This is a genomic window from Rhodoferax ferrireducens T118 (genome assembly GCF_000013605.1).
In the GTDB taxonomy this organism is placed as follows: Bacteria; Pseudomonadota; Gammaproteobacteria; order Burkholderiales; family Burkholderiaceae_C; genus Rhodoferax; species Rhodoferax ferrireducens.
The window spans coordinates 2,457,180-2,514,850 of the sequence record NC_007908.1 but is presented as its reverse complement, the minus strand read 5'-3'; the positions used below and the strand labels follow the sequence as shown (position 1 = coordinate 2,514,850).

Sequence of the window (57,671 nt, the reverse complement as noted above, 5' to 3'; positions counted from 1 at the left end):
TGTTTGACAAGATCGCCGCCAGCATGGTGGACGCCTTCATCAAGCGGGCCAAACAAGTTTATGGCGAGTGACGCTCGCCTTCAAATCACGGTGGTTTATTCGCCGCGAGCCCGCGATGTGCGAGAGGTTGTGCTGCAGTTAACCGCCGGCAGCACGGCGTTGCAGGCCTTACAGACCAGTGGGCTGCTTCAGCTTTTCCCTGCGCTTGATCCGGCCTGCCTGGCGCTGGGCGTCTGGGGACACAAGGCAAGTCTGACTCAAGTGCTGCAAGACAATGACCGGTTGGAAATTTACCGGCCGCTCACCGTCGACCCCAAAGTGGCGCGCCGGGAGCGCTTTGCCAGACAGGGCGCTCGCAGCGCCGGACTTTTTGTGAAAAAACGCGCAGGGGCCAAGGCGGGTTATTGAGTTGAGTTGGCGATCTACGCTGCCTCTCAAACTGGCTACTGGCAGTCGGAATTCATGATGGCCTGAATACGCTTCACCTCGTTGGCACGGGCGGTGTCATCGAGCACTTCACGCTCGCCTTTTTCATTGATTCGGCTGACACGCACGCCGGAATCGAAGCTGGCTTTGGCTTGTTTGGCGCGCGCGCAGTTTTCGACTTTGGCTTTCACCACCTTCTCTTGCTCTGCTTTGCGCTGGGCGGCCTGCGCTTCTTCTGTTTTCTTCTTCTTGTCAGCCAACTCTTTGTCGATGCCACTGAGTTTGGGCGCACTGGCCGCGTTTTGCGCCCCCGATGCCGCGGCGACAGGCGACACCGCAGGTGAGGGCGCATCCGTGTTCACCGTGGTTTTGGCAGTCATGCCTGGCCGTTTCAAAATATTCTTCTCCAGGACGTCGGCCGGGGGCGCGCGGTCGCTAAACACCTTGCGTCCATCGTTGTCGGTCCATTGCCACTGCGCCGACGCTGCCAGCGAAACCAGGCACGCGAGAAGAAACAGAATTTGCCGGATATTTTTCATGGCCGAAGTTTAGCGCTGTGCCGAGGCATCTGTCTGGCGACTAACCCTGGCAAACGACATTGGATGCAGCAACTGTGTCGCCGGGGAGCGCCAGAGGCGCGGGTACAATCCGCCATTTGGAGCTTAGACCATGCGCCTGATCGGCAAAGCGCTCACCTTCGACGATGTTCTGTTGGTGCCAGCGTACTCTCAAGTCCTCCCCAAGGACACTTCTCTCGCCACTCGTTTCACCCGCAATATTGCGCTCAAGCTGCCCTTGGTCTCTGCCGCCATGGACACGGTGACCGAGTCGCGTCTTGCAATTGCCATCGCCCAAGAGGGCGGCATTGGCATTGTTCATAAAAACATGACACCGCAGCAGCAAGCTGCGAAAGTGGCCAAGGTCAAACGCTACGAATCAGGCGTATTGCGCGACCCGGTGGTGATCACGCCGCAGCACACCGTGCTCCAGGTGATGGACCTGTCGGCGCAACTCGGTGTCTCGGGCTTTCCGGTATGTGATGGTGGCAAGGTGGTTGGCCTCGTCACCGGGCGTGACCTGCGCTTTGAAACCCGTTATGACCTGCCCGTGAGCCACATCATGACGCCGCGCGACAAGCTGGTGACGGTGCCCGATGGCACGACCCTCGAACAGGCCAAGGTGTTGTTGAACCAGTACAAGATTGAACGCCTGCTGGTGGTCAATGATGCGTTTGAGCTCAAGGGCCTGATCACCGTCAAGGACATTACCAAGCAAACCAGCTTCCCCAATGCGGCGCGTGATGCGCAGGGCAAATTACGCGTGGGTGCCGCCGTTGGCGTGGGCGAGGGCACTGAAGAGCGGGTGGAAGCCTTGGCGCGCGCAGGGGTCGATGCCATCGTGGTGGACACCGCGCATGGTCACAGCAAGGGCGTGATTGACCGCGTGCGCTGGGTCAAGAAGAACTTTCCGCACATTGAGGTGATTGGCGGCAACATTGCAACCGGTGCCGCGGCGTTGGCGCTGGTCGAGGCCGGCGCGGACGCGGTCAAAGTCGGTATTGGTCCAGGCTCCATTTGCACCACCCGCATCGTGGCGGGTGTGGGCGTGCCGCAAATCATGGCGATTGACAGTGTGGCCATGGCGCTAAGAGGCACTGGTGTGCCGCTGATTGCCGATGGCGGCATCCGCTTCAGTGGCGATATTGCCAAAGCCATCGCCGCCGGGGCCAGCACGGTCATGATGGGTGGCATGTTCGCGGGCACCGAAGAGGCACCCGGTGAAGTGATTCTGTTTCAGGGCCGCAGCTACAAGACCTACCGTGGCATGGGCTCCATCGGTGCCATGCAACAGGGCAGTGCGGACCGCTATTTTCAGGAATCCACAACGGGCAACCCGAACGCCGACAAGCTGGTGCCCGAAGGCATTGAAGGCCGCGTGCCCTACAAAGGCACCATGGTCTCGATCGTGTACCAAATGGCGGGCGGCTTGCGCGCCAGCATGGGCTACTGCGGTTGCGCCACGATTGAAGAGATGCAAAACAAGGCCGAGTTTGTGGAAATCACCACCGCCGGCATCCGCGAAAGCCATGTCCACGACGTGCAGATTACCAAAGAAGCACCGAACTACAGAGCAGAGTAAGAAATCACGCGGCGTTAACCCTTATGCATCAAAAAATTCTCATTCTTGACTTTGGCTCCCAGGTCACCCAGTTGATTGCGCGGCGCATCCGCGAGGCGCATGTGTTTTGCGAAGTGCATCCCTGTGATGTGACTGATGACTGGGTGCGTGCCTATGCCCGGGATGGCAAGCTCAAAGGCGTGATCCTGTCGGGCAGCCATGCCAGCGTCTATGAAGAGACGACCGACAAGGCGCCGCCTGCGGTGTTTGAACTGGGTGTGCCGGTGCTGGGCATTTGTTATGGCATGCAGACCATGGCGCACCAGTTGGGCGGCATCGTCACCAGCGGGCACCAGCGCGAGTTTGGCCCCGCCGATGTGCGCGCCCATGGCCATACCGCCTTGCTTGAAGGTATTCAGGACTACAAGACGGCCGCGGGCCACGGCATGCTGCAGGTCTGGATGAGTCATGGCGACAAGGTCACCGAGTTGCCGCATGGCTTCAAGCTGATGGCCAGCACCGACAGTTGCCCGATCGCCGGCATGGCCGATGAAACGCGGCGTTTTTATGGTGTGCAGTTTCACCCTGAGGTGACGCACACCAAGCGCGGTGCGGCGATTCTGGAGCGCTTTGTGCTCGATATTTGTGGCGCACGGGCTGACTGGATCATGGGCGATTACATCAGCGAGGCGGTGGAGCAAATCCGCGCCCAGGTCGGCACCGACGAGGTCATTTTGGGCCTCTCCGGTGGGGTCGATTCGTCGGTCGCTGCGGCCCTGATCCACCGGGCCATTGGTGAGCAACTCACCTGCGTGTTTGTGGACCACGGCCTGCTGCGTCTCAACGAGGGCGACCTGGTGATGGAAATGTTTGTCGGCAAGCTGCACGCCAAGGTGATTCGGGTTGATGCTGCTGACCAGTTCCTCGGACAGCTCGCGGGCGTGAGCGACCCGGAGGCCAAACGCAAAATTATTGGCCGCGAGTTTGTCGAAGTGTTCAAGGCCGAGGCTGCCAAGCTCAAAAGCGACCAGTCGCGCCACGTCGCCTGGCTGGCCCAGGGCACGATTTACCCCGACGTGATCGAATCCGGCGGCGCCAAGAACAAAAAAGCGGTGGTCATCAAAAGCCACCATAACGTGGGCGGCTTGCCGGAGCTATTGGGCCTAAAGCTGCTGGAACCCCTGCGCGAATTGTTCAAGGATGAAGTACGCGAGCTCGGCGTGGCGCTTGGTTTGCCCTATCACATGGTGTACCGGCATCCGTTTCCCGGTCCCGGTCTGGGGGTGCGGATTCTGGGCGAAGTCAAAAAGGACTACGCAGATTTGCTGCGCCGTGCCGATGCCATCTTTATCGACGAACTGCACAACTTCATCGACGAGGCATCAGGCAAGAGCTGGTACGACCTCACCAGTCAGGCCTTCGCGGTGTTTTTGCCCGTCAAGAGTGTCGGCGTCATGGGCGACGGCCGCACCTACGACTACGTGGTCGCCTTGCGTGCCGTGCAAACCAGTGACTTCATGACCGCCGATTGGGCCGAGTTGCCTTATGCGCTGCTGAAAAAAGTGTCGAGCCGCATCATCAACGAAGTGCGCGGCATCAACCGGGTCACATACGACGTGTCAAGCAAGCCGCCGGCCACCATTGAGTGGGAGTAGATATATACGTTTTTGCGCTCTAGCCCGGGTATCAATTGCGTTAATAGCTATCTTTATAGTAGCATATGGTGGTCAGTCCAGCTTACAAAATCACCTTGCCACCGACCATGACCGATGACCAAGCCATGCAGTTGGCCCTGACGCAGGCGGGCCTTGCTGCCCTGGCCGGAGAAGTGCCGGTGGGTGCCGTGGTGTTGAAAGACGGGGTACTGATTGCCAGCGGGCGCAACGCATCAATTGAAACCCAGGACCCGAGCGCTCACGCCGAAATAGTGGCCTTGCGCGCCGCCGCCCTGGCCTTGGGCAACTACCGGCTTGACGGTTGCGAACTGTTTGTCACGCTGGAGCCCTGTGCCATGTGCGTCGGTGCCATGCTGCACGCGCGCCTGCAGCGTGTGGTGTACGGGGCGCCCGACCCCAAGACAGGTGCCGCCGGGTCAGTTCTTGATTTGTTCGCCAATCCGCAGTTGAACCACCACACCGAAGTGCAGGGTGGCGTGCTGGCCGATGCGTGCGCTGAATTGTTGCAGCGATTTTTTCAGCAAAAACGGGCCCAGAGTCAAACCGGTTGCAGCCCGCTGCGCGAAGACGCCTTGCGAACCCCGGAGGCACGGTTTTGCGGCTTGCCAGACTACCCTTGGGCCGCCCGGTACGTCAGTGATTTACCCGCACTCGCCGGGCTGCGGCTGCATTATCTCGACCTTGGCCCGCAAGAGGCACCTTTGACCTACCTTTGCCTGCACGGCCGCACGTCATGGAGTTACCAGTACCACAAGAAAATACCGGTTTTTTTGGCGGCTGGTCATCGGGTGGTGGCGCCTGACCTGATTGGGTTTGGAAAAAGCGATAAGCCGAAAAGGGAAAGCATCCACACTTTGAAATGGCACCAGCAGTTGTTGACCGGGCTGGTCGAGCAGCTCGACTTGAATAACGTTGTGCTGGTGGTTCAAAGCAGCAGCCAATGGCTGGGGCAAGCCCTGATGAGAAGCGCACCAGAGCGATTTGCGGAACTGTTGATCATGGACCTGGAGTCGCCAGCCGACAGCGAACAGGCGGCCTATGAAGCACCGTTTCCGGATCGTGGCCACCGCGCGGCGCTACGCGCCTTCGCGTCACTGCTGGGCGCAGCCCCGCAATCCAAAGCAAAAATTTCATGAATAAACACATCTACATCTACTCTCCATCGGGCGCCGTGCGTGACAAGGCCGCTTTCAAACGTGGCGTGGCGCGACTCAAATCGCTGGGCCATGAAGTTGAAATTGACGAAGCAGCGCTGACCAGCCATTTGCGCTTTGCCGGAGACGACGAGACCCGATTGGCGGCCATTCATCGCGCTTGCGCCAGTGGCGCCGATGTGGCACTGATCTCACGCGGCGGCTATGGCCTGACGCGCATCCTGCCGGGTATTCACTACAAGGCAGTGGCCAAAGCGATTGATCAAGGCATGCGCTTCGTTGGCATTAGCGATTTCACGGCGTTTCAAAGTGCGGTGCTGGCGAAAACCGGGCGCGTCACCTGGGCGGGCCCTGCGCTGTGCGAAGGTTTTGGGGTGGGTGGCAAGCCGGACGGTCATGATGCTGAACTTCCACTGACAACCACCGGGCTGACCGATGCCGCTCAGGCCGTGCCCGACGACATCATGGAAGCCTGTTTCGACGATTTGATCTGTGGACAAGGGGAGGGGGCCGGCTGGCGGCAATTGCGTGAGCCGCACCTGACCGCCAACAACTCTAAGGCCGCCTCTTCAAATGCTAATGATTTAGTAGCTACCAATGCAATATCGACGGGGGCTGCAGCCTCATTTGGCATAAATCAGTCAGTACTTTGGGGCGGCAACCTGTCGGTGCTGGTCTCACTGCTGGGCACGCCGTATTTTCCAGAGGTCAAGGGCGGCATCCTGTTTCTGGAAGATGTGGCCGAGCACCCCTACCGGATCGAACGCATGCTGACGCAGTTGTTGCACGCGGGTGTGTTGGCGCGGCAAAAAGCGATTTTGTTGGGCCAGTTCACCGAGTTCAAACTGGTGCCGCACGACCGGGGCTACAAATTGCAGACGGTCGTCAACTGGTTGCGCCAGCAGATCAAAGTCCCGGTGCTTACCAACTTGCCCTATGGCCATGTCGCCACCAAAGTGCTGCTGCCAGTGGGCGCCAAAACCGATCTGTTGGTGCAGGGACGTGACGCCTTGCTGTTTTGGGGCCACGCCTGAAAAGGCGGGGATATGCCCTAAACTCGATCCAAGATCAAGAAACGGAATCAGCTGGGTATGGGTGAGCACACGACTGTCGTATTTGCCGATCTGTTTGGCAGCACAAGTGTCTTTGAAGCCTTGGGGAATGCCAAAGCCACTCTGGCTGTCACGCAGATAACGACCTGGATTGCCATCGTGGTTGAATCGCACGGAGGGCGGGTTGTCAAAATGCTGGGCGACGGGGTGCTGGCCTTGTTTCCGGACAGCGCGTCCGCCGTCAATGCCGTGGTCGAGATACAACGCCGGCATCAAAAACGCATGACCCTGGTACCGCCCGCCCAACGGATGCCGATCCGCATTGGTGTTGCCAGTGGCGATGTCGAGCTCCTGGCTGGCGATTGTTATGGTGACGCCGTCAACATAGCGGCGCGTCTGAGTGACCTCTCGGGTGCGCACCAGATCTGGGCCAATAGCGCAGCGCTGGACGGCGCCACGGAAGCAGAAGGCGTGCGCTTTCGAATTCTGGGGCCGATCAACATCCGCGGGCGCGCCGAGCCGTGTACCGTCTACCAGGTCGATTGGCAGGAAGACGTCGCCTCGGCTTTTCTGACCATGCAGGCTGAGGTGGACCCGCAGTTTGATGTGACTCAAAACGATGTGCTGGGCGGCCAGATTGAGTTGAGCTGGCTTGACAACCGCAAGACTTTCCAATCGTTTGAGCTGCCGATTCACATTGGACGCATGCATCAGGCAGAGGTGGTCGTTAATGACCCGCGCGTTTCCCGCACCCACGCCCGGATTGACTGGCGCAATGGCAGCGTCATGCTGGTGGACCTTAGCTCCTACGGCAGTTGGGTGCGGTTTTCAGGTGGCGGCTCCGACCTGTTGCTCAGGCGCGAGGAATGTGTCTTGCATGGGCGCGGCGAAATTGCCCTCGGGACATCGTTTGCCGACCTGAGCCCACCGACCGTGCATTTTTCGGTGTCCTGAGCCCGCGGCCCCAACTTAAATCTCACTGGAGAACACCATCGACAAGCAAATCTGGCTGAAAAACTACCCCGCCGCAATGCCAGCCGACATCAATCCCGACCTGTTCACGTCAATCCCCGATCTGCTCGAAAAAACCGCAACCAGGTTTGCTGACCGTCCAGCTATTCACAACCTCGGTCACACCATAAGTTACGCCGAGTTGGAGCGCCTGACGCGTGAATTTGCCGCCTTTTTGCAGGGATTGCCAGGCATGGCCCAGGGTGACCGCGTCGCCATCATGGCGCCAAACCTGCTGCAATACCCGGTGGCACTGTTCGGCATCCTGCGCGCTGGCATGGTCGTGGTGAATGTCAATCCGCTGTACACGCCGCGTGAAGTGGCGCATCAGTTGCAGGATGCCGGCGCCAAAGCCATTGTCATTGTTGAGAATTTTGCCGCTGTGCTGCAGCGCGTGCTCAGCAACACGCCGCTCAAGCACGTGATCACCACGCAAGTCGGCGACCTGCTGCCGTGGCCGAGACGTTCGTTGATCAACTTCGTCATCAAGAAGGTCAAAAAGATGGTGCCTGCCTGGCGCATTGATGGCGCGATTGGCTTTCGGGCGGCGCTGGCACGCGGCGCAAGGTCGTCGTTCAAGCCGGTTCAAGTGAAGCGCGAGGACATCGCATTCCTGCAATACACCGGCGGCACCACCGGTGTCTCAAAGGGTGCCATGCTGACCCACCGCAACATCCTGGCCAACGTGGAGCAAACAGGCGTCTGGATATCGGCGAGCTTTCAGGAAGGCCGCGAGATTGCCATTGCGCCATTGCCGCTGTATCACATCTTTTGCCTGACCTCGACCCTGTCGTTCATGAAGTGGGGGAGCCTGATCGTGCTGATTACCAATCCGCGCGACTTGCCGGCACTGATCAAGGAGCTCGGGCGCTGGAAGTTCAGCGTCATGACCGGCGTTAATACCTTGTTCAACGGCCTCTTGAATGCCCCGGGCTTCGACCAACTCGACTTTTCGACGTTGAAGGTGGTGGTGGGCGGTGGTGCCGCCGTGCAAAAGACCGTGGCCGAGCGTTGGCAGCAAGTCACTGGGCGTTACATCACGGAAGCCTATGGTCTCACAGAAACCTCGCCGGGGGTCTGCGCCAATCCGCTGGCTACACCCTGGAATGGAAAAATAGGTTTGCCCATCCCGTCCACTGAGGTGTCGATCCGGGACGAACACTTCAACGAGTTGCCGGTCTGGCACGGCGAGGGCGATCTGGAGCAACACACAGGCGAGATTTGCATCCGCGGCCCGCAAGTGATGAAGGGTTACTGGAACAACCCGGCAGAAACGGCCAAGGTGATGCAGGACGGTTGGTTAAAGACCGGCGATGTCGGGCACCTGGACGGTGAGGGCTACTTCGCCATCACCGACCGCAAAAAAGACATGATTTTGGTCTCTGGTTTCAACGTCTACCCGAACGAAATCGAGAGCGTGATCGCGATGCATCCTGGGGTGCTTGAATGCGGAGCGGTGGGCATACCCGATGAAAAAACGGGCGAAGCGGTGAAAGTGGTGGTTGTCAGAAAAGACCCCAGCCTCACGAAAGACGATATCCTTGCGCACTGCAAGACCCAACTGACCGGCTACAAGATGCCGCGCCACATCGCGTTTTGCGATGAATTACCCAAGACGCCGATCGGGAAAATCCTGCGCCGCGATCTGCGCGACATGCCCAAGAGCTAGCTGCCTTAACGGCGCTCAAGGGAAAGGCAGGGTAGGCGAAGTCTTCGCCAGCCCTGGCGTGCTCCTTGTTTTGGTTTAGTGCAAGCCGCTTATTTTGTCGCGTTCCAGGCCGCTGTCGAGTCTGTCCAACAGTGCCTGGCGGGCCTTGAGTTTGGTGTTCTTGTGCGCCGTCATGTTGATTTTCTTCAAACGCTGGGCGACTTCCTGGGCCGTGACCAGCAACTGATCAACGGCAACCACCTGGTCAAAAAAGCCCGCGACCAGCGCTCCCTGAGGATTGAACATTTCAGCGCTGATGACAGAGCGCTGAAAGGCCGCCGGGCTCAAGCGGTCACGCGCCAGTTCGATACCGACATGGTGCATGGTCATGCCGATCTGCACCTCGTTGAGCCCGATATTGAATGGCCCCTCGACGCCAATTCGGTAGTCGGCTGCCAGCAACAAAAAAGCGCCCTTGGCAACGGCGTGACCCGGACAGGCGACGATGAGCGGAAACGGGTGGGCCAGCATGCGACGCGTCAGCTTTGACCCGGCGGTCACCAGGTCAATCGCATTTTGCGGGCTGGACATCATGACCTTCAGATCGAATCCACCGGACAGAATGCCCGGCTTGCCGGTCACGATCACCACCGCGCGATCATGCTCGGCCTGGTCCAGCGCCTGATTGAAGTCGACAATCAGATCGGGCGACATGGCATTCACCTTGCCATTGTCCAGCGCCAGCGTGGCAACCCCATCCGCAAGATCGTACGTAACCAGTTTGCTCATGATCAATAAGGGAGTTTGCATAATTAGTGGACTGCATATGTGCTCTAACTTGTTGATTTATATAGAGCCACTGGCAGCATTTACTCAGAATTAGATCACATTAATGACAACTAATTTATAGATTTCTCGTCTGATATTCATAAATAGTAGACAAATCGCCATTCAGATCAGCACTTCATGATTTCATAAAGACGTCCATAGGTGGCCAGTCGGAGGGGGATGCTTGGCCCGTGACAGACTGCCATCCCCAATGCCGCAATCGTTGTGCCCTGACAAACCCAAGACGGGCATCCGCGTCAGCGTTCCAGTCAACCGGAATCCACTGCGGTCTCATGGCAAAAAAACATCCCATCCAAATCTGCCTTTCAGCAGAAGCGACATTAACTCAACCCGCTGCTCCCAACTGAGGCGTCTATCCCTCGTCCCTGGTGTCTCGTAAGGCAAAGTTGCAATCCAGGCACCTGCTTTCACGATATCAAATTTGCTATCGTGAAACTGACATCCATGCCAGCGTATTTTGCTAAATATGAAGTTTCTATACAGATTCACGATGTCATAGCCGATGCCCCGTCTGTACATTTCAAGTCCAAGCTTGATCAGTGTGTAGTAAGTTTCACGGGCCCAGAAAAACGCTAACCTTTAGTTATCCTGCTCTATCGCTGTTCTTGTAAATATCGTGACCGCAGCCAGCGAATCCAAGCAGGCCTTGCCAGCGAGGGAGTCTACTAGCCGCCCGTTCGAGGGTTCTCGCCAACTTGATTTAGAACCAGCGGACGAAATGGAGGCAAAAATGGCCCGCTGGATGCCAAGTTCCAACTGTCCCAAGAGAGCATTGGCCCGTCTTCCAATAGGTTTGTCCATATCGAGCGCTGTCCACAGGACCCGATGGAATTCTCGGGCAGAGCCGGGCATATGCTGATTGACCTGCTCGATCAGTGAAGCTTACGGCATGTGCCGACCAGTCCGATATGCACCCCACTTATGGCTATGGAACGTGGGTCTTCCCGGTCGGCGGACGAATGTTTCCCTGTCGAATGTCCTTTGCATCGCATACGCCGAGGTAAGACCTGCTCTTAATTGAAGAGCGCGAAACCAGTTGACCGTTCGACAGATTCGAATGGCGTCTTGGACACTCGCTGGGACACGAACGCCCTGCTGAATACCGCGGACGAAGTCCGTTGCGAGAGGGAAAATGCCTTCAAAATCAACAGGTTTAAACACAATCAACAGGTTTAAACACAACTGAGACGGACGTTAGAAGAATAAAAACATCTCATTTTTACTCCGTAGATAAACAAGCTTCCGCTGCTTAGCCGGTAAACGTTCTTCCACACTGCTGACGTTCAACTGAATTGATGGCACAGATGATTCAGCAACAGGTAAAGCGCTGTGACTGCAAACTGCATCCAATAGAGGTTGAATCCACCGTGATGGGCAGGGATGTCACTGGGGTTCTTGACATTCACGTCGGTGTTTTGCAGGGCGCTGCGACCTTGAAATCAGACCCAAAAAATGACGATGCCAGTATCCCGCTGTGCCCCACCTGCCGGGCCAACGGATCCAGTAAAACACCGGGGTTCATGATGCCCTGCGGGTCGGCCACTTGTTTGGCCGCCGCCAGCATCTGGCGAAACAGGGCGGGCACTTCGCGCTCATAGCCGCTACGGTGGTCACGCCCGACGGCATGGTGGTGGGTAATGGTGCCGCCGTGCGCAATGACTGCGGCATTGGCCGCCTGCTTGATGTCGCGCCAGGCCGCCAAGGCGCTGGCCACACTGCCATCGGCGGCGCCGCGCGCGGCCAGCGTGAAATACGGTGCCGGTCCGTCCGGGTACACATGGGTCAGACGGCACGACAGCAGCGCCTCTTGCCCCGTGGCGCGCTCGATCGCCGCTCCCACGTCGGCCTTGACACTGGCGTAAAACGCCTCAAACCGATCCCAGGTGATGGCGGTCTCGAAGGTATCCATGATCAGCCCCAGCCCAACGGCCGGGTCGCGCCAATAGGGCATGCGCAGAAAAGCGTCTCGCCAGGCCCCGGCGGCACCGCTGCGGTGCTCGTCCCCGCCTTGAGCGGCCAGCGAGCGGGCCACGGCATCCGCGTCAAACGTGCCGCCATGGTCACGCACTAGATCCAAAGCACGCTCCATCCATGCCTGCAGCGGGTGGTCGGACGACTCAAAGCCCAGCACCAAAATGGCGAAACGGCCATCGCCCACGCCAGAAAACACGGTCTCCATCGGGTCCAGCAAACGGCAGTTCGTCGGGTTCAACCCCGACTGCGCCAATGCCCGCACACAACGTGCGCCCGCAAAGTAGTCCGTAAAGCTGACCGAGGCCGATACACGAAAGCACGGCGGCTCTTGCAGACGCACCCAGGCCTCGGTCAGCACGCCCAGCGTGCCCTCAGACCCCAGCACCCACCGATCTGGTGCAGGCCCGGCACCCGAGCCCGGCAGACGCCGTGTTTGCAGAATGCCGTTAGGGGTGACCAACCGCGTGGACTCAACAAAATCATCGATATGGGTGTGCTGCGTGGCGTAATGGCCCCCGGCCCGCGTGACGATCCAGCCACCCAGCGTGGAGAACTCAAAGCTCTGAGGAAAGTGGCGCAGCGCGAGCCCGTGCGGTTTGAGCTGGGTTTGCAGTTGTGGCCCCAGCGCGCCAGCCTGAATGCGGGCCGCGCGACTGATGGGGTCTACCTCCAGCACCCGGTTCAGGCGCTCCAGGTCCAGCGACACTACCCCGGCATAGCTGTCGCCCACCGCCGCCTCCACACCGCCGCCTCCACACCACCGCACACGCTGCTGCCGCCCCCGTAGGGAATGACTGCCACGTTGTGAGCCTGCGCCCAGTCCAGAATGTCCACCACCGCCTGCTCGTCATCGGGAAATGCCACCCAGTCGGGTGGCGTGGGTGGAGCGCGCAGCCACATGCGCGCCAGGTCTGCATAGCTCTTGCCAACGCAGTGGTTGAGCCGGTCCAGTGGTGTGGCTGAAAACACCGAGACCAGTGCCTTGGGCGCAGCAACGCGCGGCGAGGGCAGCCTAAACTCGTGCACCTGCGGCACCGCCCGCTCGACATAAGGCACCTCCAATTGCTCGACCATGGTCTTTACCGTGGCCTGCTCGCGCGTATCCAGCGAGGCATCGGCCTGGCCCCAGCCCCAAAAGCGGCGGGGTGCACGGCGGGAAAGTGTGGTGGAGTCGGTCATGGCGGCCTCTTGATTTTGGGTAGGCAAGCATTGTGCGACACGGTTCTGTGGTGGCGGGCGACCATTGGACTTCCAGGACCCTGCCGTTCATGGTGGTCGGCTTCCGCTGCAGACCTGTCTCAAATTTTCCCGTCGCCAATGTCAACAATGTGGTTAGGTTGCCGCCAATTGAGCGACCGCTTCAGGGAACCTCGACTGTGAGGGTTTTTCGCCACCCGAAAGCTGCCATCCGGGAGCACCCGCTCCTGGTCGCCACAAGTCAGAGGCGACATCAAACTGCTTGCCTGAAACTTGACGTTCGCAAATTCACCAAGTCGTGGTGACGGACAGCGGCCTGCCGTAGACGCGAACTACGTGCCCATTCCTGACGATGGCTTTCGTGAACTGCCCGCCCGATACCCGAGATTGAACGTCCCATTCGATGTCCTTGGAACGACGGGCCCAGTTGACGCCTCAGCCTTCCATAAAGCTGCCGCCCGTTTGGCGGAGGTCAATCCACATTGCTGACGCCGGCAGCGGAGACTCGGTTGACCGCAGGGCAGCGTACAGGCTCACGCCCACGCCTACGCTCATGCTGATGTGCAGGATCTGGTCGGCGTAGGGTAGACACAAATGATTTGGAAATGGAATGAGTACCTGCCAAGTGATAATCCCCTGCTAAGTTGACTTGGCAGGGGATTGGAGATCGACTCACTTCTGGTCAGGCCAGTGTCAAATCAGAACTTGTGGTTCACATCCAATCCGACAATATTTTTCTCCCAGTCGCCAGTCGTCGAGCCAGTAACCACTTGTGACGCTGTATTGAGGCTGAAGCCGCCGTAGAGGAATGTGGTTTGGAAAGCACGTACTTGGCAGCCACGCCAAAACCTTCGCGCTTTTGCGTGGGATTAGCCCCAGTAGCGTTATCGTCATCAAACTTGGCATAGCTTGCCGACAACCAAGTACCAGTTACCAGCTACCGCGATCTCACTGACGCCCAAGTCTCCGCGGACACCGACAACCAACGATAGTTCTTCAGAAGCTCTTGGGTGTATTGATCCATAACAACATTGTCGGTATGTCGCCTACGGCGCGCCAGGCGTGGGCCGACTGACTGCTGAACGAAATGCTGTCGCCCTCTCCTAGACTGATCTGTTCTCCTCCATCAATGGTGATGGTCAAAACTCCCTGCAGGATGTGGATGAACTCTTCGCCCTCGTGGGAATACGCCCCGTCGCTACCAGCGCCCGGCTGCAGAGTCCATTTCTGACAATCGAGGGACTCGAGGTTTTCGGCCAACTGATTCACCGTAATGCCTGACGTGAAATACGGTGCTACGCGAGCCTCGTTGTTCCTGACGACGCAAGATGCGGCTTTTTCGCCATGCCCCTCTGGTGCAGTCAGCTTCGTCACCGACGTGTTGTAGCTTGCGGCAAGTCGCTGCAGGCTGGTTACGGTTGCACCCTGACCCGTACGCTCAAATGTAGAAATAAAGGATATTGGCAGTCCGGATAACTTGCTGGCCTGATCCAGTGAGAGGTTCTGCTTTTGCCTGGCAATCCGAAACCTTACGCCCAACTGCCTTGTCTTTTCCTGCTGCTCGCTTAAGGGCGATGTCAGGTGACTCGGCTGAGGCGCGGAAGCCGCGAGCGTCTGCTTGATGGCAGACATGTTCAATCCATCCACTTTCCGAAGTCTGTGGATGGCTCGGATAGCTGAAATATCGCTATCCCGATAGATGCGATGACCTGAAGCCGAACGTTCTGGACTGATCAGACCATGCTGCTCCCACAGGCGCAATGTCGACACGTTAATTCCGGTGACTTGCGACACATCACCAATTCCAATATTCTGCATGTGCTATTCCTTCTGTGCTTCAGCGAGACTGAAACGCATGAACTTTCCTCGATTGGCTGATTTCATCAGCACCACGGAAGGTCCACACAACATCCGTTAGCACGTGTATTACTGCCTGCCGTGATACCTGTTACTTGATTTGGTAGCTCATGACAAGCAGGAAAACACCTACTCCTCTATTAATTTGCGTTTGTATTATCTACAGAAAACATATAGATATTATGCAATGCCCCGCGTTCATGGGCTACCACTGGAGTGATGCTGTGTTCCCAAGAAAGAACCTAATCGAGCTCGACCGCCCCCAAAATCTGAGCCGACTGTCTCAAAGTCACTGGATGAAGGAGGCCGAGCCGCTGGAGCCCTCCACCCGCCCGCTCAACGGGAAAAAATTCGCCGACGTGGCTATCATTGGCGGCGGCTATGTCGGGTTGTGGACGGCCCTGACCATCAAGGCGGAACACCCCGAGGCACGTGTGGTCGTGCTGGAGCGGGACATTTGCGGGGGCGGCGCTTCAGGGCGCAATGGCGGATTCGCCATGTCGTGGTGGCCGAAGATTTCTACCTTGATGGGTATCGCCGACAAGGACGAGGCCATCCGCCTGGCCGTTGCATCCGAGCAGGCGATTTCTGAATTGGGGCAGTTCTGCCAGGACAACGGCATCGACGCTCATTTCGTTCAGGGGGGATGGCTGTGGACGGCCACCTCCGAATTCCAGCGAGATGCCTGGCGCGATACGCTCCATGCGTGCGCGAAGATTGGGAAAAGACCGTTCCAGAACCTCTCTGATGAAGATGTTTCCCGTCGCACGGGATCCAGGGTGCACCTGGCCGGTGTCTACGAGCAGAGCAATGCGACCGTTCAGCCTGCGTTTCTGGCGCGCGGGCTGCGCAAGGTTGCCCTCCAACGCGGTGTGGAAATCTACGAGAACACGGCGGTCGTCTCGTTGTCGACCAACGCACCGTCGATCCTCATGACCGCTCACGGCGAGGTTCAGGCTCAGGCCGTTGTGCTGGCAAACAATGCCTGGGCCGCCGCCATACCGGAGCTAGGGCAACTCATCACACCCGTCAACAGCACTATCATCGCCACTGAGCCCGTGCCGGAACGGCTTCGAGAGATCGGCTGGACGGGCGGCGAATCCATCACCGACTCTCAGCTCATGGTGGGCTATTACAGGACCACGCGCGACGGACGAATCGTCTACGGCAAGGGCACAGGCGTCATCCAGTATCAGAGCGTGATTGGCGAATGCTTCAGCCAGTCTCCAGAGGCGACAGCGCTCACGCTGGCTGATTTCCGGCGCTCCTTTCCCATGCTGCGGGACGTGAAGATCGACGACCAATGGGCTGGCCCGATCGACCGGACCTATGACAGTCTGCCGGTGTTCGGAACCCTGAGGGATGCCGGCCACATCAGCTACGGCGTCGGCTGGAGCGGCAACGGTGTGGCTCCCAGCCGCATCGGCGGAAAAATACTGTCCGCCTTGGCGCTTGGTTTGCGCAACGAATGGTCTGGATGCGCCTTGGTCAACCGATCCAGTCGGAAATTCCCGCCCGAACCCTTCAGGTTTGTCGGCGGTTCGCTAGTCAGGAACGCCGTACTGCGCAAAGAACAAACCGAAGCACTTGGCAAGATGCCGCACTGGTGGGATGTGAAGTTCGCCGGCCTCGCGCCGGCGGGCCTCGAAGACAAATCCTAATCAATAACTTTCGTGGAAACTCCTATCGTCATCAATCGCAACACCGATTTCCTGTAAATACCACGGATCGGAGGCCATACCTAGGGCAATGCTGATTAAGGTCCACGAACCTGAGGGTTGAAACGTTACGTAATGCTGAAACAGCAGACCCTTGCCATGGCCGCCGACCAGTCCTTTGAGAACTATCGCAAGCCCACGCGGCGCGACGAATTCTTGAAGACCATGGAGGCAATCGTTCCTTGGGTTGCGCTGTGCGAAGTGATCGAGCCCTTCTACCCTAAGGCCGGCAACGGACGCCCACCCATTGGATTGGAGCGCATGCTGCGCATCCACTTCATCCAGCACTGGTTCAACCTGGCCGATCTATCCTGCGAGGAGGCTTTGTACGATAGCGTCAGTCTGCGCCGCTTCGTGGGCATTGATCTGGGGCGTGAGCCAGTGCCCGATGCCACAACGATGCTGAAGTTTCGCAAACTCCTGCATGACAACCAGCTCGGTGAGGCCTTGTTCGCGCAGGTGGGCGCTGTGTTGCAAAGCAAAGGCTTCAAGGTCAACACCGGCACTATTGTGGATGCCACCATCATTGGAGCTCCGAGCTCCACCAAGAACGCAGGCAAGGCGCGTGACCCGGATATGCACCAAACCCGCAAGGGCCAGCAGTGGTACTTCGGCATGAAGCTGCACATCGGTGTGGACAGCCAAACCGGACTGGCCCACAGCGCCGTGGTCACATCGGCCAACGTGCTCGACAAACACCCGCTGCCAGACCTGTTGCATGGCAACGAGCAGCGCGTCTATGGCGACTCGGCCTACGCCAGCCAGAAGGACTTGATCCACAGTGCAGCGCCCAACGTGCGCGACTTCACCAATCAGCGCACCCGTCGCAACGGTGTAGTGAACGAAACGCTCAAATCCAGGAACCGCAACAAGTCGCGGATTCGGGCACGGGTAGAGCATGTCTTTGGCGTGGTCAAGCGCCTGTGGGGATTTGGCAAGGTGCGCTACCGGGGCCTGCAGAAGAATGCAACTCGGGCATTCACCGCACTTGCGCTGACCAACATTTATCTCAGCCGTCAACGGCTGAGGGCACAGGTGCGTCCATGAGGGCGCAAAGCGGGCCAAATGGCCCATGCAAAGGCCCCAAGGGGCACCCAATGGACGTGATTTTTCGTCGATCTTTTCGACTTCGCGCCGTCAACAGCACAAGATGCCGTTTTGACGGTACTTGTTCAGCATAGCCTTAAGGGGCAATCAATAGTCGTTTGTCGATGTCAGGTTACCCACCCTGCTCGGCTGTCCATAGTGGTGCGCCAAGCAAGGTCTGTCGCATGTTACCCGGACTTTGGACTCAGACCGTGTCATCGGAGACGACCAAAAACCGTCGTTGAAAGTCAGACCAATATGGCTCGAATGAGTTGGTCTTAGTTAAGCACAGGTTGCTTCTTGATCCAGTCTCTAGCAGCTTCGACAGAAGACGCGGTAGCAACCTCAAAGTGATCCAGATCTCTCGTTACCAGCGTGTCTTTGATTAGCGCCAAGATCGTTTCATCACGCGATACAAAGATCACTCGACAACGTGAGTGTGTTGCCTTCGAACCATATTGAATAGCAGCCAAGTAAGGCAGCATGCCGCGCGAGAAATCATTCCCTGTGACCTGCAGCAAGTCGTTGATGACAAATCGGATGTCTTTAAATCGTGGGTCAGCCAATACCTGTTCTGATGATAGGAGAAATTCTTCTTCTGACAAAGCTCCCGACATTCGTTTCAAGAGCCCGCCGTTTTCCCAAGTCATTTCTATATTCATGTGGCACATCCTTGCATATTTTGATTGCAGAAGTGGCCGATTGTGCTCCCGAACCGACATAAAATTGATTTCTTACAGTTTCTGGTTTTATTTGCAACTAGTGTTTACCCTTGTTTTTCATCTTTTGCTCGAGAATGCTCTGAAACAACTCGCAACCAGTTGGCATAGCAAGTCGGTAGTTTGCAAGCAGCAGGATTTCACGGGCGACCTTTCAATTCAGCCCTTGCAGCGCCTTTCCCTAGATATTGGTCGTGCAGACCCTTGTTCGGTTCGGTTGCAAGACTGATTAACGAGATACGGCCAAACAATTAGCACTCGCCCCGTTTAACCGCCACGGGTTGCTCAGGCCGCTTCAGTGACCGGTCTGAAGCAGGCAAATCGTAGAGTTGTACTACCGGATTCAGCCTGTTGAAGTCAGTGGCCGGGGAAATCGGCATTTCTTAGTCTGGTGACTCCAAGAGACACATTGCTGCCGCTCACCAGTGGCAGCTATCTGGCGGTTCAATTTTCAGGTATTTGAGACCAGCCCGCAGTCTTTCATATGTCCCGCATCCTGCCCCAAAGAGTCGTCGAGGAGAATGATGACCTGACGTCCGCGCACATTGTGTTGAAAACCGAAGCGGTCGCGCAGCTTTAGGAGTCAATTTGCTTAGCGGTCCGGCTCCAACGCAGCGGGTGCAGCCCAGTGGTCTCTGTCGGCTGCAAAGGGATTGTTTCGTTTGCACTGTACAAAGCCTACGCCCGATTTTCGGTGTAGTTTGGTCTTGTGAAAATATTTTCATAAGGCCAAGGAGGTGACGATGATTGCTAGTGACACCCGAAAATATACCACTCAGCAGTCTGGCCACATTGGCAGATCGGTTGCCCGATCATTCCCATTTTTCAAACTTGGAGCGTCACATCCGGACGAAATTGCTCTGCAAACATTCGATACATTTGGCCCGAATTTTTGAAACAGTCGGATGGCATTATTCCGCTGTGAATGGTCGCCTTTTGACTGCTCGGGTCCATATCCAGACGCGTTTCGTTGCGTGCTTTTCCATATGCGTACAGCACGTCTGTTTTTTATGCTGGCATATGGCAAGGCAACGGGCAATGAAGAAGTGATTCGTCTGGCAGGCTTCGAAGGCATCTTCTGCGGTGCATCGGCCATGTACGGCGGACTGGCGCAGATTCTGAACGAACTTTATGGTCACCCCGTCATGCCACTGGGCGTGCACAAAGCCGTGTGATCTTTGGATGCCAGTGGCGTTCATGCGGTGTGAACGTGGGTCAGGCGAGGGGTTTACGATGATCCCTTGCTGAGTTCCAGCAACCTGACAGACGATTTGTTTTTATCCTAGGAGTTTCTCGATGATCAAAGACGTAGTAGTTTTAAGCGCAGCCCGTTCCGCCATAGGCGCATTCGGCGGATCCCTGGCCACCATGGAGCCGTCTGAACTGGCTGGCATCGTGATGAAAGAAGCCATTGCCCGCTCTGGCGTCGACCCCAAACAAATCGGCAATGCAGTGGTTGGCAACTGCATTCCGACCGATTCGCGGTACGCCTACGTCTCTCGCGTCGCCTCCATCCAGGCCGGTCTACCGATGGACTCGATCGCCATGCAAGTCAGCCGTCTGTGTTCGTCCGGCCTGCAAGGCATTGTGACGGCAGCACAAAACATCATGCTGGGTGATTTTGATTACGGCATTGGTGGCGGTGTCGAGGTCATGTCGCGGGGCAGCTACATGATGCCGGCATTGCGCGCCGGTGCGCGCATGGGCGACACCAAGGCGATCGATATGATGGTCGCTGTTCTGACCGATCCGTTTGGTGTGGGCCACATGGGCCTTACCGCTGAAAACCTCGCTACCAAGTGGAACATCAGCCGTGAGGACCAGGATGCCTTTGCCTGCGAATCACAGCGCCGTGCGGCAGTGGCGATTGCAGAAGGTCGTTTCAAATCCCAGATCGTTCCCATTGTTCAGCAAACGCGCAAAGGTGAAGTCGTGTTTGACACCGACGAACACGGCAAGGCCAACACCACCCTGGAATCGCTGGCCAAAATGAAACCGGCCTTCAAAAAAGACGGCACCGTCACCGCTGGAAATGCCTCGGGCATCAACGATGGTGCAGCCTTCTTCGTGCTGGCCGCTGCCGACGTGGCCGCCAAAGCGGGTCAAAAGCCAATTGCCCGTATCGTCTCTTATGCCATTGCCGGGGTACCGAACGAACTCATGGGAGAAGGCCCAATCCCAGCCACCAAATTGGCTCTCAAAAAAGCAGGGTTGACACTCGATCAGATGGATGTCATCGAAGCCAATGAAGCTTTTGCGGCGCAGGCGATTGCAGTCAACAAGGGGCTCGGGCTCGACCCTGTCAAGACCAACCCGAACGGCGGCGCCATCGCGCTGGGTCACCCCGTGGGCTGCTCCGGCGCCTTCATTGCGACCAAAGCGGTGTACGAGCTGCAACGCACCAGCGGCAAGTATGCACTGGCCACCATGTGCATCGGCGGTGGCCAGGGTATTGCGGTGATTTTCGAACGCATCTGATTGCGCCCGTTGCGCAAACGCGCCGGTGCGAAGCCGGCCGTCGCGTGTTGATCCTTTGTCTTATTGGAGTTTTTCAAAATGGAAATAGATACTGTTGGCATCATCGGCGCTGGCACCATGGGTAACGGCATTGCACAGGCTTGTGCGGTGTCTGGCATCAGGGTCATCATGGTCGATATCTCCGAGGCTGCCGTTGCCAAGGGTGTTGCCACCGTGGCAGGCAGCTTGGAGCGCCTTCTCAAGAAGGAAAAGATCACGGCTGTCGAGCGCGATGCGACACTGGCGCGCATCAAGGGCAGCACAAGCTATGACGAACTGAAGTCAGCCCAACTGGTGATCGAGGCGGCCACCGAAAATTACGATCTCAAGCTCAGGATTCTTAAGCAGGTGGACGCCATGCTGGCGCCCGACGTGATTGTCGCCACTAACACCTCGTCCATTTCGATCACCAAGCTGGCCGCGGCCACCAGCCGCGCCGATCGTTTTATTGGCATGCACTTCTTCAACCCGGTTCCGATGATGGCGCTGGTGGAAATCATTCGCGGCTTGCAGACCAGCGATGCGACGCACGACGCAGTGCACGCGATGGCAAAAGCCCTGGGCAAAACACCGATCACCGTAAAGAATGCGCCGGGCTTTGTCGTCAATCGCATTCTGGTGCCGATGATTAATGAAGCTTTTTTCGTAATGGCAGAAGGCCTGGCGACTCCAGAAGATATTGACGCCGGCATGAAGCTTGGCTGCAACCAGCCGATCGGTCCACTGGCGCTGGCCGACATGGTGGGTCTGGATGTCTGTCTGGCCGTGATGGAGGTGTACCTGAGCGAATTTGGCGACAGCAAATACCGCGCCTGTCCGTTGCTTAAGGAAATGGTGGCGGCCGGTCGTCTGGGTCGAAAGACTGGCCAGGGCGTTTATCGGTACTGATTCGTTGCCGCGTGTCGGTGCTCGATCAACGCCCTAGAATCGAAACGACACCTGCATTTAAACCACATGCCATCTGAACCTCCCAGCAAGACATCACCAGCCGACCGCCAACAGGAGTTTCTTCAGGCCGGGCTGGATCGAATTGACCAGGGCTTGACGGTTATTGATGGCAACCTGCAACTGGTGGCGTGGAACAGGGCCTTTTTGCGGTTGCTGGATTTTCCCGAAGACATGGCGTATGTCGGCGCGACCTTTGAGTCGTTCATACGCTACAACGCCGAACGCGGCGAATACGGGCCGGGCGATGTGCAGGAACTGATTGCCGAGCGCGTGCGGTTGGCAAGTCGTTTTGTCTCGCACTACACCGAGCGTGTCCGGCCGGACGGCCGGATTCTGGCGGTACGTGGCGACCCCTTGCCCGACAACGGCTTTGTGACGCTTTACACCGACATGACCGCCAGCCGACGTCTTGAGCAACAGATCCAGCAGGACAACGCAGAGTTGGAGGATCGCGTCATCCAGCGCACCGCCCAATTGACGGCAGCCCAGCAGCGCCTGACCGAGGCGGATGCGGCCGCGCAGCGCATCACCACCGCCTTGCGCTGCAGTGAAGAGAATTTGCGCTTGATCACAGATACGGTGCCCGCGCTGATTGGCTACTTTGACCAACAGGAAATCTACAGCTACACCAACAAAGGCTATTCCGACTGGTTTGGGTTCACCAAGGAGGAAATGGTGGGCCGTTCGATTCATGACGTGGTTGGAGACGAGGTTTACGCCAGTGTCTCGACGTATTTGCACCTGGCACTGAGAGGGCAGCAGGTGAGCTATGAGTACGCCATGCGCCGCCCGGGTGGGCAGGTGTTCTATGCGCGCAGCGAATTGGTCCCGGAAATGGACGCCGAGGGTCGCGTGATCGGCTGTTTTGTTCTCTCAGTCAACATCACCGATCTCAAGAATGCGCAGTCGGCTCTAGTTCATGCACAAAAGATGGAGGCGGTGGGACAGTTGACAGGCGGGCTTGCGCACGACTTTAATAATTTGCTGACGGTCGTGATCGGCAATCTGCTGACCCTGCATGAGCGCTACCCCAACGATCCGGATATTTGCGAATTTGTGGTGCCGGCGCTGAAGGCGTCGCGCCGGGGTGCGGCGTTGATCAAGCGCCTGCTGGCGTTCGCATCAAAGCAGCCGCTGGCGCCGAGGTCCGTCAATATTGAAGACCTGGTGGCCGACACCATGATCCTGCTCAAGCGCACGCTGCCGGCGCATATCAGCGTGACCAGCATTCCCATGGATGAGCCCTTGTTCGCGATGACCGATGCGCAGCAGCTTGAAAACGCACTGCTCAACCTCGCGCTCAATTCGCGTGACGCCATGCCCGATGGTGGGCAACTGGTGATTCAGGCGCAGCGCATGCAGTTGGACCTGGCGCACGTGGCTGATTTCGACGTTGCACCGGGCTGCTACGTAGCTTTGAGTGTTTCCGACACCGGCGCCGGCATGGATGCCGCCACGCAGGCCCGCGCCTCGGATCCGTTCTTCACCACCAAACGCTTTGGTTTGGGAAGTGGTTTGGGCTTGTCCATGGTCTATGGATTTGCCAAACAATCTGGTGGCGGTATTCGCATTCAAAGCGCATTAGGCGAAGGCTGCACTGTCACGCTGGTGCTGCCGTATGTCTGTGACAAGCTCGAGCTTGACGCGCCGATGGGCGCGCAGTATGGCTCGGGTCAACGCGGCGCGGAGCACCCCCTGGTCTTGCTGGTGGAGGACGACCCCGACGTGCGCCGTGTCATCCGGCTACAACTCGTCGATCTGGGCTACCCGGTAATCGAAGCGGACCATGCGGCTGATGCCCTGGATCTATTGTCGACCGTTCCATCCGTGGGCATACTGATCTCCGACATGGTGATGCCCGGCAGCATGGATGGACGCACGCTATGCTGTGAGGCGAGCCTGAGTGCACCGAATGTGAAGACCTTGTTGATCAGCGGCTACGCCATGTCGCCCGAGAATGCGATCGGTCCACCGCTGTTGAAGAAGCCATTCACCGCCGTCGAACTGCAACGGGCCCTTGATGGTTTGATGTCATGAACGCCACCCTGTCCCCTGCGCCCATCGGGCAGCGCTGCATCTATATCCTGGACGATGATCCCGACCTGTGCCGTCTGGTGAGTGGCACCTTGCGGGAGTTTGGTTTCGAGACCTATGAATGCGCAAGCGCGGCCGCCCTGCGCAACCTCTTGCTGTGGCGTGTCCCTGATCTGTGCATCGTGGATCTGGGCTTGCCCGATGCGGATGGCCTGGACGTGGTACGTGAACTGCAAGCGCGATTCGCCTGCGGGGTGATGGTGCTGACCGGGCGGGGCTATTTGAGCGACCGGGTCATGGGCCTTGAGTTGGGCGCCGATGACTATATCGTCAAACCGTTTGAGCCGCGCGAATTGGTGGCGCGCGTGCGCAGCATCTTGCGTCGTCATGACAAGTCCAACAGTGCGCAAGCACCCGAACGTTCCCAGATTGCGGAATTTTCCGGCTGGCGTTTCCTGGTCGACTCCAACACACTGACCGCGCCGAGTGGGCAGCAGTGGACGCTGAGCTCCGGTGAATCGCACATGCTGCTGCTGTTCTTGAAGCGTCCAAACCGGATCCTGGACCGCGAGCAGTTGTGTGGTGACCGCGATCTCTCGGCCCTGGATCGGAGCGTCGATGTTCGGGTTTCGCGGCTGCGTCGCAAGCTTGAATCGGACCCTGAACACCCCAAAACCATACGCACTGTCTACGGCGCGGGCTACTTGCTGGCGGTTGAGGTCAAGTGGTTGTAGGCGATCCAACGTCCCCCGACTGCCATTCTTGCCAACGGCCAAGCATGGCTACAACACTGGCGCCCGACTATTGAACTTGTTCAGGTCCTGAACGACGACAGCGCTCAGCCTTGTCTGGACTGAGGGCTGAGCGAGCACCGTTTAATGGCTTTTTTGTGCCAAAAATTGGCGCAAATACACTGCAAACATTCGATACATTTGCACCGAATTCCTGAAACAGTCCGATGGCATTATTCAGGTGTGACTGGTTGAACACTGTCGGCTTGCGTCGAGCCACTTGGCGCCGCGATAGATCAACTGTCAATGTTCAAACACTACCAAGAATAGCGCTGTCAACACATCCTGTTCGGGAGCAAGAGGCGCTATCTGTGCAAGACATTGATGGGGCACCCAAAACCTTGGTCCTGTTCAGTTAGACCGGATCTTGATGAAATTTACGGCCCGAGAAATAGTATGACAAACCAGGAAATCTTGGCCCAGTTTGGCCCCCGTGAAGCGATGGAATACGACGTCGTTGTTGTTGGAGGCGGCGTTGCCGGCCTGTCCACCGCCATCCGCCTCAAGCAGCTGGCTACTGAAAAAGGCCAGGAGCTGTCGGTGGTGGTGCTGGAAAAAGGCGCCGAGCCCGGCGCCCACATCCTCTCGGGCGCCATCATGGATCCCATCGCCATGAATGAACTGTTCCCCGACTGGAAGGCCATGGGCGCGCCCCTGAACCAGCCGGTGACCGATGACGCCATGATGTTCCTCAGTGAAACGTCAGGCTATCGCACCCCCAATTTTCTGCTGCCCAAATGCAGCCATAACCACGGCAACTACATCATCAGTCTGGGCGAGCTGACGCGCTGGCTGGCGACCCAGGCCGAAAACATGGGTGTGGAAATATTCCCCGGCTTTGCCGCCGCTGAAGTGCTTTACACCGAACAAGGTGCTGTCAGGGGGGTCGCCACCGGCAACATGGGCGTGAACAAGGAGGGCGAGCCGGGCGAGAATTTCCAGATCGGCATGGAGCTGTTGGCGAAATACACCATTTTTGCCGAAGGCTCGCGCGGTCATCTGGGGCGCCAGCTGATTGCCAAGTACAAGCTTGACGAGGGCTGTGATCCGCAAAGTTATGGTTTGGGCATCAAGGAGGTTTGGGAGGTGGACCCCTCGCGCCACCAGCCTGGGTTTGCCATGCACACCGCAGGCTGGCCGCTGGACAACAGCACCTACGGCGGCTCCTTCATGTACCACATGGGGGACAACAAGATCGCCTTGGGCTTCATCACCGGGCTGAACTACCAAAACCCATTCTTAAGCCCGTTCGAGGAGTTCCAGCGCTGGAAAACCCATCCCAATGTGCGCTGGTATTTTGAGAACGACAAGGGCGAAGTCACCGCCAAGCGGCTGGCCTATGGTGCGCGCACCATCACCGCCGGCGGTTTGCTGGCACTGCCCAAGACCGTGTTCCCGGGCGGCGCCCTGGTGGGTTGCGAAGCGGGCTTCCTGAACGTGAGCCGCATCAAGGGCAGCCACACGGCCATCAAGACCGGCATGCTGGCAGCCGAGGCGGCGTTTGAGGCCGTCACGGCCGGACGCCAGCATGACGAACTGAGCGCCTATCCCGAGGCGTTTGAGAACAGTTGGGTCTATACCGAGCTCAACAAATCGCGCAACTTCAAGGCCTGGTTCAAGTATGGCTTGCGCATCAGCACCCTGATGAATGGTTTCGAGCAGTTCGGACTGGGGGGCAACATGCCCTGGACCATTCACCGTGACAAGCCCGACCATGCCTACCTCAAGCCCGCCGCCGAGTGCCAGCCCATTGTTTACCCCAAGCCCGACGGCAAGCTCACCTTTGACCGCTTGAGCAGTGTCTTCATCGGCAACGTCAACCATGAAGAAAATCAGCCCGCGCACTTGACACTCAAAGACGCGTCGGTGCCGGTTGCCATCAACCTGGCCAAGTTTGCCGGCCCCGAGGCGCGCTACTGCCCGGCCGGGGTTTATGAGTTTGTCAAGAACGATGACGGCACCGACCGACTGCAGATCAACGCCTCCAACTGCGTGCACTGCAAGACCTGCGACATCAAGGATCCGACGCAGAACATCGTCTGGGTCACGCCCGAAGGGGGCGGTGGACCCAATTACGCGGGGATGTGACTCCCTTTAACCATGGTCGAGCACGTCACTGTACCTGCAAGAAATAAATTGACACAACCTCCAGAAAGCACCTTATGAACTACCAAGCCCCCCTCCAAGATATGTTGTTTGCGATGCAGGAACTCGCTGGCTTGTCCAGCGTCAGTGCCCTGCCGGGTTTTGAGGACTACGACCTCGATACCGCCCAGGCCGTCATGCAAGAGTCTGCCAAGTTCTGCGCAGGCGTGGTTGCACCCTTGAACGTCGGCGGCGACAAAGATCCGAGTTCCTTCAAAGACGGCGCTGTCACGACCGCGCCTGGATTCAAGGAAGCCTACGCTCAGTTTACGCAGGGTGGATGGCAAGGCGTGATTCACCCGACCGAGTTTGGGGGCCAGGGTTTTCCCAAACTGATAGCCACGCCCTGCATCGAGATGCTGCACGCGGCCAGCCTGTCGTTTGCCCTGTGTCCGATGCTCACCGACGGTGCCATTGAGGCACTGCTGGTGGCCGGCAGCGATGAACTCAAACGCAAGTTTGTCGGCAAGCTCATCAGCGGCCAGTGGACCGGCACCATGAACCTGACCGAGCCGCAGGCCGGCTCCGACCTGGCAGCGGTGCGCTCCACCGCTCAGCCGCAGGCGGACGGCAGTTACAAGGTGTTCGGCACCAAGATCTTTATCACCTACGGTGAACACGATATGGCTGAAAACATCATCCATCTGGTGCTGGCCCGGGTGCCCGGGGCGCCCGAGGGTGTGAAGGGCATATCGCTGTTTCTGGTGCCCAAGCTGATGGTTGGCGACGATGGTGCCCTGGGCGCGCGCAATGATGTTGCATGTGTGTCGATTGAGCACAAACTCGGGATCAAGGCGAGCCCGACGGCGGTATTGCAGTTTGGCGACCAAGGTGGTGCGGTGGGCTATGTTGTGGGTCAGGAAAACCGTGGCCTAGAGTACATGTTCATCATGATGAATGCGGCCCGCTTTGCGGTGGGCATGCAGGGTATTGCGGTTGCCGATCGTGCCTATCAAAAGGCCGTTCGCTTCGCCCATGATCGTGCCCAAAGCCGCGATCTGGCCGGCTCTGACGGCCCGGTCTCGATCATCAATCACCCCGATGTCAAGCGCATGCTGCTGACCATGCGTGCCCACGTCGAGGGCACGCGAGCCCTGGCCTACGTGGCGGCTGCCGCCAGCGATGCCGCTCACCACGCCGCTGACGAGCTCACCCGCAAAAACAACCAAGCCGTTTATGAATACCTAGTGCCCGTGGTCAAAGGTTTCGCCACTGAAATGTCGGTCGAGATGACGAGCCTGGGCGTACAAGTTCATGGCGGCATGGGCTACATCGAAGAGACGGGTGCCGCCCAACACTTCCGCGACGCCCGCATTCTGACCATCTACGAAGGCACCACCGCCATCCAGGCCAACGACATCGTGGGCCGAAAAACCCTGCGCGACAAGGGTGCCGTGGCCAAGGCCCTGTGCGCCCAGATCGCCCTCACCGAACAGGACCTGTCCGCGCGCGGCAACGACGACTGCATGGCGATGCTGAACGCGCTCAAGCAAGGCCGGCTGGCCATGGAAGATGCCGTTGAGTTCATCGTTGCGAATGGCAAGAGCCAGCCCAAGACTGTGTACGCCGGTGCCGTGAACTACCTCAAATTGGTAGGCGTTGTCTTGTGCGGCTGGCAAATGGCCCGGGCCATGCTGGTGGCCCAGGATAAATTGGAAAGCGACCCCGCGTTCTTCGTCGCCAAGCTGATCACGGCACGCTTTTATGCTGAATCTGTGCTGACCCAGGCCACCGGCTTGGCGCAAAGCATCTGCTTGGGCGGGAACACAACCAACCGAATGGCGATTGAGCTGTTTTGAAATCCAGGCCAATGCGAGAAATCAGTGCGACAGATCAGTAGGCGTATCACCAGAAACGCACGTGCGCAGTCGCTGCACCGAGCCAGGTGACTGACAGCGACATTCCAATTTCAACGTATCTTCAGATCGAGAGGCACGGCCATGACAACACGTCATAAGGAACAATACCGACAAAAGCTCGGCTCCGCCGACCAGGCCGCAGCCTTGGTCAAGTCGGGGGACTCGCTCTTCATGGGTGAGTTCGCCCAGAACGTGGAAGCCGTGGACGTCGCCCTTGCTTTGAGGAAAAACGATCTCAGGGATGTAATCCTGATCACCACGACCCGCGCCAAACCCCTGAGGTGCATCGAGGCCGATCCAGGCAGGGAATCGTTCATCTGGAACGACTGGCATTTTTCCGGTCTGGGCCGCAAGTATGGCGAGCAGGGCCTGGCCAGCTACATCCCGTTCAGCTACCACCAGGGCCCGCAGAACGTTATGCTGTACGAGCAGCCCGATGTCGCCGTCGTGCAGGTAACGCCGATGGATGCACAGGGTTTCTTCAACTTCTCGACCAGTTGCTCGATGACACCGGCCTACTGCCGCAGGGCCAAGATGGTCGTCGTCGAGGTCAACACGAAGGCGCCCCGATGCCTGGGCGGTCTCGACGAAGCGATCCACATCTCGCAGGTGGACATGGTCGTCGAAGGCCCCAACAGCCTGTTGCTGCAGCTGCCCGAAAGCCAGGCGAGCGACGCCGACCGTATGATCGCCGGCCACGTCATGGAACTGCTTGAAGACGGCTCAACGATCCAGCTCGGCATCGGCGCGCTTCCCAATATCGTTGGCTCGATGATCGCGCACAGCGGCTTGAAGGACCTTGGAGTGCACACCGAGATGCTGGCCGACTCTTATGTCGATATGTACGAGGCCGGTCGCATCACTGGCATGCGCAAATCCATCGACCGCGGCAAAATGGTCTATACCTTCGCCATGGGATCGCAGAAGCTCTATGACTTCCTCGACAACAACCCGGTTGCAGCGATCTTCCCGGCGTCCTATACCAACGATCCCGGCGTCATTGGCCAGAATCCCAAGGTGGTCGCGATCAACAACGCCATCGAGATCGACCTCTTCACTCAGGTCGCCAGCGAGGCCGCCGGGACGCGCCAGATATCCGGGACCGGAGGCCAGCTCGACTTCATCCTGGGGGCCTACAAATCCGAGGGTGGAAAGGGTCTGATCTGCATCAACTCGACTTTCAAGAAGAAGGACGGCACGATTGGCTCGCGAATCGTGCCGTCGCTCTCAGCCGGAACGATCGTCACTTGCCCGCGTTCGATCGTGCACTATGTTGTGACCGAATTCGGATACGCGCAGATGAAGGCCAAATCGACCTGGCAGCGGGCCGAGGCCTTGATCAACATTTCGCATCCCGATTTCAGGGAACAATTGATCAAGGAAGCCGAGTCCATGGGCATCTGGCGTCGTTCCAACAAGATCGTGTAAGTTTCTGGGTCTTACGGACGGGGACAGCGAATTCGCGCTGTCCCCGTACCGGTTTTGCTAGTCAATTTAATTTGGCTTTGCAGGTCACCACACGCTAATAATTCAACATCGATAAAAGTAACGCGGGCAGCACCAAGAAACGCACTACCGAGGCTGAAGGGCTTGCTGAAATAGCCCATACCGGCAGGTTCAAGCAGACCATTGCATATCAGGTCATTGCGGCAGTTGGGTTGCTGGCGCCAATGTCAGTACATGGACGCCCCCGGTATGCCAAGCTTTCAATTCGTTCTGACTCAAAGGAAAAGATTGCACCAGTACATTCGGACTCTTGGTGTGACTTTTAATCACGGTCCCTGATGGGATTCGCTGGTTGGATCCTCAATAGCTTTGTCGCACTTCGGTTTGCCCTGACGATCCCGGGATTTTCCAACCACGGTCTTACCTGTCGTGCCATCACTTCATGATTGCTTGAGCAACCGTTAGTTCAGTCCCCCTGTCTGTTCTCACTGTCTTACTTTTCCTGCCGACCTGACTACACGCCCACAGCCTCACGGGTGTAGTCAGGTCGGAACTCTCGATCATGTGTCAGCAACGACCACACTATGCGGGCATTCTTATTGGCGAGCGCCACGGCTGCCACATTGTTATTTCGTCGACTCACGATTTCATTGATCCATCTGCATGTTGAATCAGTCTTATCTTTGCCGTTGTAAATGACTGAGCGCGCCCCATGAATCAGAAGACTGCGCAGGTATGAGTTCCCCCGCTTGCTGATGCCCAACAGGTTTTGCTTTCCTCCACTGGAATGCTGCCGCGGAACAAGTCCCATCCACGCCGCTACCTGACGTCCACTGTCAAAGTTTTTGGTATCCCCAAGCGACGCCACCAATGCGCTGGCGGTGATTGGGCCAATGCCGGGGACCTGGGCCAGGTTGCTGCTGGCAGAACTCTGGCGATGCCACTTCACGATCTGTGATTCCAGTTCATCGACTCGAGTGTCCAGTATCTTGAAATGATCGAGCAAGCGCTGGATGAGCAACCGAAAGGATCCTGGCAATTCGTTGCTGGCATCTTCAATGAGTTCTGGCACTCCTGACTGGATGTACCAAATTCCCTGAGGGATGATCAGTCCAAATTCTGAGAGCAGGCCGCGAATCTGGTTGGCCTGAGCCGTGCGAGCTTTCACAAAGCCTTGGCGTACCGTATGCAGTGCCAAAACGCTCTGTTGCTCAACGTCTCTGATTGGCACAAAGCGCATATTGGGTCGGAATGGGAACGGCGCTGGCAGCGCTGTTCTTGCGGATGGAATGGGCGAGGTCGGTGATACCAATAGGCATGGAAATTCTCCTGGTTCAGCATGGACCATTCGAGCGATTACTTGGCCCATGCCCCGGGCGAATTCGCATGGGGTTGGCAACGAGAAAGAAGCGAAACGGGAGAAGTGTCTGGTATGAGCCACTCGAAGCTCAGGCGGACGAGGCCTTGGGCCACATTATAGGTGTTGCCAAACCTTAAATTAACGGCATGCAGATCAGATCAAAGGCCACGCGAGCGCTCCCTCATGGCCGCATTTTCCAGAATCGCCGTGCCATTGCTGCCGTGCAGAAATTCACCGACAAAAGCCCGGCCGATATCGTCCTGATCAATCGTCCCAAAGGAACCTGGAATGAGCCGTCCAAGCCAGGCCAGCACTCCGGGCGTGTGTACATTGCCGGCGATGATGCCGGGGCGGAAAATTGCCAGCCGCTTGAATCCTATTTTCCGCACTGTGTCTTCTTTTTGCCCCATGATTCGGGCATAGCGAATCCTGCTCTTCGCACTACTGCCGGCAGCGGAAAGAAGTCCGAATCGTTCGACGCCCCCCACAAGGCAACCGCGTGCAAATGCGCCGACCAGACCGATTTCCAACTTTTTGATGTCTTCTTCGCTCCATTTCTGACTCCCTTTGCCGATGCCAATGCACGACGCGCCATACAAGGGATCCCCCTGCGCGAGGCAGGAAGCTGCAAGCTTTTTGATTTCACTTTCAAAATTGGCAGCGCCGGTATCCAGAATCACTTGGCGCAGACGCTTGTGTTCGTTGAGAACGACCGCCCTGCGGTTCACCATCACCACTTCGTTACAGGCGCTGGAAGCCAGCAAGGCCCGCACTAGGGCCGATCCAACTTGCCCCGTGCCGCCGACGAGTAATACGCGAAAACCCATAAACTGATCTTTCTTTAATTTTGGCTTTCAGCGATGTTATATGCCCGGAACCAAGCGTTGGCTGAACCGGGAATGGCCACGAAGAAGTCGGCGAAGATTGGACGGTTATGATTTTCCTGGCGCTAGAAGAATTCGCTGCTCCAAACCAGACACTCGCCAACTTCTGCTCCTGGTCGGCAAGAGCCTGCGTGCACCTTAAAGCGCTCGCCCGAAAGTTGACGCTCGGGGATTCATCAAATCAGGTTGCCGCACAACTGCCGGTCGTGGCCGCGAACAAAGTGCCCATAGCGGGTGCTTACGCTTGATTGAAGCAGACGTTCAATTTCCACCTGACGGATCAAGAAGCTGACATTGGATTTGCAGTCCATCGCAAGATTCACCCGACGTTGGGCTGTGTCAGCCCGATGCAGTTTGAGAAAAGCTGGCACGCGGCACAGGTACTGAAAGCAGCGTATTTGAGTTAAGAAGAGGCATGTCCAACAGGGGCAGGGCAAGCATCTAAATCACTCTACCAGTCCGACCGCGACTCAGCCACGTCCTCAAGCGCCAATGCAACCTGCGGCTTGATGACGAGCCAATAATCTTGGGTATTTGATTGCGACAAGTCAGCAAAGCCCATTTGATTGAGAATTTCAAGGCGGATTCTGTTCAAATGTCCGTGAAATTATGTGGGAAGGTGTTCACGATGCAAATCAGGGCGCAGTTTCAGCTTCAGGGCTTGTCTATTGACGCGCCAGCTCGGCGGGTAACTACAAGCGGATTGTGCACCTGGCGTATGCTGTATTCTTTGGTGCTTGCGTTGGTTTGCGCACATCTGCTCACTCTAACCACGCTGGTGATGGCGGCCAGCACGCCGCTGACCTATTTCCCGGCCGGGCTTATTTATGAATACCGCTGGAAGCTGCTGGAACTGGCCCTTGCGCACACGCAGGACGGATCAGCAGCCACGCAGCTAAATCCCTACACAGAAGACATTACGCAAAATCGCGGGGTGCAGCTACTGCAGGCGGGGGCAATCGACGTGATTGCCCTTGGTACCAATGTGGAGCGCGAGTCGCAGATGGCTCCCGTCAAGATCGACATCTTGCGCGGCATTGTGGGGTTTCGCATTTTTGTGATCCGCGCCATAGACCAGCAACGTATTGCCAACCTGGATGAGCAAGCTATGCGACAGCAGCTCACCTTCGGGCTGAACAGCCAGTGGGCCGATGTGCCCGTGATGCGAGCCAACGGCTTCACGGTCGAGACATCGACCAGCTATGAAAACCTGTTCGGTATGCTGGCGGCAAAACGTTTTGATGCATTTCCACGCGGTCTCAATGAGGCTTCGCGCGAACTGGAAGAACGCAAGGTCAACTACCCCCAACTGGCAGTGGAGAAAACCAAAGCGCTGTTCTTCCCCTTTCCGGTTTATTTTTGGGTCAAAAAAGACAACAAAGCACTGGCACGGCGTATTGAACATGGTCTGACGCTGGCATTGGTCGATGGTTCCTTTCGCAAGTTGTTCGAGACCTACCACGCCAAGGAAATCGCCGCCCTGGCCAAGGAAAAACGCCTGGTGATTCGCCTAAGCAACCCGAACCTACCTCCGGGCAACCCGGAGCCCGATACCCATTGGTGGTGGCGATAGGCGGCGCACCCTCTCACACGATTGACCCAATGACGCCCACCCAAACGCTGACCAGAAGGTTGCTCTTTGCGATATTCCCATGGTATTTGCTGGTGGCGCTGTGCATGGCCGTTGCACAGCTCGCCATTCAGCTCATCAGCGTCAACCGCGACATTCAAAGTGATTTGGCAACGTTAGGGCAGACGATTGCCCCCAGTGCAGCGGTTGCGGTATGGGAGCTCGATGGCCAGGGACTGCGCTCGCTAGCGCGGGGGATTCGACAAAATGCCATCGTCACGGGCGTTCAAATTACCGCGATCACAGGGGACCTCTCTGCTATCGATGGAGAGCTGCCAGAGGGCGATGGTGAGGCTACCCATTCGCCGGCAAGCGCATTCAATCAGACCTCCGTACCGCTTAACTACACCTCTGCGCGCGGGGATACCCAGTTGATTGGGAGCCTCAAGATGTACTCCAGCCGCGACGTGGTCTGGACGCGCTCCAAATACAGTGTCATGGTGACCCTGGTCAACTCACTGGTGGTCACCACCGCGCTGTGGCTTATTTTTTCGTGGGCGATCCGCTTTCGCCTGTCTGACGCCGTCACGCAAGTTGCCAGGGCTGTCAGGAACTGGCGATTCCAGCGCCGCAACCTGCTGGTTGAACCCATCAGCTACCCCTACCAGGACGAACTGGGCGAACTCGTCAAAGCCTTCAACGAAAGCCGCATGCAGCTTTCCGACTCGATGCAGGATCTGGCCGAACTCAACCAAAACCTGGAAGCCATCGTCACTGTCCGCACGCAAGAACTCCAGCAGGCAAAAGACGCTGCAGAAGAGGCCACCAGCGCCAAATCAGAATTCCTGGCCAATATGAGCCATGAAATCCGCACCCCCATGAACGCAGTGCTGGGCATGCTTTACCTGCTACTCAAAACCGATTTGTCGCCGACCCAGCACAACTACCTGGCCAAGGCGCAGGGGGCGGCGCATTCCTTGTTGGGCACCATCAACGACATCTTGGATATTTCCAAAATTGAAGCCGGCAAGATTGACATTGAAAGCGTCGAGTTTGGACTGGACGCGGTGCTGGGCCAGCTCACCGATGCCATCGGCTACCAGGCTGAACAAAAAGGCATCGAATTTCTCATCCGTTACGACGGATCGATTCCACCGTTCCTGATCGGCGACCCCTTGCGACTGGGGCAAGTGCTGCTCAATGTGTGTGGCAACGCGGTCAAATTCACAGAGCAGGGCCAGGTCGAGCTGGGTTTCCTCAGCACATCGCAGACCGAGGTCGGACTAACGCTGCAAGTCTATGTGCGCGACAGCGGCATTGGCATTGCCCGAGAAGTCCAAAACACGCTGTTCAAAAAATTCACCCAGGCTGACCAGTCCACCACCCGCCGCTTTGGTGGTACCGGGCTGGGCTTGGTCATCAGCAAAAGCCTGGTCGAACTGATGGGGGGACGCATCTGGATTGAAGACTCCCAACCTGGCAAAGGCACCACCATTTGTTTTACCGTGCAACTTCAACTATCCGAACACAGCCGGGCGCGTCAACTTGAATTGATAGAGCAGACGGGGCCGCTGCTCAAAGGCCTGCGCATGCTGGTGGTGGATGACAACGAAGCTTCGTGCGAAATCATGGCTCAAACGTTGCGCTACTTTCATGTGGATGCCAGCACGGCCAATAGCGGGCCTGCCGCGCTGACTATTTTGAAGAATGCAGCGGCCCACCCCTTTGATCTGGTGCTGATGGACTGGCGCATGCCCGGCATGAACGGCGACGAAGTCACCCGGCGCATCCGCGCAGAACCAGGCATTGCACACCAACCCAAAGTCGTGATGGTGAGCGCCTATGGTCACGAAGACGTCATCAAGCTGGCTGAACAGGCACGGGTGGACGGTTTCCTGACCAAGCCGGTATCGCCTTCCACCTTGCTGGACACCGTCTTGTCCGTTCTTGGGCGCGGGCGCATTCTGGCTGGGGGCAACAAACAACCAGCGTCTGCAGATACGCGAGGCAACAGCTCACTTTCCGGTGCGTGCCTGTTGCTGGTGGAAGACAACGACATCAATCGGGAATTCGCCACTGAACTGCTGCGCGGCGAAGGTATCGAGATCATCGAAGCCGTCAACGGCCAGGAGGCGCTCGATAAGGTGCAGCAGCACGACCTGGATGCCGTGCTGATGGACCTGCAAATGCCGGTGATGGATGGGCTGCAAGCAACGCGCCGCATTCGCGCCTTGGCCAATACGCCTGAAGGCGCACGTTTTGCCAGCCTTCCCATCATTGCCATGACGGCGCTGGCAATGCCTCAGGATGCGCAAAAGAGCCGCGAGGCTGGTATGAACGACCACATCAGCAAGCCAGTGGACCCGGAGCACCTGATGGCGACGTTGGCAAAATGGATTCATTTGCCAGCAGACAGAACCAGCGCGCCCAAGCCCGCCATCTCCCATCCAGACCTGCCGCAGGACCTGCTGGGACTGTCCAGTCTGGACGCCGTTGAAGGCGTGCGGCGCATTGGTGGAAAGGCAGATGCCTACCGCCGGCAGTTGCGTCGTTTCAGGGAGCACTATGCCGATGCGGTTGACAAGTTGAGGCACTTGATCGCAACGCAAGACGCTCACCAGGCTGGGGATTATTGCCATCTACTCAAAGGTGTCACCGGCAACATCGGGGCGCAGGCCCTGTACCTGCAAGTAGCCCTGATTGATGCGCAGATCAAAAAAGACCATACACCCGCCAACGCAGAACTGGAGGCCATGCAAGTCTTGCTGCAGCAGGTGCTTCAGGACATTGACAGACTGGGTGCCAGCACCAAGCCCCCCGAAGCATCGGCCACGTTGCTGGATGGAAACCAACTGCGTGGGCACCTGGAAGGGCTCAAGCAGGCCCTGAGCTACGATTTGGGCAGCGCCGAAAAGATACTGGGCCAATTGTTCAGAGGTGTCAGCGGCACACCGCTGCAGGCGGACATTGCGGTGATTGCCGGCAAAGTGGAACTGTTTGAGCTTGACGCTGCGCAGTTGCTGCTCAAACAATTGCAAAACCGCATGAAGATCACCACCTGAGTCTTTTCAATATGAACCCAAGCACCCGCACCTGCATTCTCATTGTTGACGATGTCAACGAGAACCTGCACGCACTAATGAACATCCTGCGCGATGACTATGCCATCCTGGCGGCCAACACGGGTGAGAAAGCCCTTGAACTGGCGCGGCGCGTGCCCCAGCCCGATCTGATTTTGCTGGACATCAAAATGCCCGGCATGGACGGGTATTCCGTTCTGGCACACCTGAAAGCCGATCCGAAAACCGCCGACATTCCGGTGATCTTTGTTACCGCTTTGGCCGATGCTGCCGACGAGGCGCGTGGCCTGACCCTGGGCGTGGCCGACTACATCACCAAACCGGTCAACCCGGACTTGCTGCATTTGCGGGTGCGCATCCAGCTTGAATTGCAGCGCCATCGCAGACAACCGGTCACTTTTGACATAGCCCACCAGCAAGAGCGCCAGGCGTCGCTCCTGGTGGTGGACGATGTGCCGGAAAACATCCACGAATTGCTGGATGCCCTCAAGGAGGAATACCGCATCATGGTGGCCAACTCAGGGCCCAAGGCCCTTGAATTGGTGCAGGGTCCGACACCACCCGACCTGGTGCTGCTGGACATTGTGATGCCCGGCATGGATGGCTACGAAGTGTGCCAACGCATCAAAGCCAGCGCCGCAGGCAATGGCATTCCGGTGATCTTTGTTACCGTGGTGGATGCAACTGATCAAAAGGTCAAAGGGTTTGACCTGGGCGCGGCCGACTTTATTAGCAAGCCATTCGACATTGATGAAGTACGCGCCCGTGTGCGCACCCATCTAGAACTGGCCCGGCTGCGCTTCTCGCTGGAGCAACTGGTGGCACAGCGCACCGCCCTGCTAAACAAAAGCGAAGAAAAGTACCGCATCCTGGCCGACTACTCACCCAACTGGGAATACTGGATGGCACCCGATGGCAGCTACCTGTATGTGTCGCCCGCTTGTGTGCACGAGTCCGGTTACGCTCCGCAAGACTTTTTCGACAATGCTGAATTGATGGACACCATCATCCATCCGGATGACCTGTCTGCCTGGAATAAATACGGTCCGGCCGCTGCGGGTACCGTGTCAGAACCGCTGATTTTTCGCATCAAGGCAAAAGACGGCGGCGAACGCTGGATCGAACACGTCTCCAACAGGGTGCTGGACACATCGGGGCGTTCACTTGGCCAACGCGGCTCGCATCGCGACATTTCCAAACGCCACGAGACCGAGCAACGACTGGATTTCTACATCAACCGCGATCCGCTCACAGGCTTGCCGAACCGGGTTCTGTTTCGTGAGTTTTTGGGCCGCACTTTGCAGCGTGCTGAGCGTGACCAGTCACAGTTCGCGCTGTTGATTGTCAATTTGGACAACTTCAATAGCGTTAACCAGAGCCTCGGTCACAGCCAGGGTGACCAACTGCTGATTGAGGCCAGCAAACGCCTGCGCACGCTGCTGCCAGACCTGGATGCCGTTGCCCGCATCAGCGGGGATGAGTTCAACATCATCTTGAACCAGGGCGAAAATGCGCCGCCGATTGATCTGGTTGCGCAGCGCATGATTGATGCCTTGGGAATCCCGTTCAATCTCAATGACAGCAGCGTCTATGTGGGTGCAAGCATCGGCATTTCCATGTACCCGTCCGATGGACGCGACGTCGAGACGCTGCAAAGCAATGCGGCGGCGGCGCTGCACCAGGCCAAGTCGCGCGGTCGAGGCATGTTGCGGTTCTTCTCCATGGAGATGATGGGCCGCTCCAAAGCGCGGCTGACGCTAGAAGCCGCACTACGCCAATCGGTCGAACGTGACGAACTTCGGCTTTACTACCAGCCGCAAGTGGACCTGATCAGCGGCGAAATAGTGGGCGTGGAAGCGTTGGTGCGCTGGCAGCATGCCGAGCGCGGCCTGATTCCACCCAACGAATTCATACCTTTGGCAGAAGAAAGTGGCTACGTGGTCACGCTGGGCGACTGGGTTTTGCGCACTGCCTGTCGGCAGATCAAGCAATGGGCAGGGTTGGGCTTGCCACTGCGCCAGGTGGCGGTGAACGTGTCTGCCGTTCAGTTAAGCCGCGGCAAACTGGTTGAGTCGGTGAAGGATGCCCTGCAAGAAACCGGCATTGCACCGGGCATGCTGGAGCTCGAAATCACGGAGAGCAGCGTCATGCTGGACCGTGAAAGGTCATTGGAGACACTGGCCAGTCTGAAAGCCCTGGGCGTACAACTATCGATTGACGACTTCGGCACAGGTTATTCGTCTCTGGCATACCTCCAGCAGTTGGAAGTCGACAAGCTCAAAATTGACATTGCCTTTGTGCGCGACATGACCACCAACAGCAACAATGCCGCCATCGTCAAGGCGGTCATCGCTTTGGGGCACAGCCTGGGTCTGGAGATCATTGGCGAAGGCGTAGAGACTGCTGACCAGGCACGCCATTTGCGCACTCTGCGCTGCGACATCATGCAGGGGTATATGGTCAGCAGGCCGATACCGGGCGCGGAGATGACACAGTTCATGCGCACCTTCAAACCCGTCGTCATCCCGGCGGGTGACCAACGTGCGGCTGGTTGACTGTCCGGCTCAAGAGACAGCCATAGCGAAAACTCGAGATTGTCTGGTGAACGGCCGCTGTGGAGAATTTTGTTTGATCAAGGACTGCATCTGAGAATGAAAGATCTCTTCCGCTCCTGGTCGAGTCCGGATACCCCTTTTGGTTGAAATCGCGGCCATACAGCTGACAGTTGGCCTACCGGCGCCAATGTCAGGTATCGGGCGGGCAATTTGAATTTCTGTAGACCCGCTTGGTTGACCGGAATAATGGCAGTGATGCCCAGCATATGCACTTGCCGGGCTCAAATTCGAAGCAGTAGTCGAGCTAACCTTTTTCTGACGCATTTGGGCAAGCCATTTATTCGTATAGCCGGGCGGCTGCACTCGACAAAGCGCTCTCAGATCGGAAATACCCCAACACCGTCGCCAAACTGTGATGCCCCGTCATCGCCATCGTTTCCGCCAGTGGCACGTTCTGGCGGCCGGCCTCCGTCACAAAGCCTGATCGCAACGAATGCGCAGAAAAATCCCCTTCAATTCCCGCCAACGCACAGCGGTCCTTGACGATGGTGCGCACGGCAGCGGGGGAGAGGGCGTCACCGAGATGCCCGCCCTTGCGAATTCTCCTAAAAATCGCGCCTGATGTGATTGGACCGGCCTGGAGCCAATCGTTAAGTGCCGTCCCCGCAGCGCCCAGTACCGGCTTGCCATTTTCCGGCTGGTCTGTTCCAGCCTGATTGGTCTTGGAGTGGGCGAGGGTGAAGATGAAGGCGGTCGGCCCCACCCGTTTCAAAAACTGCATGTCCGCGCCCGCCACTTCGGAACGTCTGCGCCCGCCACTGGACCAGGCAAAGAGGAGCAGGGCACGGTCGCGCTTGCCGCGCAGCGAGTCGTCGCAGGTGGCCAGGATCGCCTGCAGCGGATCTTTCGTCAGCGCATCCTTTTTCTGGGGCAGGGCGCCGCGCTTGGCGTAGGCCTTGCGGGTGCGTGACAGCAGCTCGCGCACCTTGGGGTCGTGGCAGGGATTCTTGAACTCGCGCATCTGGTGGGCCTTGGACAACACCGCGATCCGGTGCACCAGCGTGTTGTGCGCCAAAGCGCCGGGCTTGCCTTTGTAGCCGGCCTGGACCAAGGCCTGGTCAATCTCGGCCGGCAGTTCCGACACGAGTCCTTTGTCGGTAGTGCGCTGAGCATGGTCGACGATGAACTGCAGCACGCAAGCGGTCGGCACCGGTAAGTCAATCTGACGGCCGTATCGAATCCCATACCAGGCCGCCCAGTAGCGCAAAGCGCTACGGTAGCTGGCCAGGGTGTTTTGTGACTCGCCTTCGCGCAGCAGGTCCTCGACGGCATGCTGAGTGAGCTCGCTGAGTTCTGCGGGCTGCAGGGCAGGGACTTTTTGCAGGACGGGCAGGCGCATGTTCGGGTCAAGGTGGATAATCAACTAATTTCATACATAGTATGTATGATGTATTACGCGTTTTCATTATAGGTCACGATAACAATCTCTTATCGTTGGTAAATATAACCAGTGGAGCAGGGCGATGCAATCGAAAAGTACGAGGGGTGTGCAGCAGGAGGATGTGTGGACCGCAGCCGATGCGCTGATCGCGGAGGGCCTGCGGCCGACCATTGAGCGAGTGCGGCAAAAGATCGGTCGCGGCTCGCCCAACACCGTCAGCCCGATGCTGGAGTCCTGGTTTGCAACCTTGGGCCCACGCCTGGGCGTGAGCGACGGCAAGAAGGACTCGACTGGGGCTGAGTTACCGGCGCCCGTGCACCAGGCAGTGGTCAAACTATGGGACAGCGCTCTTCGTTCAGCACAGGAAGTCGCCGAGCAAGGTCTCATACTGGCACAGCAAGCATTAGCACGCGAACGTGCTTCCCTGGAGTTTCGGGATGCAGACTTAGCGAGCCGAGAGCAACTACTCAAGGAACGACAAGGTGCCATAGACGAAGCATTGCAAGTTGCTCGTGGCCAGATCGTCGATCTGACGTCACGCTTGGAACAGGTACATGTCATGTCGATTCGCCGCGATGGCGAAGTGGACGCGCTGCAGCTCAAATTGTCGGACTCGGACAGACAGCGTATGTTGGACCAACGCCGCAACGAGGAAGAAGCCAACCGCCATGCCGACGAGCGACGGCGGCTACAAGAGCACGCTACCAGCACAGAGCGCCGACTGATGACAGAGCTTGACAGGGAGAGGCAAGAAGCCAAACGGCTGAAGTCGAAGTTGAACGAAGCGGAGCAATGTGCGGACGCCGTCGCCAAGAAGATTCAAGAGGACACGCAAATCCTAGCTCAGAGATTGCGGGATGCGGAAATTGAGCTGCGGTCTGAACACCAAGCCTTGCTGATAACACATGAACGTGCCAATGAACTTCGAAGACTAATGGATGATCAGCGGATCTCTAACGGTGAGGCGTTGGACAAGATGAGTCTATTACTGACCGAGGCAACCCAAAGGGAACAGGCAATCGTGAAGCCCAAGAAAAGGGTGAAATCCAAAGTCGGTTAAGCCAAGAAGGCCGCAAAACGGTTGATGTGACACATTTACTTCAATTAGTGTGACACTTTTACTTCGCCGGATGGTGAGTGGCAAAGCTGACAGTCTAACCGTAGCAATGTAACTTAACATAATATACATCGTATCAAGTACGATTCAGACCAAGCTACCATTTTTCTTTCGGCTGGCGAGCCCGCACAAAGGCGGAAATAATCTCGGCGGACTCCGCACGGTTGGCGCGCTGGGCAAAGTCAATCGCGGACAGCCCCAGGTCATTCCTGAGCATGGGGTCTGCGCCGGCTTCTAGCAGCAGCTTGACGGCCATCGGCGTGCCATAGCTGGCTGCCATCATCAGCGGCGTGCTGCCGTTGGGTGAAACTGCATCAATATAGGCATAGTTTTCCAACAGCAGGTTCATCACCGCCAGATGCCCATGGGTGGCCGCGTAATGCAGCGGCGTCCAGCCTGGCTTGTTGACGTCCGCACCCTTGCTGATGAGCTGCTGGCAGATCTCCGTCAAGCCGTTGATGGCCGCCAGCATGAGCGGACTTTCGTCCTGGCGGTTGCGCGTCTCGACCTTGGTTTTAGGCCAGTTGATCAGGACCGTCGCCACCTCGAGTGATGGTTCCCGTATGGCCAGCAGCAAACCATGTTCACCCGCAGGATTGAGCGTATTGGCATCAAAGCCCCGGTTTAACAGACCAATGACCGTGTGGGTATCGTTGTGTTTGATGGCCGTGAAAAAATCGTCATATGAACCTGCATGACAGAAAGAATAACTATATAAAACAATAAGATAAAAAATATATTTAAAGTTAAACATCAACTTACTCCTTGCCCGGGATTCACAACAAAACCCCTTTGAACAGCGTCTCGAAATTGCGACTGGTGATCTCCGCGATGTGTTCCACCGGGCGGTGTCGGGTCTCAGCCAACTGCGCCGCCACAAACGGCACCAGCGACGGATTGTTGGTTTTGCCACGGTAAGGCACTGGCGCCAGATAGGGACTGTCGGTTTCGATCAGCAGACGGTCCGACGGCACAAAGGCGGCGACATCGCGCAGGTCCTGGGCGTTTTTGAAAGTCAGGATGCCGGAAAAAGAAATGTAGAAACCCAAGTCCAGCGCCGCCCGCGCCACGTCAAGCGTTTCGGTAAAACAATGAAAGACACCCCCGGCGCTGCCCAAAGTGCCGTTTTCACCTTCTTCTCGAAGTATGCCCAGGGTGTCGTCGGATGCGCTTCGGGTATGAATCACCAGTGGTTTGGCCAACTGCCGGGCGGCGTGGATGTGGGTGCGAAAGCGCTCGCGTTGCCACGCCATGTCGGCCACGCTGCGCCCGCCCAGACGGTAATAGTCAAGCCCGGTTTCACCGACCCCGACCACGCGCGGCAACTGGCCGCGGCTGAGCAGATCCTGCAGGCTGGGTTCCTGGACGTCTTCACTGTCGGGATGGACACCAACCGTGGCCCAAAAATTGTCATATTGGGTGGCCAGCGCATGCACAGTGCCAAACTCCTCCAGCGTGGTGCTGATGCACAAAGCGCGATCCACCCGGGCCTCGCTCATGGCTTGCCGGATGGCCGGCAGTTGGGAGAGGAGTTCAGGAAAATTGAGATGGCAGTGGGAATCGGTAAACATAGGTATCAATCAAAGGCAACGGGCGGTTTGTCAGACCGGCAGTGCCGAAAAGCCGTTCCCAACGCTGTGTTGTGGCGCAAAGCGGCAGTTCAAATCGTTTGGGTGGGCCGATCAGAGGCCAGATGGCCACCCAGAATTTCTTCAATTTTGAGCTTGAGTAAGCGCGATTTTTCGTCCTTGGGAAACAAAATGCCAACCCCCTGCGTACGGTTGTTGGCCGCCCTGGGCGGCGTCACCCAAGCCACTTTGCCCGCAATCGGGTAACGCTGCGGATCCTCCGGCAGCGACAGCAACACATAAACATCGTCGCCCAACTCATACTCGCGCGCTGTCGGAATAAAGATGCCACCCTCGGTAAACAAAGGGATATAGGCCGCGTAGAGCGCCGACTTTTCCTTGATGGCCAACTGAATGACACTCGGTCGTGGGGTGACTGGCGTTGAGTTACTCATGGGCTTTCGCTAGTTCTTTGCATTGATGGCATTTTGCGCCTGACTCACCAATGCTTCCAGCATCAAACCGCTGTTAAACGGGTGCTCCACCGTGCGCACGGCAGCTGCCAGCGCCTTGCCCCAAGCCGTCAAGGTGGCCAGGGAACTGCCGGCGGGCAAGTCAAGGGCATCAAAAAACCGGGGCGTGGCACCAGTTTTGACGGCCAGCAGGTCATGACAGAGCTTCTGCAAGGCATCGACGGCTTGCGTTGGGGTCCAGTCCTTGAGTCCGCCCACGTCACCGCGCGCCATCGCGTTGGGCAGCTTGACCCAGCTGGCGGGCGTCGGCCCGGAGGGGCCAGCTTGTGCCAACAACAGGGCGTCGTCCGGTCGGCCACCGCAGGCGCGCAGCATCACAGCCGCTTGGCGCCCGTCCAGGCCTTGCTGCTGCAACCACGCCAGCGAGGTATCAAGCGCAGGCCAAACCATGGTGTGCGCCAGGCAGCGACTGCGAATCGTGGGCAGCAACTGGTGGGCGGCATCGCTGGCCAACACAAACTTCACGTCGCCCGGTGGCTCTTCCAGGGTCTTGAGCAGCGCATTGGCAGTCACGTGGTTCATGCGTTCGGCCGGAAACACCAGCACCGCCTTGCCCCGACCGCGGGCGCTGGTGCGCTGCGAAAACTCCACCGCGTCGCGCATGGCGTCGACCCGGATTTCCTTGCTCGGCTTGCGTGTTTTGGCATCAATCTCGCCTTGCGCTTTTTCGCTCAAGGGCCAGCCCAGTTCCAGTGCCACGGTCTCAGGCATCAACACGCACAAGTCAGCATGGGTGCGCACCTCGATCGCGTGGCAACTGCCGCAAACGCCACAAGCGCCCTGCTCTGTCGGCTGTTCACACAACCAGGCGCACACCAGAGCCAGTGCCAGGCGGTACTGGCCGAGTCCGGAGGGGCCCAGCAATAACCAGGCGTGGCCGTTTTGCGCCAGCAGCGTTTGAGTTTGCGCGGCAATCCATGGCGCCACTGTGGTGGTGCTCATGTCAGCCAGCCTCTGGCTTGAACCGCGTGCAACACGTCTTGCCAGACCGCCTCGCGCGTCTGGTTGGCCTCAATGCGGGCAAAGCGGCTGGGGCAAGCCGTCATGCGATTCAGGTAGCCATCAGACACACGCCGGAAAAATTCGACCGGTTGGGCCTCAAATTTGTCCGGGCTGCGTGCACCTGCCAAACGCTGCGCCGCAATGGCAGCGGCCAAATCAAACCACACCGTCAAATCCGGGTTTCTGATGAAATCAGGCTCTAGCCCTTGTATTGACTGCACAGTGCGCTCTAAAAATGAGAGTATTTTTAAATCAAAACCGCGCCCGGCACCTTGGTAAGCAAAGGTCGCATCGGTAAAGCGGTCGCATAACACGACATCACCGCGGGCCAGCGCCGGCTCAATCAGTTGTTGCAGATGATCGCGCCGGGCGGCAAACACCAGCAGGGCCTCGGTCATGGCATCCATGGCGTCGTTCAACACCAGCACACGGAGCTTTTCGGCCAAGGGCGTGCCGCCGGGCTCACGTGTCAGCGTCACCGCCCGGCCCTGGGCCCGGAACGCCTGCGCCAGGGCGTCAATGTGCGTGGACTTGCCCGCGCCATCAATGCCTTCGAAACTGATGAAAATTCCCTCTGTTGTCATGTCTTATTGCTGCCCGCGCTGGTATTTGTTAACCGCACGATTGTGCGCTTCAAGGTCAGCGCTGAACTCGCTGCTGCCGTCGCCGCGTGCCACAAAATACAGAGCTTTGGACGGCGCCGGTTGCACCGCAGCCAGCAGGGCCGACTTGCCCGGCATGGCAATCGGGGTCGGTGGCAAACCGGTGCGGGTATAGGTATTCCACGGTGTATCGGTCTGCAAGTCACTGCGGCGCAAGTTGCCGTCAAACCTGTTGCCCAAACCGTAAATCACCGTGGGGTCGGTCTGCAACATCATGCCGATGCGCAAACGGTTGCTAAACACGGCCGCAATCATCGGGCGATCACTGGGGCGGCCGGTTTCTTTCTCGATGATGCTGGCCAGAGTCAGCGCCTGCTCGGGGGTTGTCAACGGTGTATCCGGTGCCCGCTGCGCCCAGGCGGCATCGAGTCGTTTGTCCATGGCCCGCAGCGCGCGCTTGAGTAGCGCCAAATCGCTGCTGCCTTTGGCATAAGTGTAGGTGTCGGGGAAGAATCGGCCTTCCGGGTGGAGGCCCGGCCGACCCAGCGACTTCATGATCAAATCAGGCTCCAGCCCCCGTGTAGTGGGCTTAAGCTGCTCTGCTTTTAAGAGTGCTGCGCGGACTTGGACAAAGGTCCAGCCTTCCACCAGAGTCACGGCCCGCAAGGCTTCGTCACCGCGCACCAGCTTGCGCAACAATCTGCGCGGCGTCACACCGCGTTCAATTTCATAGCTGCCGGCCTTGATCTGGCGGGCCTCGCCAGAGAAGCGAAACCAGCCATACAGCAGCAGCGGATTAACCTGGACGCCGGCATCGACCACTGCCTGTGCCACATCACGGGGTAAGGTGCCAGGCTCTATGGCCAGGTCCACCGTATTGGCGCTCGTGGCCAAACCTTGGTTCAGCCACCACAGTGCACCGCCGCCACCGAGGGCCGCGACGATAACTAAAAACATAAATAGACGACGCACAGCCTTACAGCCCTCCAGCGAATTGAGTGCGGATGATAATTCACCCATGAATATTCAACTCAATGGCGCCGCAAAGCTGACCCACCTGGGCGTGATCCGGGTCGAGGGCGAGGACGCCGCCAAATTTTTGCATGGTCAGCTGACGCAGGATTTTTCACTGCTCGGCCTGTCTGAAGCGCGACTGGCCGCTTTTTGCTCCGCCAAGGGGCGGATGCAAGCCAGCTTCATCGGCTTCAAGCGCAGCCCGACCGACATCCTGCTGGTGTGCAGCCGTGACATTCTGGCCGCCACACTGAAGCGGATGTCGATGTTTGTGCTGCGGGCCAAAGCCAAATTGAGCGATGCGACAGCCGACTTTGCTGTCTATGGGCTGGCCGGCACTGCCTTGCAAAACACTATTGAAACCATAGCGGGCTACGAAGGTAGCGCCTGGGCCAAGACCGATTTTGGTCCCATATCTTTGGTCAATCTGTATCCCGCCGACGGTACTGCGCGCGCCTTATGGGTTGCACCAGTGGGCGCGCCGGCCCCAACGGCCGCCGTGATGACGGCAGAACAATGGGCCTGGAGTGAAGTGCGCGGCGGCATTGCCACCATTACCCAGACGGTGGTGGAAGCCTTTGTGCCGCAAATGCTCAATTACGAGTCGGTCGGCGGTGTCAGCTTCAAAAAAGGCTGCTATCCGGGGCAGGAAGTGGTGGCGCGCAGCCAGTTCAGGGGCACCCTCAAGCGCCGCGCTTATCTGGCGCATTCAGAGTCAGCGCTCAACGCGGGCGACGAGCTGTTTGCGCCGGATGACGCCAGCCAGCCCTGCGGCATGGTGGTGCAAGCGGCGGCCGCGCCCACCGGTGGCTGTGATGCCATTGTGTCGATGCAGATCACCGCCTTTGCGGCCGGTGGCGTGCATGCCATTCGACCCGAGGGCCCGTTGCTGCTGCTGTCGCCACCGCCCTACCCTTTGCTGGCGGATATTTGATGATCGCTGGTGGCCTTGGCTTGGGGAATGACGCTGCTTCGGGTTAGCCCATCGAGCATTCGATGTACTCAGGGGTTCAAGGTTTTTGGGGCGTACGAATTTTGCTTAACTTACTGGCCAGCGAGGCGGCCGACAACTGACCCAGATGGGTATCGACCAGCCGTCCGTTGGTGTCGTAGAAAAGAGTGGTTGGCAACGACCCTGAGCCGACTTCGCGACCCAGACGGGCGCCAGGATCGAGCAGGACATTGGCGAGGTCCAATTTCTCACTATTGAGGTAGCGCTGGGCCGTCGACCCCTCCTCGCCCTGGTTGACAAAGACAAAGCTCACCCCGGTTTCCTGTTTCTGCGCGGCGGCGAGCACCGGCATTTCCCGCCGGCAGGGGGGACACCAGGTGGCCCACAAATTGACGACCATGGGTTTGCCCGCCGCCAACGCAGCGAGGTCTGCCGAATCGCCCGCGAGTGTTGTCAACGCTACCTGAGGCAGGGCCGCATTGTTCATCGTCTGAATGGCGCCAAACATCCCGCCCCAGGCCAACACCCCCGCCGCTACCCCCCAGATCAGCGGTTTGCGCAGTGCCGGACGGCGCCAGCCGCGCCAGATTGCCACCCCTAATGCCGCCAGCAAGCCGGCCCAGAGGGTGAAGCCGCCGTCGCGGATGTCGAGCATCGACCACGGCGCCTTCCGGTACAGATCAAACCAGGCCGCAACGAATGCGATGCGTGCGACCAGCAGTGCGGCCCACAACATGTCGCCCAGGACATTGCCAATGCCAATTTGCTGGTCGCGCCCCACCAAGCGGCCCACTCCCGCGGCAACAAGCAGAGCGACTGCCAGCAGCAACAGGGCTATCGGCACAGGGAGGGAACCCAGATTCAGTGTCAGCATATTCAATTTCCTTGCTTTGTTGGTGTCAGGCGAGCGAGAAATTCGTCGGCACTGGAGTCACCGATGATGCGCCAGGCACGGCGCACATAGAGCCGTTTGGTTCATTTCTGCTAACCTTCCCGGTCAGGTACACGCCATGCAAGAACCCTGTATCCAATCCTTCTTTGATCCCGAGACCTTCACCGTCACACACGTGGTGTCCGACCCCGTCACCCGGCGTGCGGCCATCATTGACAGCGTGCTGGACTACGGCCCGAAGTCGGGCCACACCTCTCGCCAACACCCTATGAACGCCTAGATATGGACCTTACGACACTCGCGGTTGCGCTGGGCGCAGTCATCGGACTGGTGATGGCGCTCACTGGCGCGGGCGGTGGCGTCATGGCCATACCTCTCCTGGTGTTGGGTCTGCATCTGCCGGTGCAACAAGCGGCGCCCGTAGGTTTGGTGGCGGTTGGCCTGGCCGCTGTCTTAGGGGCTGCGCTGGGCTTGCGCCAGGGCATCGTGCGCTACCGGGCGGCAGCACTGATTGGCATTGCTGGCATGCTGATGGCGCCGTTGGGCGTGTTTCTGGCACAACGGCTTCCGAACCGTCCTCTCTTAGGCGCTTTTGCCCTGGTGCTGATTTACACCGCCTGGCGCATGCTCAGACGTTCCAAACTGTCAATTCCACTGGCGGCTGCGGCACTCTGCCGTGTAAGTCGCACGGATCAACGTCTGACCTGGACGCTCCCCTGCGCCCGTGCGTTGACGGGCACCGGCCTGATCGCCGGACTACTGAGCGGATTGCTCGGCGTAGGCGGCGGCTTTGTCATCGTTCCGGCGCTGACGCGCTACACCGATTTGGACATACGCAGCATTCAGCTGACTTCACTGGCTGTGATTGCACTGGTCTCTTTGAGCGGGGTTTGCGCAGCGGCGATGCACGGTCCCTTGCGCTGGGATGTGGCGCTACCGTTTGCCTGCGGCGCCGTTCTGGCTTTGTTGGCAGGGCAGCAGATTTCGAAGATGCTCAACGCCAAAAGTTTGCAGCAAGCCTTTGCATGGTTCAGCTTGTTGGTTGCATTGCTCGTGCTGGCAAGAGCAATGGGCTGGGTGGCGAACTGAAAACAAGCCGTAGGAGAATCAACACAGTGAGCAGCAGACCGCATGCGGTTTGCAGAAAACCAAAATAGAAAAGCCTGCTATGTTCTAAATAGCAGGCTTTCATTTATTTACTTGGGGTGGCTGATGGGGCTCGAACCCACGACAACAGGAATCACAATCCTGGACTCTACCAACTGAGCTACAGCCACCACAGTTTTTATTATATAACCACTGTCGTCTATTTCTGATCCCTCAGCGCAATTCTGTTGTGGTTAGCGCCGGGCGTGAAGTCAAGATCTGAGCCTTGAATCGTTCTTTGAGAAGATCGGAGTAAGCTTGCGTTTCGGCGCCGCTCCACCATTGGGCATATTGCGCACGGTCCTGTTTGGCGGCTGCTTCAGCCGGCGCCTGCCGCGGCACTATCTTATTGACTCGAACCACGCTATAGCCCTTGGCACCCAGATCAACACCAACAAAGGCCGGTAAGGCGGCTGTATCGGCACGCAACGCCGCCGTCAAGACCTGCGGTGGAACGTTTTGGGCCTGATCACGCGATACCACTATCGGCGCCGGCATGACGGCAGCGGCTGGCGAAGCCTTCCAGGCCAGCAATTTTTCCTGGCCTTCTTTCTTGGCCAGTTCGGCAGCTTTGTCGGCAACAACACGTTCATGCACAACACGACTTACATCGGCAAACGGCAGGGTCCGGGCCGGGGTGTATTGCGTAACGCGGCCTGCTGTCAATTGGTTGGGTGCTGTTTCCATCGCTTCGGTATTGCGCTTTTTTTCAATCGAATCAGTGTTGAAAATTGCAGCCAAGAATTTTGCATTGCTTAACGCGCCGGTTGTACCCGCAGCCGGCTGACGCAAGACATTGGTGGCCGTCTTGATTTCCAGCTTGAGCTTGTCTGCGACCGGCTTGAGGCTGTCAGACTGCTCATAAACACCGTTGGTAAAGGCCTCGGCAGTCTCCGCAAACCTGGCTTGGGCTTGCTGCGTCTTCAGATCGGCCTCGATACCCGCGCGCAACTCTTCAAAGCTGCGCTGAACCGGTTTTTTGATATCGGTAAGCTTGATGATGTGATAACCGAAATCAGACTCCACCACCTCACTGATATCACCCTTTTTCATGGCGAAAACTGCGTCTTCAAATGGTTTGACCATGGCGCCACGGGTAAAAAAGTCAAGATCGCCCCCATTGGCGGCGGAGCCGGTATCTTGTGAGTTCTTTTTTGCCACATCGGCAAAACTGTCGGGCGATTGGCGAACTGTTTTCAGCAATTCATCAGCACGCGCTTTGGCTTTCTGGCGGTCGGCTGCAGGTGCATCCTTGGCGGCAGTGATCAGGATGTGACTGGCACGCCGCTCTTCCTTGCCACTAAGTCGCTCTGCATTTTGTTCGTAATAAGACTTCATATCAGCCTCGCTGATCACGATACTTTTCTTGACCGAATCCATATCCAATACCACATACTCGATACTGGCATGTTCGGGAGACTGGAACAGAGCCTGATTGGCCTTGTAAAACGCATTCAGTTCGGCATCCGTCGGGCTGACCTTTGAAGCGAAATCAGCAGCGGTGAAACTGGCAATCTGAACCTCACGTTTTTCAAAAAAAGCATTCAATGCCACGTCGGCGACGCTAGCTGCCGCAAAACCTGTCTCTCCCACACCCGCTTCCACCTGCCGAACAGACAGGTCTTGCCGAACACGGGCTTCAAACCCCTCGGGTGTCAGGCCCTGGCTGCCAACCAGTTGACGATAGCGGTCCATGTCCAGCTTGCCATCAGGCTGGCGCAGGGCAGCGATGGACGGATTCTCGTGCAAGTTGCGCGCGAGGCGGGCGTCGCTGGTTGTCAGTTTGAATTTGTCTGCAGCTTGGGCCAGCACGCGATCACGCACCAGTCGCTCCAGCGTGGCATAACGGGCTTGCGGTGAATCCAGCAGTTTCGCATCCAGATTGGGCATGGAGGCACGCAGGCGATCTGCTTCTGACTTGTGCACCGCATCCCATTCGCCCTGCGTGATGTCATGGCTGCCAACGCGGGCCACAACGCTACCCGCATCGCGAGACCGGTTGTAGCCATCAATGCCAAAAAGCACAAACGAAGGGATGATCAGCAAGAACATCACCGCCATCATGATCTTCGTATGTTTGCGAACAAAATCAAACATGCGCGAATTCTCCAATAATATAAACAAAAAAGGCGAACATGCTGCTCGCCTTTATCTGGGTGGGTGGTGGGTGCTGACGGGCTCGAACCGCCGACATTCTGCGTGTAAGGCAGACGCTCTACCAACTGAGCTAAGCACCCGACTTAAACCGGCGATCAGTTCAGGGCATCTTTCAACGCTTTACCTGGACGGAATTTTGGCACTTTCGCCGCTTTGATTTTGATTGCGTCGCCAGTACGTGGGTTACGCCCCACACGCGCAGCACGTTTGCCAACGGCAAAGGTACCAAAACCCACCAGCGACACAGAGCCGCCTTTTTTCAGAGTGATTTTGACTGCGCCAATGGCCGACTCCAGCGCGCGGGTAGCCGCTGCCTTGGAAATGTCAGCATTCAGTGCAATGTGCTCAATTAGTTCGGTTTTATTCACAAAGAACCCTTGGTATGGAAGCAGAGTTAATCGAATTGTCTCTTTAAAAAAATTTGCACTTGTCATGCCACAGGTACCAAGAGCCAAAGACTCCGATCTGACAACACAAACGATAGCTTTGCAGCAGTGCGAGTGAGAATTCTAGTCGGTTTTTTAGTGCTCGCCGGCTTCATTACAGGTTCATTACGCGTAGATATTTCCGATTGGCCGATAAAAGACACATCGTCCAAATTCCACGTGGACTAGAGCGCATCCACGATGGCCAACCCGACATCCTTCGTGCTTGCCGTCCCACCCAAATCCTGCGTACGTGGCGCCCCGCTCGCAGGATCAAGCACTTTTTCTATTGCTTTCATCACTGCATTATGCGCATCCCTGTGTCCTAGAAAGTCCAGCATCAAGGCGCCGCTCCAAATCTGACCAATGGGGTTGGCGATGCCTTTGCCGGCAATGTCGGGCGCCGAGCCGTGGACCGGTTCAAACAGCGACGGGAATTTCCTTTCGGGGTTCAAATTGGCACTGGGGGCAATGCCAATCGTGCCAGTGCACGCCGGCCCCAGATCACTCAGGATGTCGCCAAACAGATTGCTGGCCACCACCACATCAAAAAAATCGGGCCGCTGCACAAAGTGGGCGCACAAGATATCGATGTGAAATTTGTCCACTTTCACTTCAGGATAAGCCTTTGCCATTTCTACCACACGCTCATCCCAATACGGCATCGTGATCGCAATGCCGTTGGATTTGGTGGCGCTGGTCAAATGCTTTTTGGGCCGCGACTGGGCCAATTCAAACGCAAACTTCAACACCCGATCGACGCCAACGCGCGACATCACGGTTTCCTGCAGCACGATTTCGCGTTCAGTGCCCGCGTACATGCGCCCACCCACACTGGAGTATTCACCCTCGGTATTTTCGCGCACGATCAGCATGTCGATTTCACCCGGCTCGCGTCGGCTGCCATCACGCCGCACCACCGGCGCAATGATGCCCGGCATCAGGCGTACCGGACGAAGGTTCACATACTGATCGAACTCGCGTCGAAAGAGCAACAGGGAACCCCATAGCGAGACATGATCGGCAATTTTGTCGGGCCGGCCAACCGCGCCGAAGTAGATCGCGTCGTGCTCCCCAATTTGATCTTTCCAGTTGTCAGGCAGCATCTGGCCGTGCTTCTCGAAATAATCCCAGCTGGAAAAATCAAAATGGTCAAACCGCAGGTCAATGTCAAATTTGCGCGCCACCGCCTCCAGCACACGCACCCCTTCGGGCATGACTTCCTGGCCAATACCGTCACCCGCGATGACGGCGATTCTTTTTTGACTCATCAATGAAACCTCTCTGAACAAGCGTTAAAAAAATGAACCCATCAGTCAGGTCCGACAGGCACCACAAGCCGAGGCTGACGCACCACCAAAGCAACCCCAAAGGCCGTCAGCAGAGTTCCAATCACTGTGAGGACCGTGATTGACTCACCAAACAGCATCCACGCAATCAGCGCCGTCACCGGTGGCACCAGATACATCAGGCTGGTGACCGAGGCCGCTGCGCCACGCTGAATCAACAAATACAGCAAGGAACTGCCGCCCAGCGTCAGCGCAATCACCGACCAGGCCACGGCGCCCACGAGTTCAACATTCCAGTGCATCACCTCGACCTCCAGCAGCGCCAGCGGCAGCGTCACCAGCAGGGCAGCACCCAGTTGAACCGTGTTGGCGGTACGCACATCACAGGATGTCACAAAGCGCTTTTGATACAGCGTCCCGGTGGTGATGCTCAACAGGGCACCAATTGCCAGGGACATATTCACCCAATCGGCCTCGCCGCCTTGCCCAAACTTGCGCGATACCACCAGCACCAGCCCGACAAAACCCAGTACCAGCCCAGCCCACTGCCGCGCGGCAATTTTTCCTCCCATGGCGGCCAGCCAAAGGGCCGTCAGCACGGGCTGCAAACCCACGATCAGCGACGACAACCCCGAGCCCATGCCGAGCTTCACCGCGGCCCAGACACCACCCAGGTAACCCGCATGCATGAAGATACCGGTAACCGCCAGATGCGTCCACTGCGCACGGTGGCTTGGCCACTTGACCCGCGCCAGCACGATCCACGGCAAAAAACACGCAATCGACAGCGCGTAGCGAACGACCAGAAATTTCAGCGGCGGGGCGTGTGGCATGCCATAGCGGGCCACGATAAAGCCGGTGCTCCAAATCAGCACAAACACCGCCGGCATGGCCCGGATCAAGGCCCGATCATCGTGTGCCCTCACCTGCGGTCACCTGGCCCTTGCCCGAATTTCAGGCAAGGCTTTCTGCAGGTAATACACCATGGACCAGACCGTCATCACCGCCGCAATCCAGATCAGCCAGACGCCCCACACATGGGTGTCAATGAGCCCCAGCAGTTGGCCGTCAAACAACAAAAACGGGATCGCCACCATTTGCACCACGGTTTTGAGCTTGCCAATCATGTGCACAGCCACGCTTTTGGCGGCGCCAATTTGCGCCATCCACTCACGCAGGGCGGAAATGGCAATTTCTCGGCCAATGATGATGAGCGCAACAAACACGTCGGCACGCCCCAGATGCACGAGCACCAGCACGCAGGCACAGACCAGAAATTTGTCGGCGACCGGGTCCAGAAACGCGCCAAAGGACGAGACCATGTTGAGCTTGCGCGCCAGATAACCGTCAAGCCAATCGGTGGCTGCGAACACCACAAACATGACCGTGGCCATCAAATTGCGGCTGGCGGGCTCGATGGGTAAATAAAACACGCCGACGATCAAGGGGATCGCGACAATGCGCGCCCAGGTCATGATGGTTGGAATGTTAAAAAACATGCTGTCATTGTGGCACGGCGCGGCACGCCAAATGACGGGTCATGCCGCCCAATCAGTGCAGGGCGCGGTAAATTTCTTCCGCCAACTCGCGCGAGATTCCCGCCACCGTCGCAATATCCTCCGCCCCCGCCAGCGCCACGCCACGCACACCACCAAAGCGCTGCAACAATTTGGATCGGCGCTTGGGGCCAATGCCTGGGATTTCTTCGAGCTTGCCGCCATCCACCCGCACCTTGGCGCGTTTGGCACGCATGCCGGTAATGGCAAAACGATGCGCCTCGTCGCGAATCTGCGCCACCAGCATCAGCGCGGCCGAGTCTTTGCCCAGGTAGACTTTCTCGCGGCCATCGGCAAACACCAGTTCTTCCAGCCCGACCTTGCGCCCCTCGCCTTTCTCAACGCCGACGATCAGCGACAAGTCCAGGCCCAATTGCTCAAATACCTCGCGCGCCATGCTGACCTGGCCTCTGCCGCCGTCCACCAGGACCAAGTCCGGCAGTCGGCCGGTGCCCGCAGGCATTTGACCGGTCTGTTGCGCCTCGCGCAAGGTCTCGGCCAGCTTGCCATAGCGACGCAGCAACACCTGGCGCATGGCCGCGTAATCGTCGCCTGGTGTGATGTCGTTGATGTTGTAACGTCGGTACTCGGCGTTCTGCATTTTGTGGTGCGCAAACACCACACAAGAGGCTTGGGTGGCCTCACCTGCCGTATGGGATATATCAAAACACTCGACCCGCAGCGCGTCCAGATCGTCCAGCGCCAGATCCAGCGCCTCGGCCAACGCCCGGGTGCGCGCCTGTTGCGAGCCTTCCTCGGAGAGCAGGCGGGCCAACTGCAGCCCGGCATTGGTTTGCGCCATTTCCAGCCAGACACGGCGCTGCTCGCGCGGTTGGTGCACCGCCGTGACCTTGACGCCGGACTGGATAGCGAGCGCTTCGAGCAGTTGTTTGTTCACCGGCGCACTGACAATCAGTGTCGGGGGCACGGGCACGTTCAGATAATGCTGTGCCACAAAGGCTTCCAGCACCTGGGTTTCAACACTGGGTACAGGGGGCGCTGTCGTGCTGTCCTCCACCGCTTCTTCAAAACCTCCGGCGTTGTAAATCTCGGTTGCGTCTTCCACGTGCGCCGGAAAATACGGCCGATCCCCGAGATGGCGCCCGCCGCGCACCATCGCCAGATTGACGCACGCACGGCCACCCTGCACCTTCACCGCCAGGATGTCCACATCGCGATCCGCCACGTTGTCCACCGACTGTTGATGCAGCACGTTGGACAGCGCCGCCACCTGATTGCGCAGTTCGGCCGCCTGCTCGAACTCCAGCTTTTCAGCATGCGCCATCATGCGAGCCTCCAGCGCCTCCATGACTTGACGCGCATCGCCACGCAAAAAACGCTCGGCGTTGGCGACGTCCTGCGCATAGTCCGCGGCAGAAATGTGGCCGACGCAAGGTGCTGAACAACGTTTGATCTGGTACAGCAGACACGGGCGCGTGCGGTTGTTGAATACCGGGTCTTCACAGGTGCGCAGATGAAACACCTTCTGCATCAGCAAAATCGCTTCCTTGACCGCCCAGGCGCTCGGATAAGGTCCGAAATACTGATGCTTTTTCTCCACCGCGCCCCGGTAGTAGGACACCCGTGGAAAGCTGGTGCCCGGATTCGAAGAAGAACTCGCGCCTGTCATCTTCAAGTACGGATAACTCTTGTCATCCCGAAACAAAATGTTGTACTTGGGGTTGAGCGTCTTGATCAGGTTGTTTTCCAGCAGCAGCGCCTCGGCCTCCGAGCGCACCACCGTCGTTTCCAGCCGCACGATCTTGCTCACCATGTGGCCGATACGCGTGCCGCCGTGATTTTTCTGAAAATAGCTCGACACCCGCTTTTTCAAATTGATGGCCTTGCCCACGTAGAGCACAGCGCCATCAAAGTCGAAATAGCGGTACACGCCCGGCAGGGGCGGCAAACCCGCCACGTCGCTGAGCAACTGCGCAGGGTGCGCGGGCAGGGTTGCGGGCGCCGGGCCTGCGGGCGCTTCAGGTGACATGGAATCAGGCAAATGAGGCATAGGTGCGTATTGTGGACAATTCAGGTGTGACGACAGGAAAACTATGGGACATCTTTTGCAGGGTCATTGACAACTACGGTGACATCGGCGTGGGCTGGCGCTTGAGCGTTGGCTTGGCCGCGCGTGGCGAACGCGTGCGCTTCTGGGTAGACGATACCAGCGCGCTGGCCTGGATGGCGCCCTTTGGCGCGCCCAACGTCGAAATCCGGCACTGGACCCAGCCGATCCAGACTGAAGGCCTGGCGCCAGGCGATATTTTGCTGGAGACCTTTGCTTGTGAATTAGATCCTGA

General features: G+C 57.9%; 46 protein-coding genes, 2 tRNA genes and 2 pseudogenes (2 of these 50 cut by a window edge). 26 read left to right on the top strand and 24 right to left on the bottom strand.

Annotation, left to right across the window (positions count from 1 at the left end):
* Window positions 1-71, top strand: partial view of a type II toxin-antitoxin system RatA family toxin gene (locus RFER_RS11565; protein ID WP_011464577.1) — the 3' portion only. Its footprint begins 373 nt before the window's first position; only the last 71 of its 444 coding nucleotides appear in the window; its start codon lies beyond the left edge, outside the window; the stop codon is at window positions 69-71.
* Window positions 61-408, top strand: a complete 348-nt coding sequence (locus RFER_RS11560) for an RnfH family protein (protein ID WP_011464576.1) — start codon at window positions 61-63, stop codon at window positions 406-408. Before RFER_RS11565 ends, RFER_RS11560 begins: the two co-directional genes overlap by 11 nt.
* Before the next feature lie 35 nt (window positions 409-443).
* Here the strand turns inward: RFER_RS11560 and RFER_RS11555 are convergent, their stop codons facing one another.
* Window positions 444-965, bottom strand: coding sequence for a DUF4124 domain-containing protein (locus RFER_RS11555; RefSeq protein ID WP_011464575.1), 522 nt, complete (start codon window positions 963-965; stop codon window positions 444-446).
* A 130-nt stretch (window positions 966-1,095) separates the two neighbouring features.
* On the opposite strand from RFER_RS11555, the gene guaB reads away from it, so the two are divergent.
* The 6 genes and pseudogenes from guaB (at window position 1,096) to RFER_RS11525 (ending at window position 9,106) form a co-directional block, all read left to right on the top strand.
* Window positions 1,096-2,565: an IMP dehydrogenase gene (gene guaB / locus RFER_RS11550; RefSeq protein WP_011464574.1), complete on the top strand. Its 1,470-nt coding sequence runs from the start codon at window positions 1,096-1,098 to the stop codon at window positions 2,563-2,565.
* Between the two features lie 23 nt (window positions 2,566-2,588).
* Window positions 2,589-4,199, top strand: a complete 1,611-nt coding sequence (gene guaA, locus RFER_RS11545) for a glutamine-hydrolyzing GMP synthase (RefSeq protein ID WP_011464573.1) — start codon at window positions 2,589-2,591, stop codon at window positions 4,197-4,199.
* Window positions 4,200-4,306: 107 nt separating this feature from the next.
* Window positions 4,307-5,329: pseudogene (tadA, locus tag RFER_RS11540) on the top strand (tRNA adenosine(34) deaminase TadA); the annotation flags it as partial.
* A gap of 23 nt (window positions 5,330-5,352) precedes the next feature.
* On the top strand, window positions 5,353-6,408 hold the full coding sequence (locus RFER_RS11535; RefSeq protein ID WP_011464571.1) for an LD-carboxypeptidase: 1,056 nt from the start codon (window positions 5,353-5,355) through the stop codon (window positions 6,406-6,408).
* 57 nt (window positions 6,409-6,465) lie between these two features.
* The gene (locus RFER_RS11530) at window positions 6,466-7,380 is read left to right on the top strand and encodes an adenylate/guanylate cyclase domain-containing protein (protein WP_011464570.1); all 915 of its coding nucleotides are present in this window, start codon (window positions 6,466-6,468) and stop codon (window positions 7,378-7,380) included.
* A gap of 76 nt (window positions 7,381-7,456) precedes the next feature.
* Entirely contained in the window at window positions 7,457-9,106 is a 1,650-nt protein-coding gene (locus RFER_RS11525) for an AMP-binding protein (protein WP_011464569.1), read from the top strand.
* 75 nt (window positions 9,107-9,181) lie between these two features.
* On the opposite strand, the gene RFER_RS11520 is transcribed toward RFER_RS11525, so the two are convergent.
* The 4 genes from RFER_RS11520 to RFER_RS11505 form a co-directional block, all read right to left on the bottom strand.
* Window positions 9,182-9,874, bottom strand: a complete 693-nt coding sequence (locus RFER_RS11520; protein ID WP_041790610.1) for a crotonase/enoyl-CoA hydratase family protein — start codon at window positions 9,872-9,874, stop codon at window positions 9,182-9,184.
* Window positions 9,875-11,336: 1,462 nt separating this feature from the next.
* Window positions 11,337-12,674 carry an FAD-binding oxidoreductase gene (locus RFER_RS24900; protein WP_279587668.1) on the bottom strand — a complete coding sequence of 446 codons (1,338 nt, stop codon included), beginning with the start codon at window positions 12,672-12,674 and terminating at the stop codon, window positions 11,337-11,339.
* Window positions 12,614-13,087, bottom strand: a complete 474-nt coding sequence (locus RFER_RS24895) for an FAD-binding protein (RefSeq protein WP_279587667.1) — start codon at window positions 13,085-13,087, stop codon at window positions 12,614-12,616. Before RFER_RS24895 ends, RFER_RS24900 begins: the two co-directional genes overlap by 61 nt.
* 1,014 nt (window positions 13,088-14,101) lie before the next feature.
* Complete coding sequence (locus tag RFER_RS11505; protein WP_011464567.1) at window positions 14,102-14,923, bottom strand: MerR family transcriptional regulator; 822 nt, start codon at window positions 14,921-14,923, stop codon at window positions 14,102-14,104.
* A gap of 239 nt (window positions 14,924-15,162) precedes the next feature.
* On the opposite strand from RFER_RS11505, the gene RFER_RS11500 reads away from it, so the two are divergent.
* Together RFER_RS11500 and RFER_RS11495 are read left to right on the top strand one after the other, a co-directional pair.
* Window positions 15,163-16,623 carry an FAD-dependent oxidoreductase gene (locus RFER_RS11500; protein ID WP_011464566.1) on the top strand — a complete coding sequence of 487 codons (1,461 nt, stop codon included), beginning with the start codon at window positions 15,163-15,165 and terminating at the stop codon, window positions 16,621-16,623.
* 135 nt (window positions 16,624-16,758) lie between these two features.
* Window positions 16,759-17,727 carry an IS5 family transposase gene (locus RFER_RS11495; RefSeq protein ID WP_041792051.1) on the top strand — a complete coding sequence of 323 codons (969 nt, stop codon included), beginning with the start codon at window positions 16,759-16,761 and terminating at the stop codon, window positions 17,725-17,727.
* A gap of 317 nt (window positions 17,728-18,044) precedes the next feature.
* Here the strand turns inward: RFER_RS11495 and RFER_RS11490 are convergent, their stop codons facing one another.
* Entirely contained in the window at window positions 18,045-18,428 is a 384-nt protein-coding gene (locus RFER_RS11490; protein ID WP_041790605.1) for a hypothetical protein, read from the bottom strand.
* Window positions 18,429-19,471: 1,043 nt separating this feature from the next.
* On the opposite strand from RFER_RS11490, the gene RFER_RS11485 reads away from it, so the two are divergent.
* From RFER_RS11485 to RFER_RS11450, 8 genes are all read left to right on the top strand, one after another.
* Window positions 19,472-19,660 carry an acetate uptake transporter gene (locus RFER_RS11485; protein WP_041790602.1) on the top strand — a complete coding sequence of 63 codons (189 nt, stop codon included), beginning with the start codon at window positions 19,472-19,474 and terminating at the stop codon, window positions 19,658-19,660.
* A 121-nt stretch (window positions 19,661-19,781) separates the two neighbouring features.
* On the top strand, window positions 19,782-20,963 hold the full coding sequence (locus tag RFER_RS11480; protein ID WP_011464563.1) for an acetyl-CoA C-acyltransferase family protein: 1,182 nt from the start codon (window positions 19,782-19,784) through the stop codon (window positions 20,961-20,963).
* Window positions 20,964-21,041: 78 nt separating this feature from the next.
* A complete protein-coding gene (locus RFER_RS11475; RefSeq protein WP_011464562.1) occupies window positions 21,042-21,890 on the top strand; it encodes a 3-hydroxybutyryl-CoA dehydrogenase in 849 nt (282 codons plus the stop codon).
* Window positions 21,891-21,956: 66 nt separating this feature from the next.
* Window positions 21,957-23,987 carry a PAS-domain containing protein gene (locus RFER_RS11470; RefSeq protein ID WP_011464561.1) on the top strand — a complete coding sequence of 677 codons (2,031 nt, stop codon included), beginning with the start codon at window positions 21,957-21,959 and terminating at the stop codon, window positions 23,985-23,987.
* Window positions 23,984-24,718 (top strand): response regulator, encoded by a 735-nt coding sequence (locus RFER_RS11465; RefSeq protein WP_011464560.1) that lies wholly within the window; start codon window positions 23,984-23,986, stop codon window positions 24,716-24,718. Before RFER_RS11470 ends, RFER_RS11465 begins: the two co-directional genes overlap by 4 nt.
* A 453-nt stretch (window positions 24,719-25,171) precedes the next feature.
* Window positions 25,172-26,863 (top strand): electron transfer flavoprotein-ubiquinone oxidoreductase, encoded by a 1,692-nt coding sequence (locus RFER_RS11460; RefSeq protein ID WP_041790599.1) that lies wholly within the window; start codon window positions 25,172-25,174, stop codon window positions 26,861-26,863.
* A gap of 74 nt (window positions 26,864-26,937) precedes the next feature.
* A complete protein-coding gene (locus tag RFER_RS11455) occupies window positions 26,938-28,719 on the top strand; it encodes an acyl-CoA dehydrogenase (protein ID WP_011464558.1) in 1,782 nt (593 codons plus the stop codon).
* Window positions 28,720-28,860: 141 nt separating this feature from the next.
* The gene (locus tag RFER_RS11450; RefSeq protein ID WP_011464557.1) at window positions 28,861-30,207 is read left to right on the top strand and encodes an acetyl-CoA hydrolase/transferase family protein; all 1,347 of its coding nucleotides are present in this window, start codon (window positions 28,861-28,863) and stop codon (window positions 30,205-30,207) included.
* A gap of 532 nt (window positions 30,208-30,739) precedes the next feature.
* Here RFER_RS11450 and RFER_RS11445 read toward each other — a convergent pair.
* Together RFER_RS11445 and RFER_RS11440 are read right to left on the bottom strand one after the other, a co-directional pair.
* Window positions 30,740-31,474: pseudogene (locus RFER_RS11445) on the bottom strand (IS110 family transposase); the annotation flags it as partial.
* 269 nt (window positions 31,475-31,743) lie between these two features.
* Window positions 31,744-32,412 carry a hypothetical protein gene (locus RFER_RS11440; protein WP_011464555.1) on the bottom strand — a complete coding sequence of 223 codons (669 nt, stop codon included), beginning with the start codon at window positions 32,410-32,412 and terminating at the stop codon, window positions 31,744-31,746.
* 619 nt (window positions 32,413-33,031) lie between these two features.
* On the opposite strand from RFER_RS11440, the gene RFER_RS11435 reads away from it, so the two are divergent.
* From RFER_RS11435 to RFER_RS11425, 3 genes are read left to right on the top strand one after another with little or no spacing between them, the layout of a single operon-like run.
* Complete coding sequence (locus tag RFER_RS11435) at window positions 33,032-34,042, top strand: substrate-binding periplasmic protein (RefSeq protein ID WP_244095711.1); 1,011 nt, start codon at window positions 33,032-33,034, stop codon at window positions 34,040-34,042.
* Between the two features lie 29 nt (window positions 34,043-34,071).
* Entirely contained in the window at window positions 34,072-37,101 is a 3,030-nt protein-coding gene (locus tag RFER_RS11430) for a hybrid sensor histidine kinase/response regulator (RefSeq protein WP_011464553.1), read from the top strand.
* 11 nt (window positions 37,102-37,112) lie between these two features.
* Window positions 37,113-39,674, top strand: a complete 2,562-nt coding sequence (locus RFER_RS11425) for an EAL domain-containing protein (RefSeq protein ID WP_011464552.1) — start codon at window positions 37,113-37,115, stop codon at window positions 39,672-39,674.
* Window positions 39,675-40,011: 337 nt separating this feature from the next.
* Here RFER_RS11425 and RFER_RS11420 read toward each other — a convergent pair whose 3' ends face one another.
* On the bottom strand, window positions 40,012-41,073 hold the full coding sequence (locus tag RFER_RS11420; protein ID WP_011464551.1) for a site-specific integrase: 1,062 nt from the start codon (window positions 41,071-41,073) through the stop codon (window positions 40,012-40,014).
* 124 nt (window positions 41,074-41,197) lie between these two features.
* On the opposite strand from RFER_RS11420, the gene RFER_RS11415 reads away from it, so the two are divergent.
* Window positions 41,198-42,175, top strand: coding sequence for a DNA-binding protein (locus RFER_RS11415; RefSeq protein WP_011464550.1), 978 nt, complete (start codon window positions 41,198-41,200; stop codon window positions 42,173-42,175).
* Window positions 42,176-42,329: 154 nt separating this feature from the next.
* On the opposite strand, the gene RFER_RS11410 is transcribed toward RFER_RS11415, so the two are convergent.
* The 6 genes from RFER_RS11410 to mltG all read right to left on the bottom strand — a co-directional run bounded on the left by RFER_RS11410 (window position 42,330) and on the right by mltG (window position 46,909).
* A complete protein-coding gene (locus RFER_RS11410) occupies window positions 42,330-42,986 on the bottom strand; it encodes an ankyrin repeat domain-containing protein (RefSeq protein WP_011464549.1) in 657 nt (218 codons plus the stop codon).
* Window positions 42,987-43,008: 22 nt separating this feature from the next.
* On the bottom strand, window positions 43,009-43,803 hold the full coding sequence (locus RFER_RS11405; protein WP_011464548.1) for a TatD family hydrolase: 795 nt from the start codon (window positions 43,801-43,803) through the stop codon (window positions 43,009-43,011).
* Between the two features lie 89 nt (window positions 43,804-43,892).
* Window positions 43,893-44,255: a PilZ domain-containing protein gene (locus tag RFER_RS11400; RefSeq protein ID WP_011464547.1), complete on the bottom strand. Its 363-nt coding sequence runs from the start codon at window positions 44,253-44,255 to the stop codon at window positions 43,893-43,895.
* A gap of 9 nt (window positions 44,256-44,264) precedes the next feature.
* Window positions 44,265-45,275 carry a DNA polymerase III subunit delta' gene (locus RFER_RS11395; RefSeq protein WP_011464546.1) on the bottom strand — a complete coding sequence of 337 codons (1,011 nt, stop codon included), beginning with the start codon at window positions 45,273-45,275 and terminating at the stop codon, window positions 44,265-44,267.
* On the bottom strand, window positions 45,272-45,919 hold the full coding sequence (tmk, locus tag RFER_RS11390) for a dTMP kinase (protein WP_011464545.1): 648 nt from the start codon (window positions 45,917-45,919) through the stop codon (window positions 45,272-45,274). The genes RFER_RS11395 and tmk overlap by 4 nt, the downstream gene beginning before the upstream one ends.
* Before the next feature lie 3 nt (window positions 45,920-45,922).
* Window positions 45,923-46,909, bottom strand: coding sequence for an endolytic transglycosylase MltG (gene mltG / locus RFER_RS11385; protein ID WP_041792036.1), 987 nt, complete (start codon window positions 46,907-46,909; stop codon window positions 45,923-45,925).
* Window positions 46,910-46,955: 46 nt separating this feature from the next.
* On the opposite strand from mltG, the gene RFER_RS11380 reads away from it, so the two are divergent.
* Window positions 46,956-47,885 carry a YgfZ/GcvT domain-containing protein gene (locus tag RFER_RS11380; protein ID WP_041790596.1) on the top strand — a complete coding sequence of 310 codons (930 nt, stop codon included), beginning with the start codon at window positions 46,956-46,958 and terminating at the stop codon, window positions 47,883-47,885.
* A gap of 76 nt (window positions 47,886-47,961) precedes the next feature.
* Here RFER_RS11380 and RFER_RS11375 read toward each other — a convergent pair whose 3' ends face one another.
* Complete coding sequence (locus RFER_RS11375; RefSeq protein ID WP_011464542.1) at window positions 47,962-48,777, bottom strand: TlpA disulfide reductase family protein; 816 nt, start codon at window positions 48,775-48,777, stop codon at window positions 47,962-47,964.
* A gap of 136 nt (window positions 48,778-48,913) precedes the next feature.
* On the opposite strand from RFER_RS11375, the gene RFER_RS24110 reads away from it, so the two are divergent.
* Window positions 48,914-49,075: a hypothetical protein gene (locus RFER_RS24110; protein ID WP_011464541.1), complete on the top strand. Its 162-nt coding sequence runs from the start codon at window positions 48,914-48,916 to the stop codon at window positions 49,073-49,075.
* 2 nt (window positions 49,076-49,077) lie between these two features.
* Window positions 49,078-49,884 carry a sulfite exporter TauE/SafE family protein gene (locus RFER_RS11370; protein ID WP_011464540.1) on the top strand — a complete coding sequence of 269 codons (807 nt, stop codon included), beginning with the start codon at window positions 49,078-49,080 and terminating at the stop codon, window positions 49,882-49,884.
* Between the two features lie 112 nt (window positions 49,885-49,996).
* On the opposite strand, the gene RFER_RS11365 is transcribed toward RFER_RS11370, so the two are convergent.
* The 8 genes from RFER_RS11365 to uvrC form a co-directional block, all read right to left on the bottom strand.
* A tRNA-His gene (locus RFER_RS11365) sits at window positions 49,997-50,072 on the bottom strand.
* A 43-nt stretch (window positions 50,073-50,115) separates the two neighbouring features.
* Window positions 50,116-52,038 carry a peptidylprolyl isomerase gene (locus RFER_RS11360; RefSeq protein WP_011464539.1) on the bottom strand — a complete coding sequence of 641 codons (1,923 nt, stop codon included), beginning with the start codon at window positions 52,036-52,038 and terminating at the stop codon, window positions 50,116-50,118.
* A 64-nt stretch (window positions 52,039-52,102) separates the two neighbouring features.
* Window positions 52,103-52,178 (bottom strand) — tRNA-Val (locus RFER_RS11355).
* Window positions 52,179-52,193: 15 nt separating this feature from the next.
* The gene (locus RFER_RS11350) at window positions 52,194-52,466 is read right to left on the bottom strand and encodes an HU family DNA-binding protein (RefSeq protein WP_041790593.1); all 273 of its coding nucleotides are present in this window, start codon (window positions 52,464-52,466) and stop codon (window positions 52,194-52,196) included.
* Window positions 52,467-52,708: 242 nt separating this feature from the next.
* Window positions 52,709-53,794 carry a tartrate dehydrogenase gene (locus RFER_RS11345; protein WP_011464537.1) on the bottom strand — a complete coding sequence of 362 codons (1,086 nt, stop codon included), beginning with the start codon at window positions 53,792-53,794 and terminating at the stop codon, window positions 52,709-52,711.
* A 41-nt stretch (window positions 53,795-53,835) separates the two neighbouring features.
* Window positions 53,836-54,702 carry a DMT family transporter gene (locus tag RFER_RS11340; RefSeq protein ID WP_049765649.1) on the bottom strand — a complete coding sequence of 289 codons (867 nt, stop codon included), beginning with the start codon at window positions 54,700-54,702 and terminating at the stop codon, window positions 53,836-53,838.
* A gap of 42 nt (window positions 54,703-54,744) precedes the next feature.
* Window positions 54,745-55,311, bottom strand: a complete 567-nt coding sequence (pgsA, locus tag RFER_RS11335; protein ID WP_011464535.1) for a CDP-diacylglycerol--glycerol-3-phosphate 3-phosphatidyltransferase — start codon at window positions 55,309-55,311, stop codon at window positions 54,745-54,747.
* Window positions 55,312-55,363: 52 nt separating this feature from the next.
* Complete coding sequence (gene uvrC / locus RFER_RS11330) at window positions 55,364-57,358, bottom strand: excinuclease ABC subunit UvrC (protein WP_049765744.1); 1,995 nt, start codon at window positions 57,356-57,358, stop codon at window positions 55,364-55,366.
* 47 nt (window positions 57,359-57,405) lie between these two features.
* Here uvrC and earP point away from each other — a divergent pair, with 47 nt between their 5' ends.
* Window positions 57,406-57,671, top strand: the 5' end (the start) of a protein-coding gene (gene earP / locus RFER_RS11325; RefSeq protein ID WP_041792032.1) for an elongation factor P maturation arginine rhamnosyltransferase EarP. It continues 856 nt past the right edge of the window; 266 of the gene's 1,122 nt are visible here — the first part of the coding sequence; its start codon is at window positions 57,406-57,408; the stop codon falls past the right edge of the window.

Coding starts and splice junctions, on each gene's coding strand:
- RFER_RS11465 (WP_011464560.1), top strand. CDS start 23,984: ATGAACGCCACCCTGTCCCCTGCGCCCATCGGGCAGCGCTGCATCTAT.
- RFER_RS11500 (WP_011464566.1), top strand. CDS start 15,163: ATGGGCTACCACTGGAGTGATGCTGTGTTCCCAAGAAAGAACCTAATC.
- RFER_RS11535 (WP_011464571.1), top strand. CDS start 5,353: ATGAATAAACACATCTACATCTACTCTCCATCGGGCGCCGTGCGTGAC.
- RFER_RS11455 (WP_011464558.1), top strand. CDS start 26,938: ATGAACTACCAAGCCCCCCTCCAAGATATGTTGTTTGCGATGCAGGAA.
- guaB (WP_011464574.1), top strand. CDS start 1,096: ATGCGCCTGATCGGCAAAGCGCTCACCTTCGACGATGTTCTGTTGGTG.
- RFER_RS11375 (WP_011464542.1), bottom strand. CDS start 48,777: ATGCTGACACTGAATCTGGGTTCCCTCCCTGTGCCGATAGCCCTGTTG.
- RFER_RS11555 (WP_011464575.1), bottom strand. CDS start 965: ATGAAAAATATCCGGCAAATTCTGTTTCTTCTCGCGTGCCTGGTTTCG.
- RFER_RS24110 (WP_011464541.1), top strand. CDS start 48,914: ATGCAAGAACCCTGTATCCAATCCTTCTTTGATCCCGAGACCTTCACC.
- uvrC (WP_049765744.1), bottom strand. CDS start 57,358: ATGTCACCTGAAGCGCCCGCAGGCCCGGCGCCCGCAACCCTGCCCGCG.
- RFER_RS11415 (WP_011464550.1), top strand. CDS start 41,198: ATGCAATCGAAAAGTACGAGGGGTGTGCAGCAGGAGGATGTGTGGACC.
- RFER_RS11420 (WP_011464551.1), bottom strand. CDS start 41,073: ATGCGCCTGCCCGTCCTGCAAAAAGTCCCTGCCCTGCAGCCCGCAGAA.
- RFER_RS11400 (WP_011464547.1), bottom strand. CDS start 44,255: ATGAGTAACTCAACGCCAGTCACCCCACGACCGAGTGTCATTCAGTTG.
- RFER_RS11395 (WP_011464546.1), bottom strand. CDS start 45,275: ATGAGCACCACCACAGTGGCGCCATGGATTGCCGCGCAAACTCAAACG.
- tmk (WP_011464545.1), bottom strand. CDS start 45,919: ATGACAACAGAGGGAATTTTCATCAGTTTCGAAGGCATTGATGGCGCG.
- RFER_RS11480 (WP_011464563.1), top strand. CDS start 19,782: ATGATCAAAGACGTAGTAGTTTTAAGCGCAGCCCGTTCCGCCATAGGC.
- RFER_RS11560 (WP_011464576.1), top strand. CDS start 61: ATGGCGAGTGACGCTCGCCTTCAAATCACGGTGGTTTATTCGCCGCGA.
- RFER_RS11470 (WP_011464561.1), top strand. CDS start 21,957: ATGCCATCTGAACCTCCCAGCAAGACATCACCAGCCGACCGCCAACAG.
- RFER_RS11370 (WP_011464540.1), top strand. CDS start 49,078: ATGGACCTTACGACACTCGCGGTTGCGCTGGGCGCAGTCATCGGACTG.
- RFER_RS24895 (WP_279587667.1), bottom strand. CDS start 13,087: ATGACCGACTCCACCACACTTTCCCGCCGTGCACCCCGCCGCTTTTGG.
- RFER_RS11345 (WP_011464537.1), bottom strand. CDS start 53,794: ATGAGTCAAAAAAGAATCGCCGTCATCGCGGGTGACGGTATTGGCCAG.
- RFER_RS11410 (WP_011464549.1), bottom strand. CDS start 42,986: ATGTTTAACTTTAAATATATTTTTTATCTTATTGTTTTATATAGTTAT.
- RFER_RS11450 (WP_011464557.1), top strand. CDS start 28,861: ATGACAACACGTCATAAGGAACAATACCGACAAAAGCTCGGCTCCGCC.
- RFER_RS11505 (WP_011464567.1), bottom strand. CDS start 14,923: ATGCAGAATATTGGAATTGGTGATGTGTCGCAAGTCACCGGAATTAAC.
- pgsA (WP_011464535.1), bottom strand. CDS start 55,311: ATGTTTTTTAACATTCCAACCATCATGACCTGGGCGCGCATTGTCGCG.
- guaA (WP_011464573.1), top strand. CDS start 2,589: ATGCATCAAAAAATTCTCATTCTTGACTTTGGCTCCCAGGTCACCCAG.
- RFER_RS11405 (WP_011464548.1), bottom strand. CDS start 43,803: ATGTTTACCGATTCCCACTGCCATCTCAATTTTCCTGAACTCCTCTCC.
- RFER_RS11485 (WP_041790602.1), top strand. CDS start 19,472: ATGCGTACAGCACGTCTGTTTTTTATGCTGGCATATGGCAAGGCAACG.
- RFER_RS11520 (WP_041790610.1), bottom strand. CDS start 9,874: ATGAGCAAACTGGTTACGTACGATCTTGCGGATGGGGTTGCCACGCTG.
- RFER_RS11430 (WP_011464553.1), top strand. CDS start 34,072: ATGACGCCCACCCAAACGCTGACCAGAAGGTTGCTCTTTGCGATATTC.
- RFER_RS11475 (WP_011464562.1), top strand. CDS start 21,042: ATGGAAATAGATACTGTTGGCATCATCGGCGCTGGCACCATGGGTAAC.
- RFER_RS11380 (WP_041790596.1), top strand. CDS start 46,956: ATGAATATTCAACTCAATGGCGCCGCAAAGCTGACCCACCTGGGCGTG.
- RFER_RS11525 (WP_011464569.1), top strand. CDS start 7,457: ATGCCAGCCGACATCAATCCCGACCTGTTCACGTCAATCCCCGATCTG.
- RFER_RS11340 (WP_049765649.1), bottom strand. CDS start 54,702: ATGCCGGCGGTGTTTGTGCTGATTTGGAGCACCGGCTTTATCGTGGCC.
- RFER_RS11460 (WP_041790599.1), top strand. CDS start 25,172: ATGACAAACCAGGAAATCTTGGCCCAGTTTGGCCCCCGTGAAGCGATG.
- RFER_RS11490 (WP_041790605.1), bottom strand. CDS start 18,428: ATGAATATAGAAATGACTTGGGAAAACGGCGGGCTCTTGAAACGAATG.
- RFER_RS11360 (WP_011464539.1), bottom strand. CDS start 52,038: ATGTTTGATTTTGTTCGCAAACATACGAAGATCATGATGGCGGTGATG.
- RFER_RS11530 (WP_011464570.1), top strand. CDS start 6,466: ATGGGTGAGCACACGACTGTCGTATTTGCCGATCTGTTTGGCAGCACA.
- RFER_RS11425 (WP_011464552.1), top strand. CDS start 37,113: ATGAACCCAAGCACCCGCACCTGCATTCTCATTGTTGACGATGTCAAC.
- RFER_RS11440 (WP_011464555.1), bottom strand. CDS start 32,412: ATGGGTTTTCGCGTATTACTCGTCGGCGGCACGGGGCAAGTTGGATCG.